We start from the raw sequence: 57,671 nt of genomic DNA, 5'->3' as shown, positions 1-57,671 counted from the left end.
ACGCTGGTGTACAAATGATAAGACCCGTTTCTGGTATTGCCATGGGATTAATTTCTGATGCTGATTCTGGAAAATACGCTGTATTATCTGATATTTTAGGGGATGAAGATCACTTAGGAGATATGGATTTTAAAGTAACTGGTACTTCAGAAGGAATTACTGCTTGTCAAATGGACATTAAAGTAAAAGGATTATCCTATGAGATTTTAGTGAATGCGCTAAAACAAGCGCGTGAGGGTCGTTTACATATTTTAGGGAAAATAACGGAGACAATCTCTTCTGCAAATGAAGAAGTTAAAGAACACGCTCCTAAAATGATTAACAGAAGAATTCCTAATGATATGATTGGTGCATTTATTGGACCAGGAGGTAAACATATTCAAGAATTGCAAAAAGAAACTGGTACAACTATTGTTATTACCGAAGATGCAGTTACTGAAGAAGGAATTATCGAGATTTTAGGAACCGATCCTTCAGGAATTGAACAAGTAATTACGCGTATTGAGTCTATGTTATTCAAACCTACCGTTGGTAGTGCATACGAAGTAAAAGTAATTAAAATGTTAGATTTTGGCGCTGTTGTAGAATATGCAGAAGCACCAGGAAACGAAGTGTTATTACACGTAAGTGAATTGGCTTGGGAACGTACAGAAAACGTATCTGATGTTGTTAATATGGGCGATGTTTTTGATGTGAAGTACTTTGGTTTAGATCCAAGAACTCGTAAAGAAAAAGTATCTCGAAAAGCCTTGTTACCAAAACCAGAAGGTTTTGTAGCAAGACCACCAAGAGATGACAAACGTTCTGGTGGACGTGATAACAGAAGCAGAGACAATCGCGGACGTGATGACAGAAAACCTAGAGAACCTAGAAAAGAAGAGTAATTCTTACTTTTTAAATTGATATAAAAATCGCTAATTAATTTTAGCGATTTTTTTTATGCTTTTTCGTTTCTTTGTAAAATTAAAATTATGTCTGTTCGAAGGTTCCGAAATTTCGGAAGAGAACTATAAAGACAAATTACAACCTCTCGACTCCGCTCGAGGAGACATCGCAAAATAGTTGAAAATTCAAAAAATCACATACTTATCTTTAGGCACAAACCAAGGAAATAAATTGGAAAACCTACAAAAGGCAATTGATCATATTGACGCAAAAGTTGGTGCCATTCATAAAATTTCATCCGTCTACAAAACATCTTCTTTGGGATTTGATGGAAATGATTTTTATAATATTTGTATTGAGGTGTCTACCTACCATACTCCAGAAGTACTATTAACTTCACTTTTAAAAATTGAAAAGGATTTAGGCAGAATTAGAAAAGACTCAAAGGAATATCAAAATAGACAAATAGATATTGATATTTTATTGTTTGGTGATGAAATTATTTTTTCTAAAAAATTAATGGTGCCGCATTCTAAAATGTTACATCGCAAGTTTGTAATGGTTCCTTTAGCAGAAATTGCTTCAAACGTCATGCATCCCATAGAAAAAAAACAAATTGCTGTTTGTCTTCAAAATTGTGATGACTCCTCTGAAATTTCTTTAGTTGATAAAAAATTAATTCGTCCAATTCTATTATCAGAAAAATACAATTACATAGCCATAGAAGGCAACATTGGTGCAGGAAAAACATCATTAGCAAAAAAAATGTCAGATGAATTCAATGCAAAATTAATATTAGAACGTTTTGCAGACAACCCATTTTTACCAAAATTCTACGAAGACAAAGAAAGATATGCTTTTCCTTTAGAAATGAGTTTTTTAGCAGATAGATATCAGCAATTGAGCGATGATTTAGCACAATTCGATTTGTTTAAAAATTGTATTATTTCAGACTATTATATCTTTAAATCTTTAATATTTGCCCAAGTTACCCTTTCTAAAGATGAATATTTTTTATATAGAAAGATGTTTAACTTGATGTATAAAGAAATTACAAAACCAGATTTGTATGTGTATTTATATCAAAACACAGATCGTTTGTTAGAAAACATAAAAAAACGTGGAAGAGATTATGAGCAAAATATTGAAGCCGGATACTTACAAAAAATTCACGATGGCTATAAAAACTTTATAAAAACACAAGAAGATTTAAATTTATTAATTATAGATGTTTCAGAAATTGATTTTGTGAACAATAAAGCTGATTATGACGATATAATTCATAAAATTAAGCATAATTAAAAATAAAAATTATATTTTTGCAGCTCAAATATTTCCCCCATTTTTTATTTAAATAACAATATATCTAAATTAAATGGGGAGATTTTTTTTGATTGCAATATTGTATTGTTTTGCGACAACTACAATATTTGGTCAATTTACTACAGACGAAATTACGTATGGAGATAGAATAGATCTAGAAAACAGCAATAGCTGGGCTGTAGGTGCTGGTTTTAGTAATTTCATTATGCATGGAGATTTGCGCTCTATTGGCACGGGAGACGATACCAACTACTATAATTTTGGCGCATTCGCTTATGTAGATAAAATGTTCAATCCGCTTTTAGGACTTGAAGGAAAAATTTTCTATACGCAAATGTCTGGTGGGGCACAATACTTTTCTACAACAGACCAATACAAAGTTCTTTATACAAAAGACAATGTTGTTTTACAAGATAATATGTATTTTGAAGGAAGTTCTTATGGTGCAGAATTGAACTTAATTTTTAGTTTTACAAATTTATATCAAACTACAGCAAGCAAATGGCATGCTGCTGGCTATTTTGGTTTTGGTTACCATCAATACAATTCAGCACTTTACGAAAGAGAAGAGAACGGACCTGATGAGCTGCTAGTAGATTTTGGTTCAAATCCTGCAAGGAATAGTCAAAATTCGGCAAGCTCTATTTATTTATCTGCTCAATTGGGTATTAAAAGAAGAATTAGCAAACGAGTAGACATAGAGTTTAGATCTGGAATGTACTTTAACTACGAAGATCATTTAGATGCTGCAATTTCTAATAAACAAGATTGGGAGACCTTTTTTGTTTCAAGTATAGGTGTAGCAGTTAAATTAGGTAAGAAAAAAGTTTTTACAATTTGGGGAGAAGAAAAAGACGGAGGCAGAAATAAATTTAAAATTGTAGATACAGATAAAGATGGTGTAATGGATCAATTAGATATTGAGCCTAATACTCCTGCTGGTGTCATGGTGTATGGTAATGGTAAAGCTGTAGATTCAGATAAAGATGGCTTGCCAGATTATAGAGATAGATGCCCTTTAGTCTATGGCCCTGAATCTAACCAAGGATGCCCTTTAAATGTAGATTCTGATGGAGATGGCATTCTAGACAATAAAGATTTATGCCCTGCAACTCCAGGAACTGTAGAAAATAAGGGGTGCCCAAAACAAGAAGTTGTTGTTAACAATGCTAATAATATTAACAGTCAAATTGCTTTATTAGCAACTAGCATTTATTTTGATACCAATAGTGATCGAATTAAAACAGTATCTTTTACAACTGTTGATAAAATAATTTCTTTAATGAAAGAAGTTCCAACGGTTAAATTTATTATTGAAGGTCATACAGACAACAGAAATAGCGATAGATACAATCTATATTTATCTCAAAAAAGAGCCGCCTCTGTTAGAAAATATATGATACAACAAGGAATATCAAATAAAAGATTAGAAGCTAAAGGCTATGGGGAATCTAGGCCTAAATTTTCTAATTGGAATGCAGGTGGAAGACAATTGAATAGAAGAGTGGAAATAAAACCAGTGGGATCTTTAGATTAAAATCAAAACATGAATAAAAAAAAGAGCGATACCGTATAAGTATCGCTCTTTATATTTCCCTAAAGTAATTACTTTTTGAGTTCTAATTTTTCAGCAAAATAATCGCAAAAATCTCTCATAGTTGCACCCATTTTTTGATCATCTGTAGCACGTTCAAAAGCATCTGCCATAGAAACTAAGGTTTGATGGAAAAACTGTTTCATTTCATCTACAGGCATGTCTTTTGTCCACAAGTCCATACGCAAAGTATCTTTCTTTTTATGATCCCAAACAGAAATCATAATTGCTTTTGAAGCCTCATGGTCTATACCTCCGTCTTTTGCTGTCCAAGAAATTTCTTCTGGAACTTTGTTTTCATCTAAACTAATCTTAAATTCTATTTCTGAGTGATGTTTTACTGACATTATTTTCTAGGCTTGTATTTCGATTTTTTAAATAAATCGGATTCATTTATTTTTAATAATTCCTGCAAAGATACATCATTATGTTTCATATAAGAACGTACAATTTGCCAACCAATCCAAACACCAGCTCTTCCTGGAGAAAGCTTGTCCTGTTCCATGTAAAACTTAGAAAATGGCGCAGTTTCTAAAAATCTTTTATTCAATTTGGTCTCGGTACTAAAAAGAAGGTTTTTCTTTACAAAATAGCTCCATATTTGCTCTTCATTAGATTGTATCCAAATTAACTTCTCCTTTTCATAGCCAATTTTTAGTTTATCTGAAACAGCTGGTAAATAAAGGTCTAAAAGATACATTTTTTTACCTTCAAAAATCATTTTTCCAACAAAACTTCTGTCAGATAAAGGCACTAATTGTTTTTTAATAATTTCTTTTGCAACATCTACAATAAGATGTTCGGGGGTGTTATTTTCTTTGATATACTTCGGATAGTCTTCATAGAATTTATGATTTTTACCCAAATAAACATCCAAAGAAATTATCAATAAACTATCTGCATAAATAACTCTATGCTCATAATCTATGTTGGTTAGCATTGTAACTACTCTTGGTGCAGTAAATCTTGGGTTGTAGAACTTAATATGTTTGAAAAGAGAGGTTAATTTTTTATTTATTCCTGAAAAATCTTTATAAATTTTTTGAGTTTCTCTAAAAAGCTCTTGTTCATCTTTGCTCCTAATTTTTAATAAAGAAATACTATCTGTAATCTCTTTTGGAAAAAAATAAGGATATTTTATCTTTAATTCTTTTAGATCTTGCTTTTCTGACGTATAAAATTCTTCGTCAAATCTATCTACTGAAAAATGAACATCAATATTAGTAACATCTATTTCTTTTGTTTTGACTTTATTACAAGCGTAAAAACTTAACAAAACCAATAAAAGTACCTGAAAAAATCTCATAAATTTTGTATATTGCTATTAGAATTACAAACGATAAAAGTACTAAAATATTTTCTTCAATGAATACAGAAAAAGTAGCAACTCATATAATTTCTTGGTTAAAAAATTATGCAAAAAATGCAAAAGTAAATGGTTTTGTTGTGGGAGTCTCTGGCGGAATAGATTCTGCGTTAACATCTACACTCTGTGCAAAAACAGGTTTCCCTACCTTATGTGTAGAAATGCCAATACATCAAGCACAGAGCCAAGTTACAAGAGCAGAAGAACATATTAAACAATTAAAAGAACGTTTTTCTAATGTTGCTGAAGTTAGAGTAGATTTAACTACAACTTTTGAAGGTTTTAAAGACGTGGTTCCTCAAGTAGCGTCTTCTGCAAAGCTAGATTTGTCTTTAGCAAATACCAGAGCTAGATTACGCATGACTACTTTGTATTATTTTGCAGGTTTGCATAGTTATTTAGTTGCAGGTACAGGAAATAAAGTTGAAGATTTTGGCGTAGGTTTTTACACAAAGTATGGTGATGGTGGTGTAGATTTAAGTCCGATTGCAGATTTAATGAAATCTGAAGTTTATGAATTGGCTGCATATTTAGAAGTCCCTCATTCTATTCAAAAAGCACAACCTACAGATGGGTTGTTTGGAGATAGCAGAACAGATGAAGATCAAATAGGCGCTTCTTATGACGAGTTAGAATGGGCAATGAAAATGCAAGACAAAGGAAAGTCTACTGCTGATTTTTCTGGAAGAAAACAAGAAGTTTTTAAAATTTACGAAAGGCTAAACAGCATCAATCAACATAAAATGATTCCAATTCCTGTTTGTGAGATCCCTAAAGATTTGAAATAAAAATACCCTTTTTAAGCAAAAAATCCCGTAAAGTTATTTACGAGATTTTTTTATGTTTTAAAATAAATTTTTAGAGGAGATTCGCTGCAATCATAATCTTTTTGATTCTCATATATGCTCTTTTTTTAGAGCCTTTAGAGATTTCAAAAGGTAATAAAATAAATAATTGCACAATTTTTAATAACTGAAAAGTTCTTTTCATGATTGATTTTTTTTCTTTTAGCGAGTGCAATATACAAAAAATCTATTCTTTCTATAAAAATTTTTATAGGGGAAAACACCTAATTTTACAATTTAGTAACTTTACACAACTCTTTTTAGTTTTTCATAAAGCCTTATTCTTAAAGAATTATAGTTCATAATCTCTTCCTTTTCTTGGTTTGAAAACTCTTTTCCTGCTACCAACTTGTTCTTTACCAACTCGTCAATTAATGTTCTTCTAAGGTTAAAAATAACATCATTTACAGCTTTAGACAAAACTTCTAAAGCAGATTTTACTTCAATATTTTTACTTTGCCAATTGCTTAATTGATGTTTTTCTTCATCCATTAAAATGGAAGTAACAGTAGCAGAAATATCTGGATTTTTATGATTTACCAAAGTATCTATTTCTAATTTTTCAAATTGATTTAATTGATGAATAATCTCTATATAAATTTCTTGAAAAATAACATTTGTAAATTCAATTTCGTCATCTTGCAAATGCACATAAATCTCTGCAGAAACGTTGTTATTGTATTTTCTATTGGTTATTGTAATTTTTCCATCTTCATCTTCATTTTCTACTTCTTCAATAAATTCTGCTTCTTCGTTTCCAAACAACAATAGAATTCTAATAATTTCTTTTTCTAAAATAGAAAGCTGATCTACTTTTTCTGAAGAAACACCACCTTTTACCAAACCCATTTGAGCTTGCTCTTGTTCTAAAAAATATTCTGGTGGCGGCTCATTCGGGTCTTGTTGTGTATAACGTTGTTTTTTGGCAGCTTTGCTTTTTTCCTGAAGATCTTTCTTTAACAGTTGTGCCAATTCACTAAACAAAACACGCTCAGAAATGTCCATAATTCTTGCACATTCTTGTACGTAGACTTCACGCTGAATGCCATCAGGAATTTTAGAAATACTGGTTACAATATCTCTAATAACACTTGCTTTTTTTACAGGATCGTTATTAGAATCTTTTAATAAAAGTGATACTTTAAAATTGATAAAATCTTGTGCAGCATCTTCTAAATATGCTTTTAACTCAGTTTTTGTATGTGATTTCGCAAAACTATCTGGATCTTCTCCATCAGGAAACTGAACTACTTTTACGTTCATTCCTTGTTCTAGAATTAAATCGATTCCACGAATAGAAGCTCTAATTCCTGCTGCATCACCATCAAAAAGTACTGTAATATTTTTTGTCAATCTATTTACCAGGCGTATTTGATCTGATGTTAATGCAGTTCCGGAAGAAGCTACCACATTTTCTACACCAGATTGATAAAAAGAAATTACATCTGTATATCCTTCCACCAAAAAACAATTGTCTTGTTTGGCAATTTCTTTTTTTGCTTGGTATAATCCGTAAAGAATTTTACTTTTATGATAGATCTCACTTTCTGGCGAGTTTAAATATTTCGCTGCTTTTTTATCTGCAGTTAATATACGTCCTCCAAAACCTAAAATTCTACCAGACATCGAATGAATAGGAAATAGCACACGTCCTTTAAAACGATCGAATTGCTTGTTTTCTTTTACAATTGTAAGCCCTGTAGCAGCTAAATATTTTAAATCATAGCCTTTGGCCAGTGCTGCATTAGTAAAAGCATCCCATTCATCTAAACAATATCCTAATTCAAAGGTCTTAATAGTTTCATCTGTAAAGCCACGTTCTTTAAAATAAGAAAGTCCAATTGCTTTTCCTTTGTTTGAATTTAGCATGATGTCATGAAAATAATCTTTGGCGAAAGTAGAAACTAAAAACATACTTTCTCTTTCGTTCATCTGAGCTTTTTCTTCATTTGTTTGCTCAGTTTCCTCTATTTCTATATTGTATTTTTTTGCCAACCATTTTATGGCTTCAGGATAGGTATAATGCTCATGTTCCATTAAAAAGGAAATGGCATTTCCTCCTTTTCCTGTAGAAAAATCTTTCCAAATTTGTTTTACGGGAGACACCATAAATGAAGGTGATTTTTCATCTACAAACGGACTTAGGCCTTTAAAATTACTTCCTGCTTTTTTAAGTTGTACAAATTCACCAATAACCTCTTCTACTCTTGCAGATTCGAAAACACGGTCTATGGTACTTCTAGAGATCATTTTTTATTCTAATTTTTAGACCCTTCAGGTTTTAAAAACCTGAAGGGTCTTTATGTATTAAAAGCCACTTTTATCTTTTAATAAAGATTTTTTGAAAGCAACTATCCTCGAGGCAGAGAGTCATAAGGTATTTCGCTGGTTTCATACCCAATAAAATTGGGCACAAGCTTTGACCTTAAAAAAGGTCAAAAACCAAAATTCTATATTTAGATTCCCGTTACCCAATCAAGTTGGGCACATGCTTCACGGGAATGACAGTTTCAACGGAAACCCCGAGGCTAGCCCCTCGAGGAATTCTTTTCGATTAAAAACCCAAAAAAGCTTAGAAACCCTTTTTGGGAAAAATATATATTTAAGAAGCTGCTCTTAATTTTTTAAGTGTTGTATTTGTTAATTTCGCTTCTGCGTATTTTCTAGTTACATTAAATTCTTTTTCATCAGAACTTGGTAAATCGAACATGGCATCTGTAAAAATAGCTTCACATAAAGAACGCAAACCTCTTGCTCCTAATTTATATTCTACTGCCTTTTCTACAATGTAATTTAAGGCTTCTTCTTCAATTGTAAAAACAACATCATCCATCAAAAACAACTTAGAATATTGCTTTATAATAGAGTTTTTAGGCTCGGTTAAAATAGCTCTTAACGTCTTAGCATCTAAAGGATTCATATAGCTTAAAACTGGTAAACGCCCAATAATTTCGGGTATCAAACCAAATACTTTTAAGTCTGAAGGAATAATATATTGCAACAAGTTTTCTTCATCTACTTTATCTTCATCTAAAGATGCACTAAAACCTACAGCTTGTCTATTTAAACGTTTGCTGATAATTCTTTCAATTCCAGAAAAAGCGCCACCTGCAATAAATAGAATCTCTTTGGTATCTACTTCTACAAATTTTTGCTCAGGATGTTTTCTTCCGCCTTTTGGTGCAACATTTACAACGGTGCCTTCTAACAATTTTAACAAAGCTTGCTGAACACCTTCACCTGAAACATCTCTGGTAATAGAGGGATTGTCTCCTTTTCTGGCAATTTTATCGATTTCATCAATAAAAACGATTCCTCTTTGTGCTTTTTCTACATCATAATCTGCAGTTTGTAACAATCTACTTAGAATACTTTCTACATCTTCACCAACATAACCTGCTTGCGTTAAAACGGTTGCATCTACAATTGAAAAGGGCACATTTAACATTTTTGCAATGGTTTTTGCTACTAAGGTTTTTCCTGTACCCGTTTCACCAACTAAAATAATGTTCGATTTTTCTATCTCTACATCATCATCGTCATTTGTCTGTAACAATCTTTTATAGTGATTGTATACAGCAACTGCCATTGCTCTTTTCGTTTCATTTTGACCAATAATATATTGATCTAAAAATTCTTTTATCTGAAGCGGTTTTTTTAGTGTTAAATCTTTAGACAAACCGCTGGTTTTTGCGTCAGAAATTTCTTCTTCTACAATACCGTGTGCTTGCTCTATGCATTTATCACAAATATGTGCATCCATTCCTGCAATTAGCAAGTCGGTTTCTGCTTTTTTTCGTCCGCAAAACGAACACTCTAAATTTTCTTCTTTTGACATATTATCCGTCTTTTAAATGATGAGATTCCTGCCTTCGCAGGAATGACAGGAAAGGTTTATTTCTTTCTAGCTAAAACTTCATCAATCATTCCGTATTCTTTTGCTTCATCTGCTTTCATCCAATAATCTCTATCTGAATCTTTCTTAATTTTATCAAAAGTTTGCCCAGAATGATTCGAAATAATGGTATACAATTCGTCTCTTAACTTTATGGTTTCTTTAATTGTAATTTCCATATCAGAAACTTGCCCTTGCGTTCCACTCATTGGCTGATGAATCATAATTCTTGAGTGTGGTAGTGCAGAACGTTTTCCTTCTGCTCCTGCACACATTAGAACTGCGCCCATAGAAGCTGCCATTCCTGTACAAATGGTTGCAACGTCTGGTTTTATAAACTGCATGGTATCATAAATTCCTAAACCTGCATAAACGCCTCCTCCAGGAGAATTTATATAGATGGAAATATCTTTATTTGAATCTACACTTTCTAAAAATAACAATTGTGCTTGAATTACATTAGCAACTTGGTCGTTAACTCCTGTTCCTAAAAATATAATTCTATCCATCATTAAACGTGAAAAAACATCCATTTGAGTGATGTTCATTTGACGTTCTTCCATAATGTATGGCGTTAAACTGCTTGTTATTTTTGTATAATTGGTACTGCTAATACCTTGATGTTTTGTTGCGTATTTTTCGAACTCTTTTCCGTAATCCATTTTCGTGATTCTTTTAATATTTGTTTTGTAAAGATAAGAACTATTTCTAATTATTTTTTGGCGTGAAATGCTAAAAAAACCTGAATTCTAAAATCCAGGTTTTATTTGGTTCTATTTTCACCCAACTACAAAAGCAACGTGAAATATGATAACAATCTGAGATTGTTATTTGTACACTTCTTTCGTAAACTCTTCGTAAGAAACTTCTTTTGTCTTAAAGTTGATGTTCTCTTTATAAAAAGCCAATAATTTCTGACTAATTAACTGAGATTGTAATTTCTGAGCTTCATCTTTATTTTGTAAAATTCTACCAGCAATATCATCCAATTCTTTTTCTTCTGGATTCGTATTACCAAATTGCGCCATTTGCGTTCGGATAAATCCTTTTGCGTAGTCTACCAATTCTTGATATTCTAATTTGATGTCATTATCTTTCATAATCTTACCTTCGATTAATTGATAACGCAATCCTTTTTCAGACTTGTCAAATTCTTCTTTTGCTTCTTGAGCAGTTAATGGTTTTTCACCAGCTGTTGCCAACCATTTCTGTAAAAATTCTGCAGGTAAATCGAACTTTGTATTTTCTACTAAGTGTTCTGTAACTGCATTTAATAATTGTTGATCTCCTTGTTGCTGAAATTGATTTTCTGCATCTTCTTTAATCTTATCTCTTAATTCTGAAGCCGTTTTTACACTTCCATCAGAAAACAACTTATCGAACAATTCTTGATCTAAATCTGCAGGCTCGGTTTTTGTAACATCTTCAACAGTAAAGGTAACCGGAATGTCTAAATCGTGAATTTCTTCATGAGGAACTCCTAAAATAGCTTGTAATTTATGGTCGTCTTCAAATAATTTCTTAGTTGCTAACTCAATTACATCGCCAGCCTTTGCCCCAATAATTTTCTTTTCGTTTTTCTTTCCTTGTAAATCGGTTACTAAAAAAGTACCTTTTTTATTGATTTCTTTTTCTTCATTTACAAAAGTACCCGTGACATTCGAATTTGCTGCTGCTTCGTCTACAGAAGATATTTTTCCGTAACGTGATTGAATGTTTTTGACCTCTTCATCTAATAAATCTTCGGTAGCAATAATTTTATAGGCGGTTACTTTCTTTTTAGATTTTAAATCTATATCGAATTCTGGTGCTAAACCTAATTCAAATTCAAAAGAAAGCGTTTCAGCATCCCAATTAAAGTCCTCTTGAACTCTTGGTAAAGGATTTCCTAAAATGTCTAATTTTTCTTCTGTTAAAAATTTATTTAAAGCTGCTTGTAAAAGTTTGTTTACTTCATCTATCATGATAGATTTACCATACTGCTTTTTTATCATTCCCATAGGCACATGCCCTTTTCTAAAACCAGGAATGTCTGCTTTCTTACGATAATCTGTTAGAAGTTCTGTTACTTTTGCTTGATAGTCATCTGCAACAATATCTACTTTTACAACTGCGTTTAACGCATCTATGTTTTCTTTTGTAATATTCATTTCTTTGTGCTCTTCTTTGTGCTCTTATTCTTAAAAATCGAGTGCAAAATTAAGCTTTTTATTTAACTTTACAAGTATTTAAATAGTTCCTTTTCAGTTGAAAATAGCAATTTATTCATTTAAAACTGAATACGAAACCTACTGATTTCTAATGAATTGTTTTTTTAAAATATTTTAGTTTTTATCTTTTAATAATGAAAATAAGGCCGATCTAAAAATAGATAGTAAGATGCTAAAAAATAAGGCCGCAAAGAAACCCGATACAGCAAAACCATCTACTAATTTATCTGCCAAAATTATAATGATGGCATTTATTACAAAAATAAACAGCCCAAAAGTCACCAAGGTTGCGGGCAATGTAAAAAAGATGAGAATGGGTCTTACAATCATGTTTAGCAACGCAATTACAGTTGCTACTATAATGGCAGAAACATAGCCTGATACAGAAACTCCTGGCAAAATATAAGCCAAGACAATGACTGCTAATGCAGTTAACAGTATTTTTAAAAATGTTTTCATTTTAAATTGATTTTATTACATTCGTATGCAACTAAAATTATACCAAATTCAATTTCCTGCTTTTTTGGCAGATTACAATATTCTATATGTATTATTTATGAAAATAAAAGGCAACGTGTCATCAATTTTATTAATTATTTTTAGCTTACTTTTTTTACAATGTGCATCGCTAAGTAAAAAACAAAAACCGAACATTCTTTTAATTTGTGTTGATGACCTTCGCCCAGAATTAAATTCTTTTGGTAGCAATTATATTCATTCTCCTAATATTGATAAACTTGCTAAAAATGGTATTTCTTTTCAAAAACATTTTGTAAATGCCCCGAGCTGTGGCCCTTCTCGTTATACATTATTAACAGGACAATACGGTTCCGCTGGTAATGATGCTCTTTTTTTACGATCTGAAAAAATTACACAAAAATCAGAAGTTATTGACCCTAGCATGCCTAAATGGTTTAAAAACAGCGGCTACACAACCGTTTCTGTTGGAAAAGTTTCTCATCATCCCGGAGGAAGAGGTGGTATTGACTGGAACGATAGCACACAAATTGAACTTCCTAACGCATGGAATAGACATTTAATGCCAGTTGCAGAATGGCAGCACCCTCGTGGAATGATGCATGGTTTGGCCAATGGAGAAATTCGTAAAAAAGCAAAGGATATGGATGTTTTTCAAGCTGTTGAAGGAAATGACAATACGTATCCAGATGGTGCTATAACTGACGAAGCATTAAAACAATTACAACTACTTGCGACTGATACAAAAAAACCATTTTTTCTTGCCGTTGGAATTATTAAACCACATTTGCCTTTTGGAGCTCCAAAATCTTATTTAGACTTATACAAAAATATAGAACTTCCTAAAATAAAACACCCTAAAAAACCAAAGGGAACCACTACATGGCACAAATCTGGAGAATTTAATAGCTATAATAATTGGGGTAAAAACCCGAATAAAAATAGCGTTTTTGCGGATGAAGTTAGAAAGCATTATGCAGCATGCGTAAGTTATGCAGATGCACAAGTGGGTAAAATTTTAGCAGCATTAAAAAGAACTGGCGCAGATAAAAATACCATTGTTGTACTTTGGGGAGATCATGGTTGGCATTTGGGTGAACATGGTATCTGGGGAAAACATAGTTTGTTTGAAGAATCCTTACATTCACCTTTAATTATAAGCTATCCTGAAATGCAACATACATCTCATAAAACAAATGCTATGGTTGAAACGGTAGATATTTTCCCTACTTTATGTGATTTAACAGGAGTTAAAGTTCCTGAATTTGCATCAGGTGTTTCTTTAAAAAATATAATGGAAAACAAAAATGCAGAAGGACATAATGCGCTTGCCTATAAAAGAGGTGCTAGTACATTAAGAACTAAAACACACAGATTAACACTACATAAAAATGGATTTGTTGAATTATATGACCACACATCTAGCGAAGGAGAAACCAAAAATGTTGCTAAAGACAACCCTAAGTTAGTGATAAAGTTAACCGAAGTTTTAAAAGAAAAACTGAAAAAATAAATAGAAATTTATTTATTTTGCAATTCTGTAGCTTTTCGCTCTAACTCTGCTTGAAATTCTTCCATCACAGGTTTTACAGTACTTTCTGGAATGTCTGCCACTTTAATATACATTAATCCATCTACAGCATTGTTAAATTTCGGGTCTACATTAAAAGCCACCAAACGTGCATTTTGCTTGACATACTTTTTAATTAAAACCGGAATTCTTAACGCGCCTGGTTCAATTTCATCAATAATTTTATCGAACTTTTGCATGTCTGCTTTCGAAGCATCAAATACAAAATCTTTATCACCATCTTTTAGTTTTACTTTGTACTCTTTTTTAGGTTGAATGTATTGCGCAATATAAGGATCGTAGTAATGAGATTTCATAAACTCGATCATTAAAGATTTTGAGAAATCTGAAAACTGATTGCTAATAGACACGCCACCCATTAAATACTTATATTCTGGGTGTCGTAAGGTTACATGTACAATTCCTTTCCACAATAAAAATAAAGGCATCGGTTTTTGTTGGTATTCGCCAATAATAAAAGCACGACCCATCTCTATCGTGTTTTCCATCATCTGATACAATTCAGGCTCAATTCTAAACAAAGTCTGAATATAAAAACCATTGATTCCGTATTTTTTATAAATTTCTTTTCCAAGCCCCATGCGATAAGCACCAACTAAGCAATTGGCTTCTCGATCCCACAAAAATAGATGGTAATAATACTTGTCATACACATCTAAATCGATCGCTTTATTTGTCCCTTCACCAACATCTCTAAATGTTATTTCGCGCAATCTGCCTATTTCATGTAAAATATTAGGAATGTCTTTGGCATTCGCAAAAAACACTTCGTAATTTTTACTTTCCAGAAGTCTGCCATCTTTGGCTCTTAAAGCAGTTACTTCTTTGATAAATAAATCTGTATTTCTTTGTGGCGTTATTTTTTTTGCCGGTTTTTTTATTTTAATATTTTGAGTAGAAATTAATTTGTGCGCCTTCTCAAAAGGATTTGCCAACATATACGTTTTTTTCCGAATGAATTCGTAAAAAGAAGATAGGTCTTTGTATGCATCTTGATCTTTAACAGATATAGGTTTTCCAATTCTTACTTTTACCACTTTACCATTTCGAGAAATAACTTCTGAGGGTAATTTTGCCGTTCTTAGCGTATCTGAGATTTTAGATAAAAAATAAAACAAACGACTATTCTTTGCATGGAAATAAATAGGAATTACAGGAACATTTGCTTTTTTAATTAAACGAACTGCGCCATCTTCCCATGGTTTGTCTACTTTTAATTTGCCGTCTTTATAAGTAGACACTTCACCTGCGGGAAAAATACCTAGAGGTTTTCCTTCTTGCAAATGCAACAAAGCACTTTTAATACCTGCAACACTAGATTTTGCATCCTTTCTTCTTTCAAAAGGATTTACAGGCATTACATAAGGTTTTAAAGGCGCTATTCTGTGGAGTAAAAAATTGGCAATTATTTTATAATCTGCTCTTTTCTCAATGAGTAATTTTAACAATAAAATGCCATCAATTCCTCCTAAAGGATGGTTAGAAACGGTAATAAAAGCACCCTCTTTTGGAATTCTTTTTAAGTCTTCTTCTGGAATTTCAAATTGGATATGACAATCGTCTAAAACCCCATTTAAAAAATCTAAATCAGATTTGTTTTTATTTTTTTCATAAATCCTATTGATGGATGAGATACGAAGAATTCTTAACAAAATCCAACCCACAAAAGTTCCCAAGAAACCAAACTTTTGTAAACCAATTACTTGTGCAATTTCCTTAGATGTTACTAATGCCATAAATTACTATTAGACCTAACTGCAAAAATACTAAAAAAAGAAGCAAGCAATTATTAATTTGTTGCTAAAACTATCTGAATTGTTTCTTTATTTACTTGGGTTAATAAAGAGGTGCCTTTTTCTTCTATGCTAACAATGGCTTTATCATCAAAATGACGAACAGTATATAAATCTACTCCTTTTTGAACCTCAATTTTAAACTGTTTTTTTAACTCGTTGTAAAAAGCATCAAACTTCTTAAATTTATTGTCAATACAAACAGAAAAACTAATCGCAGAATTCTGAATTAAGTTTACTTTCAGCTGATAATCATGCAATTTCTTAAAAATATAACTGATATTATTTTCTACCATAAAAGAAAAATCCAAAGCAGAAATTGACACCAAAATTTGATCTTTCTTTACAATAAAACAAGGAATATAAGGTACCAACCTTGTACCTTTGGTTACTTTTGTACCTGTTTCTTTGGGATTTATAAAAGAACGCACCAACAGTGGAATCTCTTTATTTTCTAAAGGTTGTAAAGTTTTTGGGTGAATTACAGAAGCACCATAAAACGCCATTTCAATAGCTTCTTCGTAAGAAATTTGCTCTAATAAAGTAGTTTCCTCGAAAACTCTTGGATCTGCATTTAAAACGCCTGGAACATCTTTCCAAATAGTTACGTTTTCTGCATTTAAGCAATAGGCAAAAATTCCTGCGGTATAATCAGAACCTTCTCTACCTAATGTAGTTGTATTTTCTGTATCATTTGCAGCAATAAAACCTTGTGTAATATTTAATTTGGAAGCGTCTAATTTTGCACTGATAATATCTTGGGTCAATTCCCAGTTTACTTTTGCATCTCTATAATTACTATCGGTTTTTATATAGTTTCTTACGTCGAACCAATTGTTTTCTACGTTAATTTTAGTTAAATATGCGCTTACTATTTTGGTGGATAACAATTCTCCGAAACAGATAATTTGATCATACACATAATTAAATCTTTGTGAAGTATTTCTCGCCAAAAACCAACTCAGTTCTCCCAAAAGGATATCAATTTCTTTGTAAATTTCATCCTCTTTATCAAACAAAACCTTCATGAGGCTTTTATGATAATCTTCAATAACACCTAAATTTTCAGACAATTTATCTGTCTTGTTGTAATAAGCATCTATGACCTCTTCAAAAGCATTTGTAATTTTACCCATTGCAGAAATTACAACTAGGGTATTTTCTGTGCCTTCACTTTGTAAAATATTTGCAACATTTTTTACGCCTGCTGCATCTTTAATAGAGGCGCCACCAAATTTAAAAATCTTCATTTTTAATTATTTTGAATAAATTTTGCTAAGTTTTCTTTGCTCATTTTCACAACAGACCAATCGTTCATATACGTGGCTCCTGTGCTTGTGTAAAAATCTATCGCGTTGGTATTCCAATCGATCACTTCCCAATCTACTCTATTAAAATTATTGTCGTGTGCATATTTTAAAACCGCTGTATACAATGCTTTTCCTGCACCAATTTTTTGTTTGCTTTTGGTTACAATTAAATCTTCTAAATGAATGGTTTTGCCTTTCCAAGTAGAGTAGCGTTCATAAAAAAGTGCGATTCCAATAATTTTAGCATCTTGTTCTGCAACAAATAATTGAAACTTAGGGTTTTCAGAAAAACCATCTTTCAACAAATCTTCTGCAGTAATTTCTACCGCTTTTGGTTCTTTTTCAAAAACTGCCAATTCTGTAATTAATTCAAAGACAGCTGTTACATCTTTTGCTTCTCCTTTTCTAATGGTAAAACTCATTTTTTTCTAAATTTGTGTCAAAGATAGTTTTTTTGATATCAGCCAAAAATCTTTTGATATTTTAGACAGTTCTTTATGATTTGTTTAAAAATTTTAAAGAAATACAGATTAATATCCTTTTAAAAGACGCTAAAGGGTAGAATAGTTTAAAAAAAATAGCATCTTTGTGAAAAGCAAACGATAAACTAAATATGGCTAGAAAAAATCAAACTTTAGGTGAATTTATTATTGAAAATCAAGAAGATTTTAAATATTCTTCAGGAGAACTTTCTAGATTGTTAAACTCCATTAGATTGGCTGCTAAAGTAGTAAATCATGAAGTTAACAAAGCAGGTTTGGTAGATATAACTGGGGCTGCGGGCGACACCAACATTCAAGGCGAAGACCAGCAAAAGTTAGATGTCTATGCCAATGAAGTTTTTATTAGAACACTTACCGATAGAAATATTGTTTGTGGTATTGCTAGTGAAGAAGAAGATAATTTTATAGTGATTAATAGTCAAGATGAAAATCACCAAAACAAATATGTAGTTTTAATGGATCCTTTAGATGGTTCATCTAATATTGATGTAAATGTTTCTGTAGGAACCATTTTTTCTATTTTTAGAAGAATTACGCCTGTGGGGACCCCAGTTGAATTAAAAGATTTTTTACAAAAAGGTGACAAACAAGTGGCTGCTGGTTATGTGGTTTATGGAACTTCTACGATGTTGGTGTATACAACAGGAAAAGGCGTAAATGGTTTTACCTTAAACCCTGCTTTGGGAAGTTGGTATTTATCACACCCAAACATGACATTTCCAGAAGACGGACAAATTTATTCTGTAAATGAAGGAAACTATTTAGATTTTCCTGAAGGAATCAAAAAATATATAAAATATTGTCAGGCAGAAGAAGATAACAGACCGTATACGAGTAGATACATTGGTTCTTTGGTTTCAGATTTTCATAGAAATATGATCAAAGGTGGCATCTATATGTATCCAAAAAGCACCAAAAACCCTGAAGGAAAATTACGTTTATTATATGAGTGCAGTCCTATTGCATTTATTGCTGAACAAGCCAACGGAAAATCTTCAGATGGTTTTACAAGAACAATGGAAGTTGAACCTACAGAATTACATCAAAGAGTACCTTTTATTTGTGGAAGTAAAAAAATGGTAGAAAAAGCAGAAGAGTTTATGCGTAATTTTAAAGAATAAGAACTCTTTATACTGTTATAAGTTAACAAAAGCTTAATCTTTTGGGGAATTGTTACATATTGAGTAAATTTACATGAATAAAAATGATACTAACTTTTAAAATCTAAAAAAATGGCTTTTCAATTACCAGAATTAGACTATGCGTATGATGCATTAGAACCTAATATAGATGCAAGAACTATGGAAATTCACCATAGCAAACATCATAATGGATATACAACAAAATTAAACGGAGCAATAGAAGGAACTAATTTAGAAGGAAAATCTATTGAAGATATTCTTACAAATTTAGACATGAGCAATAGTGCTGTAAGAAATAATGGTGGTGGTTTTTACAATCACTCTTTATTTTGGAAAGTGATGAATCCTGAAGATAAAGGATATCTTTCTGGAGAATTAAAAGATGCTATTGAAGCTGCTTATGGGTCTAAAGAAGCATTTATGGAAGCTTTTTCTAAAGCTGCTGCAACACAATTTGGTTCTGGTTGGGCTTGGTTATGTGTGCATCCTGGAGGAAAAGTAGAAGTTTGTTCTACACCAAATCAAGACAATCCTTTAATGCCTGGTGTTTCATGTGGAGGAACTCCTATTTTAGGTTTAGATGTTTGGGAACATGCTTATTATTTACACTACCAAAACAGAAGACCAGATTATATTGATGCTTTCTTTAAAGTGATCAACTGGAATGAAGTTGAAAAAAGATACGTAGAAGCTAAATAATAATCTAGCTTTAGCTCTATAAAAAAGGCTGTCTGAAAATATTTTCAGACAGCCTTTTTTATTCCAGAAATCCGACAATAATCCATCTATAACATAGTTCTTTTATGGATTTAAAATGTTTTGTATGGCGTAGGTTAATAAAGATAAGAATCATGATTTTCTAATCCATGATATTGACTCAGAAATTCTTTTAAAATCAAAATTAAATACCTAATTCATCAAACAATTTGATCAATTCTTCTTCTGAGGGTCTAGGCGCATCGGCACTTACAATATTACCTTGTGAATCTAAAAGAATGAATCGAGGAATGCCTTGAATTTTATAATCCTTAACAAATTTGGATTTAAAGTTATTATCTGCAAACAATTGAATACCGCTCAGTTCTTTTTCTTTAACCATATTTCTCCATTTGTCTTTATCTTTTTGCTGATCTACGGAAATACTTACAAATTCAATTTTTCTATCATGATACTCTTTTTCAATGCGTTGCAAAAATGGAATTTCTTCTTTACAAGGCGCGCACCATGTGGCCCATACATCGATGTAGACATATTTCCCTTTTAAATCGGTTAAAGACGTTGTACCTCCAGCATGATTTTTGTAATTGGTAAACACTGGCGATGGTTGACCTTTAGCAAGCGGCAATAGTTGATTATACAGTTTTGTGATTTTTTGCTTATACCGTGTGTTGGTTGAGGCAGAAATAAAAGCAGTATAAAGTTTTTCTAAATGTTCTGTTTTAGAAAGGTATCGATTCGTATTTACGTATAAAACTGCGTTTTTAATCGTATCATTTTTAATCGTATTTGCCGTCTTAACAATTGCTTGGTATATTGGAATAGTATCTTTTTCTGCCAATGCTATAATCTTTTCTGAAAAATGAAACAACACGAGGCTTTTGTAATCTTTTGAAAACAAAAAATCTTCTTCGCTAGTGTAGGGCAAACCTTCTAATTCTTTTAAAAAATGGTTGCTTACTTTAAAAGTATCGTTTTTAGTAAAGTAACGATGAGCGAATTCATACTCTTTCAAATTTACTAGATAAGAATATTGAATGTTTCTTTTTTCTTTTATTTTATAGTCTTCTGGAAGACCTTTAGTAATAGAAAGCAAATTGGTTAAAGTAAGTTTTATAGTGTCGAGTTTATGCTTGTATTCAGCCTCAGGTAATTTAAAAAAAGCCTCACTTTGTTTTATTATTTGTTTTTCAGCTTTCTGTTTTTCTAACAAATAGGTGTTTATTTTTGATTCCTTGCCTGAAAAACGCAATGTATTTTCAAAGCTCTCAGCATCGTATTCTATCGTGATGTCATGCCCTTTTACAAGGTAAATAGTAGCCCTGTTTCTTCCGCTTTTAAGCATATAATGTCCTGTATCCATTTTAAGTGTATCCATAAAACTTCCATTGTTTTCTATTTTAAGCGCAACTTCATAAATCCCATCAAAACTTCTAATAGATATTTTGTCATTTGTCTTGTTCTTAATTTGCCCTGCTATTATTGTATAATTTATAGTACGAGGAACTTCCTCTTTACAAGAGAAAGCAACTACGGCAATGGTTATTAGATATATTATTTTTTTCATACTATTATGGGTTTATCATATAAAAATTAAACTTTAGTAGCCGGGGTTTTGTTTTATTACACCATCAGAAACCATAATGGTTTTCTCAGGCAAAGGCAAAATTAAATGGTTCTCTGAAGGTAATGATTTGTGGTCATTAATATTTATATCCCCTTCTGTGTGAAAACGCACTAAGTCATACCATTCTTCGCCGCTTTCGGCACCTAATTCTAATATTTTTTCAATACGGATAGCTTTTAATAAATCGGCTTTATTATTGGCTAGTATTAAAGGATTATTACTTCGAGCACGAATTACATTAAGAGCATCACTTGATGCCACAATATTGTTGTTCCCTCTAAGAATAGCTTCTGAATAGATTAAATAAACCTCTGCCAATCTTAAAAAATATTCAGTATCGGGCGAATTACGATCAACATTAAGCGGATCTACAAATTTTTTGTTTCTAATATCGCCGCTTGAAGTGAATGTAATGGCATCATTAAAGCGTGCATCACTAGATATTAGGTCTACATAATAGTTGGAAACTACATAGTGTGCCGCAAAATAAAATTGTTTGCCATTAGACTCGCTAGTAGTATTATAAGACGCTTGAAAAATAGCTTCTAATGGATTGTCTATTTTTTTTGTGAAGATTTCGCCAAAGCTGTCTTCTAAACTACGCTCTCCCGAATTTATAACTTTTAGTGCCAGTGTCGCAGCATTATTATACTCTTTTTTATACAACAATACTTTGCTTTTTAGGGCTTCTGCAGCAATTTTTGATGCATGAAGCGTGGTGCTAAAATCTGGAGCATTTTGTATGGCATCATCTAAATCGTTTAAAATAGATTGATATGTTTCTTCAACACTAGCACGGGGTTGTGGGTTTACATTAGATGTGGGAGTTTCTTTTAAAATCACACCGTAAGGCGAACTCACATCAAAAAACTCACCAAATAAACGCAACAAATAAAAGTGTGATAAGGCTCTTAAAAACTTGGCTTCTGCAATAATTTCATTTTTTCTAGGCGCAGTAGTGGTTAACAATTCGGTTTTGGAAATAACGTGATTTGCATTATTAATAAGTTCGTAGAGTATAGGATATGTGTCGTCTATAACAGCATTATCAGCCGATACATTATTATTAAAAAATTCTTCCGTAGTTGCGGAAACTCCTAATTCTTGGGTTAAACCCATCCACCCGGAAATACCTGGTAACGTTGTTATATACGGAAACCCTGTCAACGTTCTCTCGATAAGGAAACTGTATGCGCCTTGAAGCACCTCTTCAGCTTGCCCTATATTGGTTATTACCTTATCATCTGAAATTTGAAAAACGGGTTCTACATCGGTAACATTTACAAGTTCGCAGGAACTCATGCAGCCCACGGTTAAAACTAGTATGAATATTTTTGCGTTTTTTATAAATAAGTTCATGATCTTAAAAGTTTAAGTTAATGCCTACAATAAATTGTCTTGAATTGGGGTAGCTTTGTATATCAACCCCTTGCCCAAAATTATCTGTATAGTCTTCATTTATTTCAGGGTCGAAACCACTATATGGCGTAATTGTGAATACATTATTTGCCGAAAGCGAAATGCTGGCATTTTTAATACCATACTTAGCTAATAGCTTAGGGCTTAATCTGTAGGAGAGCAATATATTTTTCAACTTTAAAAAGGAACCATCTTCAATAAAAAAATCGGACAAACGCCTATTATTGTTCGGGTCTCTATATGCCACACGTGGTACATTTGTATCTGTGTTTTCTGGTGTCCATGCATTAAGAACGCCTTTTCCGGAGTTTGTTCTTTCCCAAAAGAATAAGGATTCGGTTCTTTTTCCAAGATTTGTAATGGTATTTCCTATGCTAAAATTGAATAGTGCGGAAATCTCAAAATTACCGAAGCTTATGGTATTGTTCCATCCTCCAAAAATGTCTGGTGCGGCATGCCCCAGTATGGTTTCATCTTCTGCATTTACAACACCATCATTGTTAACATCTACAAATTTAAAATCACCGGGAGCTGTCCCGGACCGTTGATAAAAATTTGTTGGTGATGTAGCGTTCAGTACATCTATCTCTTCTTGAGTTTGAAAAATACCCGCCACTTTATAACCATAAAAGGCATCTATGGGTTCACCCTCTTTTAAACCTTCAAAAAATCCATCATTAAGTTTTAAGACTTCGCTTTTTATCGTACTTAAATTAAGCTCGCTGGTCCATTTTACTTTGGTGTCTCTAAATACGTCGATTCCTAACAAAAATTCAAATCCTTGATTAGAAAAATCGCCTACATTCGAAAACTGACTTTTGCCACCTGTTTCGTAAACAATATCTTTTAACAAAATTTGATCTGTTGTTCTTTTATTAAAATATCCGACAGAACCACTTATGCGTTGGTTAAACATAACATATTCCAATGCTATATCTAACTGATTGGTAGTTTCCCATTTAATACTTGGGTTGGGGATAACATTTGCAGTAATACCATTATTGTCATTATAAAAATTTCCAGATGAGAAAAATGTTTTATATTGAAAATCATCAAAATTAGCAGCACCTGTTTTGCCATAAGAAGCCCGTAATTTTAAATTGTTAATAAAGCTTACAGGTTTTAAGAATTTTTCGTTAGATAAACGCCAAGCTACTGCGCCAGAAGGGAAATACCCCCAACGATTATTAGGTCCGAATTTTGTAGATTGATCTGCCCTACCAGTAAAAGTAATATAATAGGTGTTAGCAATAGAATAATTAGCTCTAAAAAAGTAGGATTCTAAACCACTTACACGACCAGAATTACTTAAGAATGCAAAATCTGCTGCTCCAGGATATACAGAGACATCATCATCTGGAAAATTCTCTGCATATGTTGTATTTATAAAACTTGCATTTTGTGTATGAGACATCCCAATTACGCCATTCAATAAATGATTTCCTAAAGCAAAGTTATAAGTTAATGTATTATCAAAAATTTTTGAATTAAAGTTATTATCAAATAACTCCAAAGTACCGTTCACTCCTAGTAATTGATTAATACTACTTGTGCTAGGCGAATAATTATATGAGGCCCCTTTAATTTTATTATTTGAAAAAACGGACTTGAAAATTAAATTTTCAGTAAGCTTAAATTCCCCAAAAAGCGACATAGCTAAATTTTCATTATCAATATACTGTGGAAATGTTGCTAGCTGAAAAGGGTTGCTAAAGATTGATATTGAAGCAAATTCCCCATTTTCATCCCTTATGGGTATAAATGGGGGCTCTGTTGTGGCGGGTCTGTAGAGTTCGGGGTTCCCTTTTTGCCTGGAATCACTATAATTTATAATGCCACCTATCTTAATTTTATCTATGGGTTGGGATTCTACTTTAATTCTAACATTACTACGTTTAAAACCTGTGCCAGTAATAGTTCCTTCTTGATCCAATAATCCTGCAGAAAGCGAATAAAATGTAGTTTGTTTTGCAGCGCTTCCTCCAATATTTATATAATAATTACGGTCTATACCTGTTTGTGAAATGCCACCTATCCAATCCGTATCAACATCTCGCCCATAAGGATATAAAACATTATCATTTGGTACAGGACGTCCTACATTTGTATACCCCTGCTCAATAACATTTTGAAATTGAGCGGAATTTAGCATTCTACTTTTCTCTGTAATATTTGAAATAGTTGTAAACATATTAAACGTAACACTTGGCGTATTTTGTGAGCCTTTTTTTGTGGTTACTATAATAACACCATTAGAAGCACGAGACCCATAAATGGCCGTTGCCGATGCATCTTTTAATACATCTATACTTTCTATATCTTGCGGATTGATAGATGATAAAGGTGAGATTTGATTACTACTACTGTTTTTAAACGTTGCATTCGATTCTCCTAAACCAATTTCAATAGGAATGCCATCAATAATATACAAAGGTTCGTTATTACCTATTACTGAAGTCATACCGCGAATACGAATAGCAGCAGAAGACCCAGGCATACCATTACTTGGCGTCACATAAACGCCTGGAGCACGACCTACTAACGCATTATCGAAATTTACAGGAACCTGATTATTTAAACTTTTAATATTGATTTTTGACACAGACCCCGTTATCTCCTTTCTTTTCTGTGTGCCATAACCAATAAGAACAATTTCTTCAAGATATTCTTCACTATCTTGTAAAACAAGGTTTATGGTTGTATCATTTGTAACTTCAACTTCGGCAGTTTGTTTTCCTAAAAAACTAAAAACTAGAATATCTCCAATAGATGCAGTAATATTGTAATAACCATCTAAATCTGTGTTTACACCTTTTAAAGTACCTTTAATTAAAATTGTCGCTCCGACCAATGAGAGCCCTTTAGCATCAGTAACTTTTCCAGAAATTGTTAATTGCTTTTTTAATTTTTCATTAATAATAACAGTTTTTTCACCTTTAATTAAAAAGTCAAAATCAGTACTAGATAAGCTAACTGCTAATAGTTTATTAGCGAGAATTATTCCTTTGCTCAATTTAACTTTAGGGAGGTCTTTAAACATGTCTGATTTATAAACGAACCTATAATTGGTCTGTTCTTTAATCATTTTAAATACTTCATCGACTGTTATAACTTTATCATAATCAATTTTAATTTTTGCGCCTTGTGAGAAAACAAAATTAGAATTTAAACTGAAAGTGGCAGTACATATTAAGAAAATAAAAGTCTTCATAATTAGTCGTAATATTTTTTTTCTAAAATAGAAAAGAACCTTAGTTAATTTAATTTTCATAAATTTGTGGAGTTAATTAGTTATACATTTAATTGATTAATGTTTAAAGAAGGAAATGAAGGCTTGTGTTGTGAGAAATTCGAACCTCGTTTCCTTTTCTAGTTGAAAACAACCATTTTTTCTTTTATTTCATAGTTAATATTATTGGTGTTTTTTATTGTAGATAATATTTCATCCAATGTCTGCTCTTTACCCAAAACACCAGTAAATTGGACACTTCCAACTTCTATATCTGTATAAAGAACATCAATATCATACCATCTAGATAGTACTTTCATCATTTCAAATAATGATTTTTTCTCAAAACTAAAAATTCCTTCTTTCCATGATACTTCATTATATATATCCACCTCCAAAGTAACTAAGGAATTATTAGCAAGATTTACATTTAATTGTTGATTAGGATTCAATTTTTGCTCTCTACCCGCAAATCTTACACCGATTTTTCCTTCAACTAAAGTTGTATATATATTAACTTCATCCCTGTAAGCTTTAACATTAAATTGAGTACCAAACACCTCTACTTCATGATTGTTATGATATACTTTAAACTTTGCACCTTTATGAAATGCACTAGGAGACACATCGAAATAGGCTTCACCATAAACCAATTCCACTTCTCTAATTTTACCTTTGCTAAAATTCACTGGATATTTTAATTTAGATTCTGAGTTCAGCCATACTTCTGTACCGTCAGATAAAGTAATATGAAATTGACCACCTCGAGGAATTGTTAAATAGTTATATACCTTATAATTATCAATTATTAGTTGTTGATTATTAGTTGTATTATAAACGATTTTTTCACCATTACTAATCACATTATTTGCTTGGTAGGCTTCCCCTTTTACTAAAGCTATCTCTTTACCGTTCTGTAGTGTTAAAATTGCTTTATCGGTTCCAGCTTCGATAATATTATTTATAATAGCTGATGGACTATCTGTTGGGTTACTGAAAAAATTATTTTGATAAAAATAACCTAATCCAAAAACCAAAATTGCGGCTGCTGCATATTTTAGAGCGTTTTTAAATTTCTTATTGTAAAAAGGGTTTTTATTTCTTTTAATTTGGGTTAAAAGATTCTTCTTAATCGCTTCTACATTAGGTTCATTCATAATAATTGTTACTTCGTAATAAATTTTGACGTAATTTTCAAAAATTTTCTCATTATTAGGATTCTGTATCCACACAGATAGAGTATCCAAATCTACTGAAGTAGCTTCTTGGGTTAAGTACCTAACAATACTATTTTCTATGTTTTTATGGTTCATTATCTTATTAGGTAGACATAGCTATTTAACAATACCCTAACTTTATGAATCTTTTTTTTAAAATATTTGTTTATATTAGCTTATACATTTTGATAAATTATATTTTGTATTAGATGAAATATCAGAATCAATCCATACTGTTAAAGCATTTAAAAAAAGGAGAAGAAAAAGCCTATATTTATTTGGTAGACACCTATAATAAAAGGCTTTTTGGTTATGCCTTGACGCTATGTCGCAATGAAGAAATAGCTCAAGATATTATTCAAAATGTATTTTTAAAGACTTGGGAAAAAAGAAAAAAAATTCATATTACGTCTTCATTGCAAAACTACTTATTCCGGTCTGTGCATAATGAATTCATTACATTATATAATAAAAAGCGCTCTACCATTTTACTTGAACAAAAGTATTTTGAATCTCTTGAAAGAGTTACTAAAGGTTATGATGAAGATTTTTTAATCAAGGCATTAGAGAGAATTACTATCGAAATAGAAAATCTACCGTTTAAGTGTAAACGAGTATTTTTATTAAGTAGAAAAGAAGGACTTACAAATATTGAAATAGCAGATTATCTAAACATTTCTATCAAAACAGTAGAAGCTCATATTACCAAAGCCTTTACTGTTCTTAGAAAAAATCTTAAGGATAAACTTAATACAATATTATTTATCCTTTTTGGATTTCAGAAAACTCAGAAAATATATTAACAATTTATAAGCATTATACTTTAGAAAATGTATTAAGAAAACAATAAATAAATGCTCTATTAATACGCTCTTTTGTCATTTCCTTCAAAGTAATTGATAAACGCTTCATTTACAACTCTATTACCTCCTGGAGTTGGATAATCTCCCGTAAAATACCAGTCTCCTAAATTATCTGGACACGCTTTGTGTAAGCCTTCTATAGATTGATAAATCACCTCAACAGCTGCTTTGATGTCTTTTGTCTTTAACATTTGGGCAATTTTTGTTGATATTTCTTCTGCTGTAAAAGGAGAATAAATTCCTTTTACATGGTTTATAATATCAATATCATCACTAGATTGTTGTGCTTTTGATTTTTTATAAACCTCTTTAATAATGTGTTCTTGCTTTGTATCTTTTAATAATTCGATGGCTGCTTTAAATGCAATAAAAGCATCTATTCTTGCCATGTCAATTCCGTAACAATCCGGATAACGAATTTGTGGCGCCGAAGAAACTACTACTATTTTTTTAGGCTCTAACCTGTCTAAAATTCTAATAATACTTTTCTTTAAGGTAGTTCCTCTAACAATACTATCGTCTATAATGACCAAATTATCGGTTGGTTTTACAACACCATAAGTAATGTCATAAACATGCTCTACCAAATCATCTCTACTACTGTCATCAGCAATAAAAGTTCTTAGTTTTGCATCTTTAATTGCTATTTTTTCAAAACGAGGTCTTTCAGATAAAATTTGAGTCACTTTTTCTGCAGATAATTCTTTGCCTCCTTCTAAAATTTTTGCTGTTTTTTGTTGATTTAATAAATCTTCCGCAGCTTCTGTCATTCCATAGAAAGAAGTTTCTGCGGTATTTGGAATGTAAGAAAACACTGTATTTGAAATATCTGAATCGATTGACTTTAAAATCTTCGGGAAAACAAATTTTCCTAAATTTTTACGTTCTTCATAAATACTTGCATCACTTCCTCTTGAAAAATAAATACGTTCAAAAGAACATGATTTTTTCTCTTTTTGCTCTAAGATTGGTTCTATGGATGTTTTTCCGTTTTTCTTTATGATTAAAGCGTGTCCTCTTTCTAACTCTTGAACATCTTCAATTTTTACATTAAAAACAGTTTGAATTACAGGTCTTTCTGAGGCCACCACAACTACTTCATCATCTTCGAAAAAGTACGTCGGTCTAATTCCGTTTGGATCTCTAAGCACAAATGCATCTCCATGACCCACTAAACCCGCCATGGCATAACCGCCATCCCAATTTTTTGCAGACCTTCTTAAGACATTCTGTAAATCTAATTTTTCTTCAATAAATGGAGAAGCATCTTTTTTACTAAATCCTTTTATTTTTGCCTGTTGGTATAAACTCGATACTTCTTCTTCTAAAAAGTGTCCTATTTTTTCCATGACAGTTACCGTGTCTGTAAATTCTTTTGGATGCTGACCTAATTCTACCAATTCTTCTAACAATTGTTTCGAATTGGTCATGTTAAAATTACCCGCAACAATTAAATTTTGATGACGCCAATTACTCTGGCGCAGAAAAGGATGCACACTCTCGATACTATTTTTACCAAAAGTTCCGTAACGCACATGCCCTAAAAATAAGTTTCCGATGTAAGGCATGTGCTCTTCTTGCCATGCAACATCATCTTTCTTTTCAGGATTTTCTTCTAAAACGCCGTTTAAACGATCATTTATTTGAGCAAAAATATCTTGAATTGGTTGCGATTGGTTAGAGCGAACCCTGCTTACATATCTCGTACCAGGTGCTACATTAAATTTTACACTTGCAAAACCAGCACCATCCTGACCTCGATTGTGTTGTTTTTCCATCAATAAATACATTTTGTTTATTCCGTAAAAAGCAGAACCGTATGTATCCTTATAAAATTGTAAAGGTTTTTTTAGGCGAACAAGTGCAATTCCACATTCGTGTTTAATAGCGTCACTCATTAGTAATTTAGTTTTAGTAGTGTGTTGTTATTTCTTATACTATTGTAAAAAAAAATCCGCAGTCGAAACTGCGGATTAAAATTAAGATATTTCTATATCAAATTGTGTTAATTCTTTAAAAGCTTGCAGACGCGTTTTTACTTCATCTGTTGTAAGCTCTTGCATACGTTCTGTACCAAACTTCTCTACACAGAAAGAGGCTAAATTAGAGCCATAAATAATAGCATTTTTCATATTTTCGAAAGAGATGTCTTCCGTTTTTGCTAAATAGCCACAAAAACCGCCTGCAAATGTGTCTCCTGCTCCTGTTGGATCAAAAACTTCTGCCAAAGGCAATGCGGGTGCATAAAACATTTTTCCTTCATTAAATAACAAAGCACCATGTTCTCCTTTTTTAATCACCACGTATTTTGGACCCATTGAATGAATTTTCTTCGCTGCGTTTACTAAAGAATACTCTCCAGATAATTGGCGTGCTTCTTCATCATTAATAGTAATAACATCTACTCTTTTTAAAACAGTATGCAAATCTTCTAGCGCAATGTCCATCCAAAAATTCATAGTATCTAAAATTACCAATTTTGGTCTTTTATTCATTTGATCTAAAACAGATGCTTGCGTTAAAGGATGTAGATTTCCTAACATTACAATACCCGCATCTTTAAAATGTTCTGGTACTACAGGTGTAAAAGTTTCTAAGACATTTAATTCTGTAATTAAAGTATCACGAGAATTCATATCATTATGATATTTCCCACTCCAGAAAAACGTTTTTCCATTTTTATCAATTTCAATTCCATCGGTATGAATCCCTTTAGAATTCATCATTTTTAAATAAGAATCAGGAAAATCTCCACCAACCACAGAAACAACTCCTGTTTCTACTCCAAATTGAGATGCTGCTAAACCCACAAAAGTTCCAGAGCCTCCTAAAATTTTATCTGTTTTACCAAAAGGTGTTTCAATAGCATCAAAAGCTACCGTACCAACTGCTAATAATTTACTCATTTCTTAGATTTTATGCGTAATTTTGTATTTTACAAAAAACGCCTTTTTAAAGGTGCAAAAATAAGTTTTAAAAATGACTATCAAAGAAATACAAGAAGAAATTATTGATGAGTTTTCTATGTTTGATGATTGGATGGAACGTTATGAATACATTATAGAACTTGGGAAATCGCTGCCAATTATAGACGATCAGTTTAAATTAGATGAAAATTTAATTAAAGGTTGCCAATCTAAAGTTTGGTTGTATTCTGAATTAGATGCTGATAAAATAAAATTTACAGCAGACAGTGATGCTATTTTAACCAAAGGTATTGTGGCATTATTATTGCGCGTTTTTTCTGAACAAAAACCCGCAGCTATTTTAGCGGCAGAAACCACTTTTATAGATAAAATCGGTTTAAAAGAGCACTTAAGCCCTACAAGAGCCAATGGTTTGGTTTCTATGATAAAACAAATAAAAATGTATGCAATTGCGCAACAAATGAAATTAGCAAATTGAAACATGAAAAATGTAGCACACATAAAAGAACTTCTAGCAGGTAAAAAGCAAGCATTATTTAAAAATTATGCTATTAAATCGTTAGCAATTTTTGGTTCGTATTCAAGAAATGAGCAAAATTCATTAAGTGATGTGGATCTTTTGGTGGAATTTAATAAAAAAATAGGAATCGAATTTATTGATTTGGCTGATGAATTAGAAGAAATTATTGGCACTAAAGTAGATTTAGTTTCGATAAATGGTATAAAGAAAAAATATTTTCAATCAATTTCATCAGATTTAATTTATGTTTAAAAGAGCGTTTTTTCTGCTCCTCGATGATATGATAGAAGCTGCTCATAAAATCAAAAAATATACAAACGATATGTCTTTTGATGATTTTATTGCAGATGATAAAACGATTGATGCAGTTGTTAGGAATTTTGAAATTATAGGTGAAGCAGCAAATAGAATTCCACAACCAATAAGAGATGAAAATCCTGAAATTGAATGGAACAGAATTAGAGGATTTAGAAACATATGTAGACAACTTAATTATTAGGTTAGATAATTTAAAAGAATAAAAACAAAATGACAGATAAAGAATTAGACGAAATTGGAGATAAAATTGTAAGAGTTTTAAAAACTATTTACGATCCAGAAATTCCTGTAGATATTTACGAATTAGGATTAATTTATGACGTTTTTGTTTCGGATGAAAACAATGCAAAAATATTAATGACCTTAACGTCTCCGAATTGCCCTGTAGCAGAAAGTTTACCTGTAGATATTGAAGAAAAGGTAAAATCTTTAAAAGAAATTAATAGTTGTGAAGTAGAAATTACTTTCGACCCAACTTGGACACAAGAAATGATGAGTGAAGAAGCAAAGTTAGAATTGGGAATGCTGTAAATTCAGTATTCAGTATTCAGTATTCAGTATTCAGTATTCAGTATTCAGTATTCAGTATTCAGTATTCAAAACTAAAAAAAATCTAACGAAAGATGGCGGGCAGATGTTTTTTTAGCTTCCAAAGATTTGGAAAAGAAATCTCAACCTTGAAACCTTGAAACCTTGAAACCTTGAAACTAATAATAAAAAATGGCAGAAGAAATCATAAATAGAGTGGCAAGTAGCAAATTAAAAACTTTTGATTTAGAGGAAATTTATCCTGAAGGAAAAAGAGTTTTATTTGATATTAAAGACTGGTTGTTTGAAGAAATCATTTTAAAAGAAAAAGATTTTAGAGCCTCGGTAAAAAATCACGATTGGTCGCAATACAAAAATTCTTTTGTTGCCATTACTTGTTCTGTAGACGCCATTATCCCTTCATGGGCTTTTATGTTAATTGCTGCTGAAATGACGCCATTTGCAAACAAAGTAGTTATTGGAAATTTAGAGTTGTTAGAAACTATCATTTATCAAGAATTATTAAATTTTATAGATTTTAGAGACTTTACAGATGCGCCTGTAATTATAAAAGGTTGTGCAGAAAAACCAATTCCAAATAGTGCCTATGCTTTTTTAATAGAAAAGTTACAACCTATTGCCAAATCTATTTTGTTTGGTGAAGCTTGTTCTACAGTACCACTTTATAAATCAAGCAAATAGTTTTGTTATTTTGTAAATAAAGTTACTTTTGCATATTAATTTACGAAAATTGTGAGAAGATTATTCCTTCTTTTTTTAATTCTTTTAGCCACAACTTCTTATTCTCAAAAGAAGAAAAAGGATACCTTGCCCAAACCTAAATGGAAAATTAACGGAAGGTTTGCTTTTATATTCAATCAATCTTCTTTCTCAAATTGGGCATCTGGTGGGGAAAACACCGTTGCGGGTAATATGAATTTGAATTATGATTTCAATTATAAAAAGAAACATATAAATTGGGACACACGAATTATAACAGGATATGGTTTAAGCCATATTAGTGAAAAAGGCTATCGCAAAACAGATGATCGTTTCGAATTAAACACCCTTTTAGGCGTAAAAACAACTACTTATTGGTTTTTCTCTTTCTTAGGAAACTTTAGAACCCAATACACAAATGGTTACAATTATAAAAAAGAACCAAAATTATTAGTTTCAGAATTTTTGTCTCCTGCCTATTTAACACTTGGCCCCGGAATGCTGTGGAAAAAATCTGATAATTTGAACATGAACATTGCACCTGCAACCGCCAGATATACTTTTGTAAATGACTTTTTTTCTGGTCAATTTGGTGTTGAAGACGGAAGAAACACCGCATTTAGTTTAGGTTTTAACTTTTCTGGGTATTATAAATTTAGTTTGATGCAAAATATTGAGATGGAAAATGTATTTACAATGTATTCAGATTATTTAGCCAATGTGGGCAATGTAGATGTAGATTATCAAACAAATATTCGTTTTAAAGTAAACAAACATATTAAAATGCAAATGACTTTTCATACCATTATAGATGATAACTCTTCTAGTAAAATACAATTTAGGCAATTGTTTGGTTTAGGCGTAAACTATAATTTTCATGAAAAAGTGACTTATTAAAAAATATTTGTCTAAAAGTAAAGATTCATAAATTATTTGAAAATTAACATGAAAAAAACATCAATTGTACTCCTATTTATATTGGTTAGTTTTGCTACAAAAGCACAACAAACTGAAGAAGAATTAAAAAAAGATTTAAAAGAAAAAAAAGCAGTAATCTCTAAACTACAAGGAGAAGCTAAAAGCATACAAAGCAAATTAGATGCTTTACCAGGGTGGAAAAAAGGTGCTTTTGGTACCATTGGCGGCAACATTTCTGGCTTTAAAAATTGGTATGCAAGAACAGCACCCAATGCTGCTGCTGCAAATATTGGCATTACCTTTAATGGATATGCAAACTTGATAGAAAAAGACTATTTCTGGAGAAATTCTGTTGCCATCAATTTAGGTTGGGTAAAGTTTGATGATAAAGATGACCCTACCGATAGCCCTGATTTTGAAACAGCTACAGACGTTTTTAATATTTCTTCTTTGTACGGTAAAAGACTGAATAAAAAATGGGCGCTTTCTGCTTTAGGAGAATACAGAACTACCATTTTAGATAATTTTAATGATCCTGGGTATTTAGATTTTGGTGTTGGATTCACTTGGACGCCAACCAACAATTTAGTGGTGGTGATTCATCCAGGAAACTACAATTTTGTATTTAGTAGTACAGATACTGTTTTTGAATCTTCTTTAGGAGCAAAAATCGTAGCAGATTACACCGCTAAATATGATAAATTAAGTGTCAAGACAAACTTATCAATGTTTCAAAGTTATAAATCTTCAGATTTATCTAACTGGACCTTAACAAATTCTTTAGGATATACACTTTATAAAGGAATTGGCCTTGGTTTTGAACTGGGTTTGCGTAAAAACAAACAAGAAGCTTTAAACAATGCTTTGGGCAATTTCGACCCAGTTACCAATCCAACACAAGTAACGCCTACATTTAGTACCGTAGACAACAAATTACAATCTTATTGGTTATTCGGAATGAGCTATGCTTTTTAAGGAATTAAAAAAGAAATAAGGAAACCTCAAAAAGAAATTTTTGAGGTTTTTTATTTTTGTAACTTCGCCTTTTAAATAAATTGATATGACGTTACTTATTATTTTTGCAACAATTTCTATATTCTTCTCTTTTCTCTGCTCTATTTTAGAAGCTGTTTTATTGAGCATTACACCTACTTTTATCAACTTGAAAAAAAGCCAAGGTTTAGCCTATGCAAAGCAATTAGAGATTTTTAAAAAAGACGTAGACAAACCATTAATTGCAATTTTAACCATCAATACCGTTGCACATACCGTTGGCGCAATTTTAGTTGGTGTACAAGCAAAAGTAGCTTATGCTGAAATATATGGAACAGCAGTAAAAACCATTTTAGGTATCAAAATAACAGAAGATGTAATGGTTGGTATTGTTTCTACAGTAATGACCATTTTAATCTTAGTCGCTTCAGAAATTATACCAAAAACAATTGGTGCAACGTATTGGAAGCAATTGGCCAACTTTACTTCAAAAGCACTAAAAGTAATGATTTTCCCTTTAAAATGGACGGGTATTTTATGGATTTTACAATTGACTACAAAACTAATTGGTGGCAAAGGTCATGGTAGTATTTTAAGCAGAGAAAGCTTTTTGGTAATGGCAGATATGGCAGAAAAAGAAGGTGTTTTTAAAGAAAATGAAAGCAAGGTAATTCGTAATTTATTAGGCTTTAAAGAAATTAAGGTGAATGATGTAATGACGCCAAGATCTGTTTTAGAAATTGCCGATGAAACGCAAACCATTGCTTCTTTTTACAGTGAACATAAAAAACTGCGCTTTTCTAGAATTCCGGTATTTGCTGAAAACCCAGATAATATTACAGGGTATTTTCTAAAAGATAATTTATTAGAAGCGATGATTAATGGAAAAGGTGAAGACAGTTTAGCATCTATTAAAAGAAATATTATAATTACAGAAAGAGAATTATCAATTCCTGATTTGTTTGACAAATTAATCAAAGAAAAAGAACACATTGCATTGGTTGTAGACGAATATGGTTCTGTTAGCGGCGTGGTTTCTCAAGAAGATGTAATAGAAACTCTTTTAGGTTTAGAAATTATGGACGAAACAGATTCTGTTGCAGACTTGCAATTGCTGGCAAGAAAATCTTGGAAAAACAGAGCTAAAAGAATGGGCATTATTGAGGATGAGAAAGAAAAGTAGTTTTATGGTTAATAAATTTTTTAACTTGTATTTCCTGTAGACCTTAAATATCTAGTGATAGTTTTAGACTTCCACCTAATCCTTCTCGAATAATTCTCATCAATGTTGAAAGTCGGATATCACTCGCATTATTCTCAATTCGGGAGATATAATTTTTAGTTGTTCCAACTCTGTCAGCAAGCTGTTGCTGCGTAAGATGCTGTTTTTTTCTTGCTTCTTGTATTAAAACTCCAATTCTAAAAGTCTCAAATTCTTCCTCGAATTTTTCTCTCATTTCAGTTCCAGATGCTCCATACTGTTCGTTTAAATGATCATCAAATGACGTAATTCTTTTATTTGTTATCATAATATTCCTTTTTTAATCGTTCTGCTCTTTTAATTTCTTTCTTTGGTGTTTTTTGTGTTTTCTTTTGAAATCCACTTAACAGAATTATTATATTTCCTTTATCAAAAAAACACAAAATTCTAAAAATTCCTTTTCCAGCTGAAATTCTTACTTCCCAAAGTCCGTCAGTATTCGTAAGATTTTTGAAGAATTTTTCAGGAACTATTCGAGTATTTCTTAAAATTAAAAGCGTCCAATCAATTTTCTTACGAACAACAAACGATTGTTTTAAGTAAAAATCTTTAAAATGATTTTCGTAAAATCCTATTTCTCTTTTAAATTCGCCCAATTAGAACATTCATTAAACCTAAAGCAAAGTTACCTAAAAAGGTAACATTATCCAAATTACTTCCTAATTTAGATTTTATGAACAATCGTTACGCTTATATTAACTAAAAAAAATTACTCTCCCTCTTTATATTCATAATACAAAAAGTCATTATAAGGAAAACGTTGAATGTGAATTTTTTTCACCTCTTCATACGTTTTCTCCTTAAAATCTTCTAGATTTTCTTTGTTTAAAGCAGAAATAAAGATCGATTCCTCTTCTTTATCATTCATCCAAGTTTTTTTCCAATCTTCTAAAGTGTAGTGTTCTTTTCCTTTTTCGGTAATTAAATCTTCTTCGTCAATGGTTTCATGAGCATAGGCATCAATCTTATTAAAAACCATTAAGGTTGGCTTGTCTGCACATTTAATATCGTCTAAGATACTATTTACAGAGGCAATATGATCTTCAAAATTTGGATGCGAAATATCTACCACATGTAACAATAAATCTGCTTCTCGAACTTCATCTAACGTAGATTTAAAAGATTCTACCAATTGTGTGGGTAATTTTCTAATAAAACCAACGGTGTCTGTCATTAAAAAAGGAATGTTCTTAATAACCACTTTTCTAACCGTAGTATCTAGCGTTGCAAAGAGTTTATTTTCTGCAAAGACATCACTTTTACTAATCACGTTCATCAAGGTAGATTTCCCAACATTTGTGTAACCAACCAAAGCAACACGCACCATTTTTCCACGGTTTTTACGCTGTACTGCCATCTGTTTATCGATGGTTTTCAACCTCTTTTTTAATAAAACAATCTTGTCACGAATAATACGTCTGTCTGTTTCAATTTCTGTTTCTCCAGGGCCACGCATTCCAATACCCCCTTTTTGTTTGTCAAGGTGCGTCCATAATCTGGTTAAGCGGGGCAATAAATATTCGTGTTGTGCTAATTCTACTTGGGTTTTTGCAGAGCTTGTTTGTGCTCTTTGTGCAAAAATATCTAAGATTAAATTGGTTCTATCTAAAATTTTACAGTCTAGAACCTTTTCGATATTTCGTATTTGTGCTGGCGATAATTCATCATCAAAAATAGCAGTTCCAATACCATTCGATTCTATATAATCTCTTACTTCTTCTAATTTTCCAACTCCTAAAAAGGTTTTAGGATTTGGTTTTTCCATCTTTTGTACAAAGCGTTTTACAGCAACACCACCTGCGGTTTCTGTTAAGAACTCTAATTCATCTAAATATTCTTCAGATTTTTCTTCATCTTGTTGTTGTGTAATGACACCAATTAATACGGCTTTTTCTGAAATGGCTTCTTTTGCTTCTATCATAGAGTGCAAAAGTACAAACTATTCTGAATCTTTACCGCATAAAAAAAGCCTTAACAAATGCTAAGGTTTTTAGTAATTAATTCAATTTCGATTTCAAAAAAAATTTAAATATTTTCTTCGATGCAAAAGTACCTATTTCTTTCATTTCTGATGTATGTAACAAATTAAGAAATCTACTCTTATATGTTAACAAATAGTGCTATAAAATTGGTTAATCCTTTTTTAATACTAAAAAAAAGTTGACATCAAAAAATATCCGATGCCAACTAATCACAATCAATCAACCAAAATTAACTGTAATGAAAACTATATAAATTCTACTTTACTTGAAGCCATATTATACACTGCAACAACTATTTTGTTTTACCTTCTTTTTTTAACTTGCCATTTTAGGAGATGCTTATCGAATATCTTTTAGCGTATTAAAAATTGTGATGCATGCTAAATTGCAACTGTGGTTTACTCCAATTATCTGTGGTTTGATTCATCCAGCCTAACTGGAACCTTATTTTGGTATTTAAAACATAACCAATTCCCAAATAGGTTCTGTTTCTATCAAATAATGCCACCTCTCTATCCTCTCCAATAGTTCTTTCACCGTTCATAAATAATTCATTATAAAATGCACCGTAAACTGTCTTCGGACTTAAATCTTTACTGTTGAAAGGAATATTTACAAATAAATTATAACGATACCTTGTTCTAAAATCTTGGTTTTCTACAAAACGTTGCTCAAAACGAAAACGATGTGTTATTAAAAAACGACCTCCTATTTTTTGAGGAATTAACGCTTCTTGATAGATTCTATTTTCGTTAGAAATAGCATCTGAGTCTCCAAACTCACCTGACGTTATATTGGCAACTCCCAATGTAAATAATACACCTGCATCTTTTGGTTTATAGGTAATTCCTGAACGTAATAAAAGTTGTTCTCGGTCTCCTAACAATTGCCAATCTCTATATTGAAAATCGCCTTGAATTCCCCATTGAGAATTCTTAAATTGATGATTGTAAACATACATATACCAAGCTCCTGTTTGGTTTTCATCAAATTGAGCCTTGCTTTCTGTGATATATAAAAATGCTATGATTAAAAATATAATTTGTTTCATGGTAGTTGTTTACGTTACAAATATAAAAGTATTACTATTAACTAGGTGTGTAAGGCATTTTTTTAACTGCTATTTAACATTTTAAATGAAAAACCTCGACCCAAGGGCACGAGGTATCAAGTAGAAATTTATTTTTTATTTCGACGCAGAGCATCGGGGAATAAAACCCATAGATCCCGCTAAAAAAGCGGGATTAGTTCAGCTAGCAATTTTTAATTCATTGCTTCGATTCCGAAGCTTCGGAATAAAAATTGAGTTTCACTAATTTAAAACAAGATATCTACTCAATTTTCATTTTTTAGCGACCTCTGCATTATTTCGTTACATTTACAATTAAATACAATGTATGTTCCCATCACTTTCATCAAAAAAACAAAGTAAAAATATTACGACAATTGGTTTTTATAATGTTGAAAATTTATTTGATACCAAAGACGATCCAAAAACTTTTGATGATGATTTTACTAGCAATGGTAAGCACAAATGGACCTACAAACGCTATCAAGTAAAAGTTAAAAAGCTAGGTTCTGTCATTTCTCAGTTGGGCATGAATCGTTCTAAATATCCGCCAGCAATTGTAGGTTTGGTAGAAGTTGAAAACGAAAAAGTGGTTACAGATTTGGTGAATTCTTCTAATTTAAAAAGACACCATTATGGTGTGGTACATCATGATTCTCCTGATGAAAGAGGTATTGATGTTGCACTATTATACAACAAACAGATGTTTGAATTGATGCATTCAGAAACATTTCCTGTGTTCTTAAAAAATGAAAGAGGAGAAAGAGATTATACAAGAGACATTTTAAAAGTAAGTGGAAATTTACATGGCGAATTGGTACATATTTTAGTAAATCATTGGTCTTCTAGAAGAGAAGGTGCTGCTGAAACCGAGCACAAACGAATTACTGCAGCTGAAACTGCAAGAGCTATCATCGCACAAATTACGGCGACTCATTTTGATGCTAAAATTATTGTGATGGGAGATTTTAATGACGATGCCACCAGTACTAGTTTAAAAACATTGGTTTCAGATGATTTTATAAACCCAATGGAAAGCATGTTAGATCCAGAAAAAACAGGAAGTTTAACGTATAATGGCAAATGGAACTTATTCGATCAAATATTATTTTCTAAAAACTTTTCAGAAAAAAAAGCAGGAAAATTCTATTTTAAACATGCCGAAGTTTTTAATAAAGAATGGTTGAAGATTTTTAAAGGAAAACTAAAAGGAAGTCCGTTTAGAACTTACATTGGCCCGTGGTATCAAGGCGGGTTTTCAGATCATTTTCCTGTCTACGCTTTTTTAAAAAAAGAAGATTAACCTTTTCCTTGCTGCTTAAAAGCGTTTCTTAATTTATCATCATTAATTATATACTTCTTGTATTTACCATTTTTATACCGATGATAAATAAAGATGGGCATGAATAAAAAAGACAAAAATAAAACTCCCAAACCCATTACAATTTGTGCTTTTTCGTGCTTGGTATTTATCAAATAAATGCCAACAGACATCCAAACTAAAAAAACAATAAAAAGTATTTTTAATAATAGCTTCATATTGCAAAACTACAAAAAGTCTATCTTTATATTTTATTAATTAATAACAATGTCTGGTTGAGCGCAGTCGAAACCTAATAATTCTTTATATAAAACCTCTCGACTGCGCTCGAGGAGACAAAATTTATTCAAAATGAAGTCAATTTTATTATTTTTGATTGGTTTACAACTCTTTTCTTGTGATAAAATGAAAACGAAAGATAAAATGGACAAAAAAATTGTAATTGCCCACAGAGGCGCTTCTGGCTATTTACCAGAACACACGATGGAATCTAAAGCGATGGCTTTTGCGATGAATCCTGATTTTATTGAGCAAGATTTGGTGTTGAGTAAAGACGATGTTCCTATTGTAATTCACGATATTTATTTAGATGATGTTACAGATGTAGCCACAAAATTTCCAACTAGAAAAAGAGAAGACAATCGGTATTATGTGATTGATTTTACTTTTAAAGAATTACAAACATTGGCCGTTTCTGAACGTTTTAATCCAGCAACTGGTGAACAGTTTTATCCCAACAGATATCCGAAAGGAAAAGGGAATTTTAAATTGCACTCTTTGCAACAAGAAATTGAATTGATTCAAGGATTGAATACAACTACTCAAAAAAATATTGGCATCTACCCAGAAATTAAAGCGCCTAAATTTCATCAGAATGAAGGTAAAAATCTTACAGAAATTGTACTAAAAGTTCTTGCTGATTACGGTTACAAAACAAAAAATGATGCTTGTATTTTACAATGTTTCGACGCCAAAGAATTAGAGAGAATTCGAAAGGAATTACACTCAGAATTATTTTTAGTTCAATTAATAGAATTTCCTGAAGCATTAAAAAACCTAGCCCATTTTGCAACTTATGCAGACGGAATTGGACCTTGGTACAAACAAATTTTAAAGCAAAAGCTTGATGGAGAATGGCAATTTACATCGGTAGTTGCTGATGCACATGCATTGGGTTTAAAATTGCATCCGTATACATTTAGAGCAGATCAGTTAGAAGATTTTTCTTCGTTTGAAGAAATGCTGCAAACCTTATTAATAGATGCCAATATTGATGGTGCTTTTACAGATTTCCCTGATTTAGTCGTAAAATTTTTAGATACACAAAAATAGTATGAAAAAAAGTGTTTTTAAAGTAGACCATTCTACCAACAATTTCAAACTCTATGATGCTGATGATAAACTTTACTATTCTGCAAGTTGGTTTTTAGAATTTGGCAAAACAACTTCAGAAATTTATAATTTAGAAAAAGAGGTGATTTTTTCTATTGTTAAAAAATTCAAATTTTGGAAATGGAGAATTGCTTATGAGATTCAAAACAAGCAGCATAAAACATTTGTGCTAAATTCTGTAAACAAAGAAAATACTCACTTTCTATTGCAGTTTAAAGAAGATGTTTACGAAATAAAAATTCACTATGCTCAAAAGAAATCTATTTTTAAAAACGGAATTAAAATAGCTGAAATTGATGATGCTTTTCTTTCTTCAAAAGAAGAAAACACAAGCAATCTTTTACTTGTAAATATGGAAGATGTGGAAATGATTTTTTTACTTTTCTGTTGCTTAAAAACTGGTGAAACCAATCAAAAACCAGTTTTAAAATCTCAAAAAGAACTGATTCCTATTGAAGAAAAGTGGACTTAATTCTTTTTAAACATCCAATTGAGACAATTGCAGAAAGACTAAAAACCCTAAAATCAATAAAGAAATAAGTAACGGTTTTACAATTTTTTTCTTTTTGTACTCTAAGTCTTTTCCTAGATTTTTATTCCAAAAATATTCTACGAGAATCGCATAACCAATAAGGTTAAAAAGTAAGGTGATAAAAAAAGTTTTCGGTAAATAATTTAATAACAAAACTGAAATAATTGTATAAGAAACTCCAAAAACAAGCACTTGGATTCTCACTTTTGGCTTGTTCATTTCCTTTAAATTACGCATCAATAAAATGGCGCCAAAAAGTGTACTAAAAAAAATGGTGAATCCTTGTATGGATCTTTTAGAATATAACGTTGGCAATAACAAACCCTCAAAAGGGCTTTCTTTACCTTTCTCTGTGCTAAGTTCTTCTTTTAGTACAACTTCACTTTCTATTGGAGCTATTTCATGAAGTATTTTCCCTTTTTCAATAATATTTCTATTTTCTAATTCCCAAATTACAGCTTGTACTGCTTCATCTGTGTAATTGTCTTTGTCTGCTATAATATTCTCTAACTCAGTATTCGACTTTTTGCTCATTGAGTTTGTAAAGCTATTCATTCTCATTTCCATGTCATTAATTTTTAACTCGTAACTTCAATCAATTTGTTTCTATAAGCAGTTAGTAATTTAGATTTTGATATAAAACCAACATACTTTTCATTTTTAACAACTGGTAAATTCCATGCGCCGCTTTCTTTAAATTTTTGCATTACTTTTCCAACAGAATCAGTGTGAAAAATAATTTCTGGTGCAGATTTCATAAAATCGGAAACCGACGTAATTTCATATTGTGTTTGATCGAACATCATGGGCCTGATATCATCTAACAACACAATTCCTAAAAAACGTTTCTCTTTATCTAAAACAGGAAAAATATTTCGCTTTGATTTTGCAACCGATTTTTTCAACATTTCACCAAAGGTCATTTCTGGTGTAATGGGCTTAAAATTAGTTTCAATCAACGTGTCAATCCGCATCATCATTAATACGTTTTTATCTTTATTATGTGTGATCAATTCTCCTCTTTTTGCCAATTCAATCGTGTAAATAGAATTCGAAATAAAATATTTTGTAAACGCAAAACTAATGGCTGCAACCAACATTAAGGGCACAAAAAGTTCGTAACCGCCAGTAATTTCTGCGATTAAGAAAATTGCAGTTAAAGGTGCGTGGAGCACTCCGGCCATTAAACCCGTCATTCCTATGAGCGTAAAGTTAGATTCAGAAACAGAAAAACCCAATTGATTGATGATTTTTGCAATCGCATTCCCCAATGCAGAGCCCATAAAAATTGTTGGTATAAAGATACCTCCAACTCCACCAGCGGCAAAAGTAGTAGTCATTGCAATTGCTTTAAAAATGGCAATAATCAACAACATAAAAGTCACCATATATACGTTTTGCAAATCAATATTATAAGGAATATCTTTTAATGCTTTTGCGGTATCTCCATTTAATAAATTATTGATCAACCCATAGCCTTCCCCATACAAAGGCGGAATTAAATACAACATAATTCCGATAGCAATTCCGCCAATTAGTAGCTTTTTAAACGGGCTTTCAAATCGATCAAAGAAGCGAGTAATTGCAAAATACATTTTAGAGAAATACACAGAAGCTATTCCTGTTAAAAAAGCTAAAATAATATAAAAGGGAATGTCTTTCATTTGAAAAACATCTACCAATTTAAAACCGAATAAAACATCTGTTCCCACAAAAAAATACGAAGTAATAACTGCAGAAACAGAGGCTAATAATAACGGAACTAAAGAGGCAAAAGCCAAGTCTAAACTAAAGATTTCAACCGCAAAAATAATGGCTGCAATGGGCGCTTGAAACATAGAAGACATGGCACCTGCAGTGGCGCAACCTACTAATAACATACGCGTTTTTGCATTCATATGAAACAATTGCGCAACATTAGAACCCAAAGCAGCTCCTGTACTTACAGCAGGACCTTGCAACCCTGCAGAACCACCAAAACCAACGGTTAAAGGTGCGGTAATTAAAGAGGCGAACATTTTATAACGTTCTATGATTCCGTTTCTTTTAGAGATAGCATGTAACGTTGTAGAAATACCATGACCAATTTCTTTTTTAATGACGAATTTTTTGATAGCATACACTAAGAATAATCCAATAATTGGGAAGATAAAATAAAGCGAGTAATGATATTCTTTTATAAATTTTCCTTGTAGTAATTCTTCTATAATAAAAGTTAAATCTTTTAAGATAAACGTTCCTAAACCCGCTAAAAAACCCACAAAAATACTTAAAACATATATAAATTGTCTTTCGGAAATATGCTTGTATCTCCAAATCAGAATTTTTTTTAATATGTGTTTTATTTTTGGCATTGATGCTTTTATAAAGTCACCTTGAGCGCAGTCGAAAGGTTTTAATAGTTCTCAACTGCGCTCGAACTGACATCTTAATTATTAATTTTTGATAAAACATCCGTTCCTAAATAACCATTGTTTTTATTATAATACCAAGCTCTATTTTTTGGCATTTTTATATCGTGAATCGTTTCTAAACCAGATAATAAAATATATTCTCCGCTATCTTTTGCTTCTTTAAAAAACTGATAGACTTCCATCGCATAGGTTTTCGGGTTAAAATAAAAGTACCAAGTATCTTTTCCAACGTCTTTTGAGTAAGTTACTTTTAAAACCAAATAATCTTTTCCTTTAAACGTTTTCTTTGCCACTTTTTGATGAATAATGGTGCCTTTATCTTTCAACTTCATTGGCAAACCATATAAATAGGTATAGTAATTCTTATACAAATTAGCGCGTTCACAATTTAAATTGTATTTCTTTTTCAATTCTTCAGACGGATTTAAATTTCCGTTAATTGCCAAACTACAATCTCCTTTATGAATTGCATATTCTGTAATGATGGTATCTCTTTTAGCTTTTACTAGGAAGTATTGTTCAGGTAAGTTTATCCTAATTCTACTCTTTCTTGGTTTTCCTTTGGGGGTTTCCATGGTTACAAAAAGTTCACCAGCAAAAGTTTTCCAACTTCCATTTGGGTCATGAAATTGAATTGCTTTTGCTAACAATTCAATGCCTGTAATTTCTTGAGAAAATGAAATTATGGAAGTAAAAAGGATTAAAAGTATGGTTAGGTTTTTCATTATTTAAAAATAGTAAAATTATAACAAAAAAGACCTCACAGATTTTAAAAACCTGTGAGGTCTATATATTTAAGTCATCGGAAGGTATCAAAAATCTGTTCATTAATCAAAAGACTACTTCGTAATTCTTACTGAATCAAATTCAGCATAAATACTTATAATGACATTTATTCTTGAATATCCAGCTTCAAGCTTAATTCTTTCAATTGTTCATCGTCTATAAACGCTGGCGCATCTATCATTACATCACGTCCAGAATTATTTTTTGGAAACGCAATAAAATCACGAATGGTTTCTTGTCCGCCTAAAATAGCAACCAATCTGTCCAAGCCAAAAGCCAAACCTCCATGTGGTGGCGCACCATATTCAAAGGCATCCATTAAGAAACCAAATTGTGCTTTGGCATCTTCTTCAGAAAAACCTAAATGCTTTAACATTGTTGCTTGCATTTGCTTATCGTGAATACGAATAGAACCTCCACCAATTTCATTTCCATTCAACACCAAATCATACGCATTTGCTTTTACGGCTCCAGGATCTGTGTCTAACAATTCCATTTGCCCAGGTTTTGGTGATGTAAAAGGATGATGCATCGCATGGTAATGCCCCGTTTCTTCATCTAATTCTAATAACGGGAAATCAATTACCCATAATGGCGCAAATACTTTTGGATCTCTCAATCCTAAACGTTCTGCCAATTCCATTCTTAACGCAGACAATTGTGCTCTTACTTTATTTGTTTCGCCAGATAAAACGCAGATTAAATCGCCAGGTTTTGCACTGGTAACTTCCGCCCATTTTGCTAAGTCTTCTTGATTGTAAAATTTATCTACAGAAGATTTAAAGCTTCCATCTTCATTTACACGGCAATAAATCATTCCCAAAGCACCCACTTGAGGTCTACGAACCCAATCTATTAATTTATCAATTTCTTTTCTTGTATACGAATTTCCTCCAGGGACAGCAATTCCTACAACCAGTTCTGCATTGTTAAAAACGCCAAATTCTTTGTGTTGTGTTACTTCGTTTAACTCGCCAAACTTCATTCCAAAACGAATGTCTGGTTTGTCATTTCCGTAGATTTTCATGGCATCATCATACAACATTCTTGGGAATTTCTCTACCTCAACATTATTCACTTCTTTTAGCAAGTGACGTGTCAATCCTTCAAAAATATTTAAAATATCTTCCTGCTCCACAAAGGCCATTTCACAATCAATTTGTGTAAATTCTGGTTGTCTGTCTGCACGTAAATCTTCATCTCTAAAACATTTTACAATCTGAAAATATTTATCCATTCCACCAACCATTAACAGTTGTTTAAAGGTTTGTGGAGATTGTGGCAGTGCATAAAACTGACCTTCATTCATTCTACTAGGAACTACAAAATCTCTTGCACCTTCTGGCGTAGATTTTATCAAATAGGGCGTTTCTACTTCAATAAATTCTTGATCTGACAAATATTTACGAACTTCCATCGAAACTTTATGACGAAAGATCAAACTGTCTTTTACAGGGTTTCTTCGAATATCTAAATACCTGTATTTCATTCGAATGTCTTCTCCACCATCTGTTTTGTCTTCAATGGTAAAAGGCGGCGTAATAGAAGCATTCAAAATTTCTAATTTAGAAACCAAAACCTCTATGTTTCCAGTTGCCATTTTTGAGTTTTTAGACTCACGATCTATGACAGTTCCTGTAATTTGTATCACAAACTCTCTTCCTAAAGATTTTGCTTTTTCCATCATTTCTTTTGGCGTGCGCTCTTCATCAAAAATTAGCTGCGTAACTCCGTATCTGTCACGTAAATCTACCCAAATCATAAACCCTTTATCGCGCGATTTCTGAACCCAACCCGCCAAGGTTACTTCTGTATTTACATGCGAATCTCTTAACTCGCCACAAGAATGACTTCTATACATTTCTTTCAATAATTTAAGTTGCGAAATTAATCATTTTCCGTTAAATATTAATGTTTTGGGCGTTCATTTCTGAAAGAGAAATGTCCCGCTTTTCGCTGTATCTTTTTATGCTAAATTTAGTTCAGCAGCTGTTTTAATGCATCGGTTTTTAAGTTTTACAAAAGATCTTGAAATCATCAAAGCATAAAAAGGATGTCGCTTCAATCGGTAACGCGAATTTAGTTTTGTAAATTTGTCTTTATGAGTACAATTAATATTCAGGAAAAATTCAATTTATTTGATGATTTGTGGTCGCCAAAAAAAGTGGGCGAATTAAACGGACAACAAATTTTATTGGCAAAACTAAAGGGCGAATTTGTATTTCATAAACACGAATTTGAAGACGAACTTTTTATGGTCATAAAAGGAACTTTAACAATTGAATTACGCGATAAAATCATCACTGTAGAGGAAGGTGAATTTTATATTGTTCCCAAAGGAGTAGCACACAAACCTATTGCAAAAGAAGAAGTTCATATTGTATTATTTGAACCACTTTCTATAAAACATACGGGTGATGTTATTGCAGATATTACTGTGGAAACGTATGAAGAAATATAACTGGTTGATGGCTTTTAGGTTCTAGTTGTTGGTTTTCCACAACAACCAAAAGCCATTAACTAACAACAAAAAACCAAGAACTAAAATGTCCAAATTATATTTAGTACCAACACCAATCGGTAATTTAGAAGACATGACTTTTAGAGCTATTAGAATTCTAAAAGAAGTCGATTTTATTTTAGCAGAAGACACACGTACAAGCGGAAAACTTTTAAAACATTTTGAGATTGCTACGCAAATGCACAGTCATCACATGCATAATGAACATAAATCTGTAAAAGGTGTTGTGCAAAGAATTCAAAACGGAGAAACTTGTGCCTTAATTTCTGATGCTGGAACTCCAGCAATTTCAGATCCTGGGTTTTTATTAACCAGAGCCTGTGTAGAAAATAATATTGAAGTAGATTGTTTACCTGGCGCCACTGCCTTTGTGCCTGCTTTGGTAAATTCTGGTTTGCCAAACGACAAGTTTGTTTTTGAAGGTTTTTTACCCGTTAAAAAAGGAAGACAAACACGTTTTTTATTATTAGCGGAAGAAACAAGAACGATAATTTTTTATGAATCGCCTCACAAACTAATAAAAACATTGGGTAATTTTGTAGAGTATTTCGGGGCAGACAGGCAAGTTTCGGTTTCAAGAGAGCTCACAAAAATGTTTGAAGAAACCATTAGAGGAACTGCCACAGAAGTGTTGGCACATTATATTGCAAAACCTCCCAAAGGGGAAATTGTGGTTGTTGTTGAGGGGAAACGATAGTTACAAAGAGACCTCAAAGGTTTTAAAAACCTTTGAGGTCTGAAAGTATCACTAAAAAATTGAGGTTTTATCTATAAAGGTTCTATTGTTTAGTTTTTGTAGTAATTATTATAACTCCATTAGGAGCATTGTGTTTTTGAATTGCTTTTTCACCTTTTAAAACATCTATACTTTTAATTTGATCAGGTTCTAATAATTTTAGCATTTTATTATTTGAAACTTTACCATTTATAATGACCTTAGGAGTATTTTTACTTGTAAAGATATTATTATCGCTTACATTTATTTCAGAAACTTCTATATCTTTCATTATTTTTGTTTCAATTAAGATAACACCATTAGGAGCATTAAATCTTTTTATTGCTTGTTCATTTTTAATAACAGATATAGATGCAATCATGCTTTGATCTATCAATTCCATTGGGAAATCAAACTTTTTACCATCTATATAAATATCGGGTTTTGCATCATCTTTTAACTTTATATAAATCTTTTCGTTTGTTTGTTTTTCATTTTTGTTGTCTTCTGTTTTCTGAGCTTGAATAACGAAACTCGAAAATAGTAGTACTGCAGTAGTAAATAATAATTTTCTCATAATTATAAATATTTAATAGTTCTAGTTTAATATAAATGCTTTATTCTGTTTTTGTGTAAACCACTATCAAATCGCTTTCAACAATAATATTATGTATTTGCTTATTTTGAATTGGTTCTTTAAACATATTCTGAGCTTCTTTTAATAAAGCTTCTTTTTTACGATAGTTCAATTTATTATTAGTACCATTCCCAATATAAATAGCAATAACTAGTAGTATTGATGCAGCTATTGAAATAGTGCTAATTCTAAATTTAGGTTTTCTAATATTTCTTTTCTCAAAAGACTTCCATAATTTAGCATTTAAGTCTTTTGGGACTTCATTTTTATTCATTTTTACATAAGCAAACCATATTTTTAATGTGGGTTCTAACTTATCTAAATTCTCAACCAAATTCTTTTCTTCAACCAAAGAACTTGTGCCTGCTTTATATTTTTCAATTAGATTTTTAATAGCTCCCTCTTTCATAACTGTATATTTTTTCGAGTTCTATACTTATTTGTTTTCTTGCTCTGGATAATAATACTCTAACGTGTTCTATTTTTATTTCTAATGCAGCAGCTATTTCAGAGAATTGATAACCGTCCAAATCTCTCATCATAAAAACCTCTACTTGTTGTACTGGTAATTTTTTAAGAATTTCTTTAATAATACTATTTAGTTCTTTCCACTCTAATTGTGTGTTTTCATTTTCAGATTCTAAAGTGTTAATGTATGCTGTTGAGTCATTTAAAACAAAAGGTTTTTTTCTTATCACATCAATACAATAATTTCGAGCAGTTAAAAAAACTAGACCTTTAATGTTGGGATGCTTTTCTATTTTTTTACGTTTTTCCCAAAGTTTTAGCATTATTTCTTGAATAGCATCTTCTGCATTTGAATTTCCACCAAGCATTCGTGCAACCATAGGAAATATATTTTCTGATAATGAAAATACTTTTAGTCTAAAATCTTTTTTATTCATTCTATTTATATAACGTAAAAACAGATAATTCTATAACAAAAAAATTGATATTTATTTTAAAACTAATAGAATTTGCTTTCTCTTTTAAATTCGATTTTAATCTAAAAATATAAAAATAACGATGAAAGAATTCATCAAAAATCTAAAATCAAATCCAATAACAATTACTTTTGCTGAAACTATGGAAGTCATTGAAAACAATTACATCTTTACCCTAACAGCATTTACAAACGGAGAACTCAAAAATAAGGCTGGATAAAATTGGGGTTCTTGTAAGTTGTTTGCCTTTGTAAAATTGCAACAATTGACAAAAGTAGCAACGCTTCTATATTTTGACGAACATTATAAAAGTGTTTTAGAAAATAAGAATGGAGATGCTCATCAAAATAGTATAGTAGAAATTTTATAAAAACGGGTTTTGAGGGTTTATCTTTTGAAGGTGAAGCTTTGGAGGTGAGGTAACTCTTTTTCAACACAGATCATTCTAAAAGAATATTTTATATAATGTTTGCATAGGATGCTTCCAGCATGACAAACTGTGTGTTTTTGTTTTCGTTTTTAAATAAATTGTGTTATTTCAAATAACATTTTACTACACATTTTGTTATTTCAGATAACACTTTTCTGTAGAATTGCTATTCATCAATCTAAAGTAAAAACGTCCATAATTATCTCATAAGCATTAATTTTTATTCTTATTCCAAGCTATTTTTGACGAAATTCTTAAATTTATGGAGACCAAACATTACAATGTATTTGTTATTGGAAGTGGCATCGCTGGACAAACAGCTGCTAAAACTTGTGTGAAAAACGGACTGTCAGTCGCTATTGCAGACAAGCAAGCATTTGGTGGAACCTGTGCCATAAGAGGCTGCGACCCTAAAAAAGTCATGATTCAATTCGCAGATGTACTTCAAAAATCGAGTCAATTGAAAGATTTAGGAATTAAAAAAGTACCAAAGATTGATTGGAAAGCGATTCAGAAATTTAAAAATAAATTTACCAAACCAGTTCCCAAAGCCACAGAAGAAAATCTTACCAAATTAGGAATCGACTTGTATCATCAGTCGCCAAAATTTATTAGTAAAAATGAGGTTCTACTGGAAGGAAAAACAATTTCTGCAGATACTTTTGTCATTGCTGCTGGTTTAACTCCAAGAAAATTACCTTTTCAAGGCGCGGAAATATTAAAAACAAGTGACAGTTTTTTAAACCTTAAAAAAATACCAAAATCGGCAACATTTATTGGTGCAGGCTATGTTGGTATGGAGTTTTGTTTTTTACTATCTACCTTAGGCTGTAAAGTAACCATTATCGATAGCGGTGCACAAGCCTTGTCTCAATTCGATGATTTTTTAGTAGAAAAGTTGGTAGAAAAGATGAAAAAGAATGGCGTACAATTCTATTTCGATTCAGAAATTAAATCAGTTGAAAAACTAAGGAAAAATGTTAGAATTCATTTCAAGCAAAATTCTAAAAAGAAATCTGTGAAATCTAAAATTGCTTTTAATACTTCAGGAAGAGTGCCAGCTACAGCATTATTAGACTTAGAAAAAGCAACTATTAAATATGATGAATCTGGTATTCTAGTAAATAATTTTCTACAAAATAAAACGAATGAAAACGTGTATGCTTGTGGAGATATTTCTAATAAATCTTTACCATTAACACCACTTTCTGGTTTGCAAGGTGACATTGTTGGAAATAATATTCTGAAAGAAAATTCCAAAGAATTTTTGAGTCCGTTAGTGCCCTCTGTCGTTTTTACACATCCGAATTTGGCAAGTGTTGGTTATTCTGAAGAAGAAGCTAAGAAAACTTATAAGAATATTAAAATTTATAAAGGTGATGCTGCTGGATTTTATAATGCTAAAAAAGAAAATGAAGATACCTATGCTTATAAAATATTGGTAAATAAAAGAACTAAAATTATTGTTGGTGCACATTTATTAAGCAATCAAGCAAATGAATGTATTAATATTTTTATGATGGCAATTGAGCAAAAAATGACAGTTCCTGAGTTTAAAAAACTAATATTTACATATCCTTCTTATGCTAGTGATCTAAAAAGTATGTTCAGTTCTAAATAATTAATTGAATTCAGAAATTAGTATCAGAAATTAGAAAATGTACACTATGCGAGCCTCATTTAGATTTGGGAGCAAAACCGATAATTTCGATACATAAAAAATCTAAAATCTTATTAATTAGTCAGGCACCAGGAAGAATTGCGCACGAAAAAGGTATTCCTTGGGATGATCCTGGAGGAAGAAATTTACGAAAATGGTTGCAAGTTTCTGAAGAAGTATTTTACAATGTAGAAAACTTTGCAATCTTACCAATGGGATTTTGTTATCCTGGCAAAGGGAAAACTGGAGACAAACCTCCCAAAAAAGAATGTGCTCCAAAATGGCATTCTCGTGTATTGCATGAAATAGAAAATGCACAATTAACGATTCTTATTGGTGGCTATGCTCAAAAATATTATTTAAAAGCACAAGCAAAAAAAACACTGACTGAAACTGTAGACAATTATCCGGAATATTTACCAAACTATTTCGTGTTGCCGCATCCTTCACCAAGAAATAGATTTTGGATTGCTAAAAATCCGTGGTTTGAGAAAAATGTAATACCTGAATTACAGAAAAGAGTTGCTGCAATTATCTCATAAAAGTGTTTTACTATTGATAAGAAAATAATAGTAAAACCCTTTTATTTAGATTCCTGTCTTCACAGGAATGACATTTTTAACTGAAACCTCGAGACAAATACTCGAGGAGTCGTTTTTTCAATTAAAAGAATTACTTTTAAGGCATCAAAATTTGGTGTTATGTTTAAAAAACGAATCTTTCTTATAGTATTTTTATGTGTCCTTTTTCAATGTAAAAATGAAAAAAAATCAATACAATTATCAACTGAGAATTATGCTGATGTAATGAATGAAGAGTTTTCTGGAGATGTAGCTTTTGAAACCACTTCATTTGTAGAAAAATATTGGCGTGTTGTAGGGAATACTGGTTTTAACAAAAGTGTCTATAAAATTGCTGAAGAATTAGAAAAAACGGGGTATATTTTAGAAGAAAATGCTACTGAAACTGATCTGTTAACCTACAGGATTGAAAAGCGTCCGCTTAAAAAACCAACTTGGGAATCTGTAGATGCTGCAATAATTATGGAAGGAGATGCTTTGCCATTATTACAACATTCCACCAACAGAAATATGATTGCTTTAAATTCTTACAGCACTCCAAAAGAAGGTACTTCTGCTGAAGTTATTTATATTGAGGATCTAAAAAAACTTCCAGCAATGGATGTAAAAGGAAAAATCGTTTTTGCAGAAACGAGTCCGTATCGAATTTTTAAGGCTGCAATTGTAGACGGAAAAGCAGCAGGAATCATCACCTATAATAATCCTGATTATTTACAACCAGAAAAAAATACCACCTCTATTCAGTTTCGTTCAATTCCGCATGATTCTATCCATAAACCCTGGGCAATTGCCTTATCGTTTGCTGCAAAAGAACGTTTAAAAAAATCCTTAGAAAAAGGGAAAGTGATTTTAAATGTCAAAGTCAAAACGAATATTTATAAATCTGAAGAATTAACCATTATTGCAGATATTAAGGGAACTAAAAACCCAAAAGAACGCTTGGTTTTTAGCGCACACATTCAAGAACCAGGTGCAAATGATAACGCAACTGGAGTTGGTGTTGCTTTAGAAATGGCTTTATTAACGGCAAAATTCATCAACAATAAAGAAATCTCACTCCATAGAACATTAACGTTTTTATGGGGAGATGAAATTATATCTACTCGAAGATATGTACAAGAAGATTCTTTGAGAGCAAAAGAAATAAAATGGGGAATTTCTTTAGACATGGTTGGTGAAGATACCGAGAAAACTGGTGGAACTTTCTTGATTGAAAAAATGCCAGATCCAAGTGCTATTTGGACGCGTGGCAATGACAAACATACAGAATGGGGAGGTTCTAAAATCACCTTAGATCAAATGAAACCTCATTATTTGAATGATTTTTTGATCCATAAATTTAAAGAACAAGGTAAAAGAGCAAATTGGGTAGTACGTACAAATCCGTTTGAAGGAGGAAGTGATCATGTACCTTTTTTACGAGAAAACATTCCGAGTGTTTTGTTTTGGCACTTTACAGATCAGTTTTACCATACCGATAATGACAGAATTGATAAAGTTTCTAAAACTACTTTAAAAAACGTGGGTACCACTGCTTTAATTGCAGCTTATACTTTATTAAATGCGGATAAAAATACAGCTAAAATAATACTTTCTGATTTGGAGAAAGCCGCTAAAGACAGGTTGAATGAAGAATTAAAACAAAGCAAAATAGCAATCAATAAAGGTGATTCTTTAAAAACTCAAATCGAAATAATTACTGCTTGGAACAATTGGTATCAAAAATCATTTGAAACTACTTTAGACATTGTTAAAAATTCTTCTTTGCTAAGGAAAGAAGTTGTAAACTCTCAGAAATTAATAGATTCCATCACATTAAAAATCATTGAAAAGCTCCAAAAAAATGACTAAAAAAATCCTCATCAAATTGATGAGGATTGTAAGATTTTAAAATCTTTTAATATTTCGATCCGTTGTGTTTTCCTACTTCAAAACCATGTTTTCCTAAATACTGATTTCCGCTCTCTATAGCATCTTCTTCTAAAGTAGTTCCCATAGAATCGTTCCATCTATTTAAATATCCAAACAAAGAAATTACTCCGAGCATTTCAACAATTTCTCCCTCGTCCCAATATGTATATAACGCTTCTTTAATTTTTGCATCTACTGCATTTGGAACCATAGAAGCTGCTAAAGAGAAATCTAAGGCAGCTCTTTCTGCTTCAGAAAACGCAGCATGAGTTTTGTATTCCCAAATATTATCTAATTGTTCTTGGTTTGCTTCATAACGTTCTGCAGCTCTAATTGCGTGCGCTTGACAATACCTACAACCTGTAGCGTTGCTAGAAACCCAAGCAATCATTCTTTTTAAGGCAGATGTAACTCGACCTTCATTCGCCATAACCGCTTTATTTAAGTTTATAAATGCCTTTGAAATTGCGGGTCTTCGCTGCATGGTTAAAACTGAATTTGGGCAAAAACCCAAGGTTTCATTAAAAAATTCAGCTAATTTTTTTGTTTCTAAATCGTGTTCTGCATTCAGTGGTGTTACTAATGGCATTTTTCTATTTTTAAATTATTATTTTATTTTCTAATCAAACTAAAACTTCCACTTTTATTCACAGACAAACCATTTTTATCTGTTAATAGGGTTTGAAACCAATAACTATTGGAAGGTGATTTTTTACCAGCATACATTCCATCCCATCCTAAACTTTCTGGAGTAACTCTATACAATAATACCCCAAACCTGTTGTAAATATAAATGTCTGAAAGTGTATAAAAATCTTTGTCAAATCCTTTGATGTGCCAATAATCATTTTTGCCATCGCCGTTAGGTGTAAAAAAAGATGGATATGCTAAAATTGAGAATGAATATGCGAAGATTCCGCAACCATTTTTATCTCTAATGAATAACAAATGCATACCTGTAGAAATATTTTCAAAAAAACCTTCGTCTTTATAAATCCCAAATTTATCGTCTAACGCAAATTCATAGTCTCCTAATCCTAAATTTTCACTAATTATTTGGATTGAATTGTTATCAGCATCATCAATAATTAAAATAGCCTCTTTAGCGAGTGTTGCAATTTCAGAATTTCTCACAGTAATGGTTTGCGCTAAAGATTCGCAACCCGCTTCAGAAATTGCTTTTACTTTATAAATACCCGTTTCGCTCACATTTATTTCTGATACATTTTCAGCAATAGCTACCGTATCTTTTGTCCAATTATAAGTATAGTTTCCTCTAAAATTGATTGTCTTTAAAGTTACAGAACCAATGTTATTACACAACACGTAAACGTCTTTTTCTGTTTCAAACACGGGTATTGTAGCATTTACTTCAGCAATTACTTCTGTTCTTAAATTAGAGGTACAATTAAAAGAACTGGCTGCTACAAAATACGAAGTTGTACTTGTTAAATTTGGTGTTTGATAAGTATTACCCGTAAAAATGGGGGTTGTACTTGTTAAGGAATCGTACCAAAGAACGCTTCCAGCCGAAGCAGAAGCAGACAGATTTGCAGTTCCAGAACAAATGAAATCATTTGTAGTATTGGTAATGGTTGGTGGTTGAATTACGTTGATGATAACAGCTGTTCTTTGCAAAGTTGTACAGCCATCTACAGATGTTGTTGCGTAATAAGTTGTTGACGTATTAATTGCTGTTGGCGTGGTAAAATCTGTTCCTCTGCTTAATACGGTTCCTCCTGTTTGTGTATCAAACCAAATGATTTCTCCTACATCTGAATTTGCAGAAATTGTGGCAATTCCAGATTCGCAAATGGTCGTCTCGGTTGTTGTTGTAATTTGAGGCGTATAAATGCTTGTAGTTGCTACAATACTTAATGGTAAATCACTAGGTATTCCATATTCTACAACATATCCTTTCGCTATGTATAAATTGGTTCCGCCTTCATTTGGTAAATCATTCCAAGCACCACGAATTCCGATTGAAGGATCGGTAATATGCGCATAATCTTCACCTGCAGGATTATTATTTCTGAAATCATTAGGCTCATTATTATTCCAATTTGCATAATTTGGGGTTGTTCCATTCACTTGTCCATTCCAAAAAACGGTTCCGGTTTCTGGTCCTGTTACCCATTTCCAAACGCCTTCTGTTTCTTCGTCAGAACCACCTATCCAACCTGCGCCAGAAGCTTGTTTTCCTGCAAAATCTGCTTCTTCTTGACTTGTTAATGTTGCCAAATACCCTTTTCGACCAAAATACGTTCTGTTTTCCGCTGCTATTTTTGCGTTTCTCCAAGTGATTCCTTGACTAGAAACAAACTCATAGAAATGATCTGTAGCTGGTAAGTAATTTGCATTATCAATCGTCAGAGAAAACGTTCTTTCTATAATTTCATTTGTAGTAGAAGTTGTAAAAACCACATTTTTTACAGCATTTTCTAAGTCTGAAAAAAGGATTTCTGTTCCTGCTATTTTTGGTGATAATGTTAGTTTCCCCTCGTTCGCATTCCAAAATTGATTGATTGTTGGATTGTTGCCCACTATTTCTAAGCTATCAGAGCCGTTTTGATAACCGGAAGAAA

General features: G+C 31.7%; 55 protein-coding genes and 1 pseudogene (2 of these 56 cut by a window edge). 25 read left to right on the top strand and 31 right to left on the bottom strand.

Annotated elements, in window-relative coordinates; all coding sequences use genetic code 11:
* The 3 genes from Q0998_RS03330 to Q0998_RS03320 form a co-directional block, all read left to right on the top strand.
* Positions 1–884 carry the 3' end of a polyribonucleotide nucleotidyltransferase gene (locus Q0998_RS03330; RefSeq protein ID WP_299666222.1) on the top strand. The gene continues 1,357 nt to the left of window position 1, outside the view, so 884 of the gene's 2,241 nt are visible here — the last part of the coding sequence; its start codon lies off the left edge, out of view; its stop codon occupies positions 882–884.
* A gap of 178 nt (positions 885–1,062) precedes the next feature.
* Positions 1,063–2,187, top strand: coding sequence for a 2-amino-4-hydroxy-6-hydroxymethyldihydropteridine diphosphokinase (gene folK, locus Q0998_RS03325; RefSeq protein WP_299666219.1), 1,125 nt, complete (start codon positions 1,063–1,065; stop codon positions 2,185–2,187).
* 73 nt (positions 2,188–2,260) lie between these two features.
* A complete protein-coding gene (locus tag Q0998_RS03320) occupies positions 2,261–3,745 on the top strand; it encodes an OmpA family protein (protein ID WP_299666216.1) in 1,485 nt (494 codons plus the stop codon).
* A gap of 68 nt (positions 3,746–3,813) precedes the next feature.
* On the opposite strand, the gene gldC is transcribed toward Q0998_RS03320, so the two are convergent.
* On the bottom strand, positions 3,814–4,149 hold the full coding sequence (gldC, locus tag Q0998_RS03315) for a gliding motility protein GldC (protein WP_299666214.1): 336 nt from the start codon (positions 4,147–4,149) through the stop codon (positions 3,814–3,816).
* Positions 4,149–5,108 (bottom strand): gliding motility lipoprotein GldB, encoded by a 960-nt coding sequence (gldB, locus tag Q0998_RS03310; RefSeq protein WP_299666212.1) that lies wholly within the window; start codon positions 5,106–5,108, stop codon positions 4,149–4,151. Before gldB ends, gldC begins: the two co-directional genes overlap by 1 nt.
* A gap of 59 nt (positions 5,109–5,167) precedes the next feature.
* On the opposite strand from gldB, the gene nadE reads away from it, so the two are divergent.
* Positions 5,168–5,956 carry an NAD(+) synthase gene (nadE, locus tag Q0998_RS03305; protein WP_299666210.1) on the top strand — a complete coding sequence of 263 codons (789 nt, stop codon included), beginning with the start codon at positions 5,168–5,170 and terminating at the stop codon, positions 5,954–5,956.
* A gap of 70 nt (positions 5,957–6,026) precedes the next feature.
* On the opposite strand, the gene Q0998_RS03300 is transcribed toward nadE, so the two are convergent.
* The 6 genes from Q0998_RS03300 to Q0998_RS03275 all read right to left on the bottom strand — a co-directional run bounded on the left by Q0998_RS03300 (position 6,027) and on the right by Q0998_RS03275 (position 12,577).
* Positions 6,027–6,158 carry a hypothetical protein gene (locus tag Q0998_RS03300; protein ID WP_299666207.1) on the bottom strand — a complete coding sequence of 44 codons (132 nt, stop codon included), beginning with the start codon at positions 6,156–6,158 and terminating at the stop codon, positions 6,027–6,029.
* A 101-nt stretch (positions 6,159–6,259) separates the two neighbouring features.
* Complete coding sequence (gene dnaG, locus Q0998_RS03295; RefSeq protein ID WP_299666204.1) at positions 6,260–8,263, bottom strand: DNA primase; 2,004 nt, start codon at positions 8,261–8,263, stop codon at positions 6,260–6,262.
* A gap of 352 nt (positions 8,264–8,615) precedes the next feature.
* On the bottom strand, positions 8,616–9,851 hold the full coding sequence (gene clpX, locus Q0998_RS03290) for an ATP-dependent Clp protease ATP-binding subunit ClpX (protein ID WP_299666201.1): 1,236 nt from the start codon (positions 9,849–9,851) through the stop codon (positions 8,616–8,618).
* 56 nt (positions 9,852–9,907) lie between these two features.
* Positions 9,908–10,570: an ATP-dependent Clp endopeptidase proteolytic subunit ClpP gene (gene clpP / locus Q0998_RS03285; protein WP_299666198.1), complete on the bottom strand. Its 663-nt coding sequence runs from the start codon at positions 10,568–10,570 to the stop codon at positions 9,908–9,910.
* A gap of 165 nt (positions 10,571–10,735) precedes the next feature.
* Positions 10,736–12,058, bottom strand: coding sequence for a trigger factor (gene tig / locus Q0998_RS03280; RefSeq protein ID WP_299666195.1), 1,323 nt, complete (start codon positions 12,056–12,058; stop codon positions 10,736–10,738).
* A 174-nt stretch (positions 12,059–12,232) separates the two neighbouring features.
* Positions 12,233–12,577, bottom strand: a complete 345-nt coding sequence (locus tag Q0998_RS03275) for a phage holin family protein (protein WP_299666193.1) — start codon at positions 12,575–12,577, stop codon at positions 12,233–12,235.
* A 25-nt stretch (positions 12,578–12,602) separates the two neighbouring features.
* Between Q0998_RS03275 and Q0998_RS03270 the strand changes: the two genes are divergently transcribed.
* Entirely contained in the window at positions 12,603–14,108 is a 1,506-nt protein-coding gene (locus Q0998_RS03270) for a sulfatase (RefSeq protein ID WP_299666192.1), read from the top strand.
* An 8-nt stretch (positions 14,109–14,116) separates the two neighbouring features.
* Here the strand turns inward: Q0998_RS03270 and Q0998_RS03265 are convergent, their stop codons facing one another.
* The 3 genes from Q0998_RS03265 to Q0998_RS03255 are packed head-to-tail and all read right to left on the bottom strand — an operon-like array spanning position 14,117 to position 17,711.
* Positions 14,117–15,922, bottom strand: coding sequence for a lysophospholipid acyltransferase family protein (locus tag Q0998_RS03265; RefSeq protein WP_299666189.1), 1,806 nt, complete (start codon positions 15,920–15,922; stop codon positions 14,117–14,119).
* Between the two features lie 53 nt (positions 15,923–15,975).
* Positions 15,976–17,229, bottom strand: coding sequence for an aspartate kinase (locus Q0998_RS03260; protein WP_299666186.1), 1,254 nt, complete (start codon positions 17,227–17,229; stop codon positions 15,976–15,978).
* 2 nt (positions 17,230–17,231) lie between these two features.
* Positions 17,232–17,711, bottom strand: a complete 480-nt coding sequence (locus Q0998_RS03255) for a GNAT family N-acetyltransferase (RefSeq protein WP_299666183.1) — start codon at positions 17,709–17,711, stop codon at positions 17,232–17,234.
* Between the two features lie 191 nt (positions 17,712–17,902).
* Here Q0998_RS03255 and fbp point away from each other — a divergent pair, with 191 nt between their 5' ends.
* Together fbp and Q0998_RS03245 are read left to right on the top strand one after the other, a co-directional pair.
* Entirely contained in the window at positions 17,903–18,913 is a 1,011-nt protein-coding gene (gene fbp / locus Q0998_RS03250) for a class 1 fructose-bisphosphatase (RefSeq protein ID WP_299666180.1), read from the top strand.
* A 111-nt stretch (positions 18,914–19,024) separates the two neighbouring features.
* Complete coding sequence (locus tag Q0998_RS03245) at positions 19,025–19,633, top strand: superoxide dismutase (protein ID WP_299666177.1); 609 nt, start codon at positions 19,025–19,027, stop codon at positions 19,631–19,633.
* Positions 19,634–19,835: 202 nt separating this feature from the next.
* Here Q0998_RS03245 and Q0998_RS03240 read toward each other — a convergent pair whose 3' ends face one another.
* The 4 genes from Q0998_RS03240 to Q0998_RS03225 all read right to left on the bottom strand — a co-directional run bounded on the left by Q0998_RS03240 (position 19,836) and on the right by Q0998_RS03225 (position 27,239).
* Positions 19,836–21,218, bottom strand: a complete 1,383-nt coding sequence (locus tag Q0998_RS03240) for a TlpA disulfide reductase family protein (protein WP_299666174.1) — start codon at positions 21,216–21,218, stop codon at positions 19,836–19,838.
* A 33-nt stretch (positions 21,219–21,251) separates the two neighbouring features.
* Positions 21,252–22,637: a RagB/SusD family nutrient uptake outer membrane protein gene (locus Q0998_RS03235; protein ID WP_299666172.1), complete on the bottom strand. Its 1,386-nt coding sequence runs from the start codon at positions 22,635–22,637 to the stop codon at positions 21,252–21,254.
* Between the two features lie 4 nt (positions 22,638–22,641).
* Positions 22,642–25,908 carry a TonB-dependent receptor gene (locus tag Q0998_RS03230; protein WP_299666169.1) on the bottom strand — a complete coding sequence of 1,089 codons (3,267 nt, stop codon included), beginning with the start codon at positions 25,906–25,908 and terminating at the stop codon, positions 22,642–22,644.
* 158 nt (positions 25,909–26,066) lie between these two features.
* The gene (locus Q0998_RS03225) at positions 26,067–27,239 is read right to left on the bottom strand and encodes a FecR domain-containing protein (protein WP_299666167.1); all 1,173 of its coding nucleotides are present in this window, start codon (positions 27,237–27,239) and stop codon (positions 26,067–26,069) included.
* A gap of 113 nt (positions 27,240–27,352) precedes the next feature.
* Here Q0998_RS03225 and Q0998_RS03220 point away from each other — a divergent pair, with 113 nt between their 5' ends.
* Positions 27,353–27,946: a sigma-70 family RNA polymerase sigma factor gene (locus Q0998_RS03220; RefSeq protein ID WP_299666165.1), complete on the top strand. Its 594-nt coding sequence runs from the start codon at positions 27,353–27,355 to the stop codon at positions 27,944–27,946.
* A 59-nt stretch (positions 27,947–28,005) separates the two neighbouring features.
* Here the strand turns inward: Q0998_RS03220 and Q0998_RS03215 are convergent, their stop codons facing one another.
* Positions 28,006–29,904 carry an amidophosphoribosyltransferase gene (locus tag Q0998_RS03215; RefSeq protein WP_299666162.1) on the bottom strand — a complete coding sequence of 633 codons (1,899 nt, stop codon included), beginning with the start codon at positions 29,902–29,904 and terminating at the stop codon, positions 28,006–28,008.
* Between the two features lie 81 nt (positions 29,905–29,985).
* Positions 29,986–30,912, bottom strand: a complete 927-nt coding sequence (locus Q0998_RS03210) for a PfkB family carbohydrate kinase (protein ID WP_299666160.1) — start codon at positions 30,910–30,912, stop codon at positions 29,986–29,988.
* 73 nt (positions 30,913–30,985) lie between these two features.
* On the opposite strand from Q0998_RS03210, the gene Q0998_RS03205 reads away from it, so the two are divergent.
* From Q0998_RS03205 to Q0998_RS03170, 8 genes are all read left to right on the top strand, one after another.
* Entirely contained in the window at positions 30,986–31,411 is a 426-nt protein-coding gene (locus Q0998_RS03205) for a SufE family protein (protein WP_299666157.1), read from the top strand.
* A gap of 3 nt (positions 31,412–31,414) precedes the next feature.
* Positions 31,415–31,705 (top strand): nucleotidyltransferase family protein, encoded by a 291-nt coding sequence (locus tag Q0998_RS03200; RefSeq protein WP_299666154.1) that lies wholly within the window; start codon positions 31,415–31,417, stop codon positions 31,703–31,705.
* Positions 31,706–31,733: 28 nt separating this feature from the next.
* Positions 31,734–31,952, top strand: coding sequence for a HepT-like ribonuclease domain-containing protein (locus Q0998_RS03195; RefSeq protein WP_299666152.1), 219 nt, complete (start codon positions 31,734–31,736; stop codon positions 31,950–31,952).
* A gap of 29 nt (positions 31,953–31,981) precedes the next feature.
* Complete coding sequence (locus Q0998_RS03190) at positions 31,982–32,302, top strand: DUF59 domain-containing protein (protein WP_299666149.1); 321 nt, start codon at positions 31,982–31,984, stop codon at positions 32,300–32,302.
* A gap of 189 nt (positions 32,303–32,491) precedes the next feature.
* Positions 32,492–33,001, top strand: a complete 510-nt coding sequence (locus Q0998_RS03185) for a DUF2480 family protein (protein ID WP_299666146.1) — start codon at positions 32,492–32,494, stop codon at positions 32,999–33,001.
* A gap of 51 nt (positions 33,002–33,052) precedes the next feature.
* Positions 33,053–33,916, top strand: a complete 864-nt coding sequence (locus Q0998_RS03180; RefSeq protein WP_299666144.1) for a DUF3078 domain-containing protein — start codon at positions 33,053–33,055, stop codon at positions 33,914–33,916.
* A gap of 48 nt (positions 33,917–33,964) precedes the next feature.
* A complete protein-coding gene (locus Q0998_RS03175) occupies positions 33,965–34,912 on the top strand; it encodes a DUF3078 domain-containing protein (RefSeq protein ID WP_299666141.1) in 948 nt (315 codons plus the stop codon).
* Positions 34,913–34,997: 85 nt separating this feature from the next.
* Positions 34,998–36,113: a CNNM domain-containing protein gene (locus tag Q0998_RS03170; protein ID WP_299666138.1), complete on the top strand. Its 1,116-nt coding sequence runs from the start codon at positions 34,998–35,000 to the stop codon at positions 36,111–36,113.
* A gap of 43 nt (positions 36,114–36,156) precedes the next feature.
* Here Q0998_RS03170 and Q0998_RS03165 read toward each other — a convergent pair whose 3' ends face one another.
* From Q0998_RS03165 to Q0998_RS03150, 4 genes are all read right to left on the bottom strand, one after another.
* Positions 36,157–36,459: a helix-turn-helix transcriptional regulator gene (locus Q0998_RS03165; RefSeq protein ID WP_299666135.1), complete on the bottom strand. Its 303-nt coding sequence runs from the start codon at positions 36,457–36,459 to the stop codon at positions 36,157–36,159.
* A complete protein-coding gene (locus Q0998_RS03160) occupies positions 36,446–36,787 on the bottom strand; it encodes a type II toxin-antitoxin system RelE/ParE family toxin (protein ID WP_299666132.1) in 342 nt (113 codons plus the stop codon). The genes Q0998_RS03165 and Q0998_RS03160 overlap by 14 nt, the downstream gene beginning before the upstream one ends.
* Before the next feature lie 113 nt (positions 36,788–36,900).
* Positions 36,901–38,112 carry a GTPase HflX gene (gene hflX, locus Q0998_RS03155; protein WP_299666129.1) on the bottom strand — a complete coding sequence of 404 codons (1,212 nt, stop codon included), beginning with the start codon at positions 38,110–38,112 and terminating at the stop codon, positions 36,901–36,903.
* Positions 38,113–38,534: 422 nt separating this feature from the next.
* Positions 38,535–39,224: a DUF2490 domain-containing protein gene (locus tag Q0998_RS03150; protein WP_299666126.1), complete on the bottom strand. Its 690-nt coding sequence runs from the start codon at positions 39,222–39,224 to the stop codon at positions 38,535–38,537.
* A gap of 346 nt (positions 39,225–39,570) precedes the next feature.
* On the opposite strand from Q0998_RS03150, the gene Q0998_RS03145 reads away from it, so the two are divergent.
* Positions 39,571–40,545, top strand: coding sequence for an endonuclease (locus Q0998_RS03145; protein ID WP_299666124.1), 975 nt, complete (start codon positions 39,571–39,573; stop codon positions 40,543–40,545).
* Here Q0998_RS03145 and Q0998_RS03140 read toward each other — a convergent pair.
* Positions 40,542–40,781, bottom strand: a complete 240-nt coding sequence (locus Q0998_RS03140; RefSeq protein WP_299666122.1) for a hypothetical protein — start codon at positions 40,779–40,781, stop codon at positions 40,542–40,544. The two genes, Q0998_RS03145 and Q0998_RS03140, sit on opposite strands and share 4 nt — an antisense overlap.
* Positions 40,782–40,914: 133 nt before the next feature.
* Between Q0998_RS03140 and glpQ the strand changes: the two genes are divergently transcribed.
* Both glpQ and Q0998_RS03130 read left to right on the top strand, forming a co-directional pair.
* The gene (gene glpQ, locus Q0998_RS03135) at positions 40,915–41,895 is read left to right on the top strand and encodes a glycerophosphodiester phosphodiesterase (protein WP_299666119.1); all 981 of its coding nucleotides are present in this window, start codon (positions 40,915–40,917) and stop codon (positions 41,893–41,895) included.
* 1 nt (position 41,896) lies between these two features.
* Positions 41,897–42,427 carry a hypothetical protein gene (locus Q0998_RS03130; RefSeq protein WP_299666116.1) on the top strand — a complete coding sequence of 177 codons (531 nt, stop codon included), beginning with the start codon at positions 41,897–41,899 and terminating at the stop codon, positions 42,425–42,427.
* A 6-nt stretch (positions 42,428–42,433) separates the two neighbouring features.
* Here the strand turns inward: Q0998_RS03130 and Q0998_RS03125 are convergent, their stop codons facing one another.
* The 4 genes from Q0998_RS03125 to aspS form a co-directional block, all read right to left on the bottom strand.
* Positions 42,434–43,054, bottom strand: coding sequence for a hypothetical protein (locus Q0998_RS03125; RefSeq protein ID WP_299666113.1), 621 nt, complete (start codon positions 43,052–43,054; stop codon positions 42,434–42,436).
* 11 nt (positions 43,055–43,065) lie between these two features.
* A complete protein-coding gene (locus tag Q0998_RS03120) occupies positions 43,066–44,841 on the bottom strand; it encodes a chloride channel protein (RefSeq protein ID WP_299666110.1) in 1,776 nt (591 codons plus the stop codon).
* Positions 44,842–44,915: 74 nt separating this feature from the next.
* The gene (locus tag Q0998_RS03115; RefSeq protein ID WP_299666107.1) at positions 44,916–45,626 is read right to left on the bottom strand and encodes a DUF6503 family protein; all 711 of its coding nucleotides are present in this window, start codon (positions 45,624–45,626) and stop codon (positions 44,916–44,918) included.
* A 167-nt stretch (positions 45,627–45,793) separates the two neighbouring features.
* Entirely contained in the window at positions 45,794–47,548 is a 1,755-nt protein-coding gene (gene aspS / locus Q0998_RS03110; protein ID WP_299666104.1) for an aspartate--tRNA ligase, read from the bottom strand.
* Positions 47,549–47,788: 240 nt separating this feature from the next.
* On the opposite strand from aspS, the gene Q0998_RS03105 reads away from it, so the two are divergent.
* Positions 47,789–48,148: a cupin domain-containing protein gene (locus Q0998_RS03105; RefSeq protein WP_299666102.1), complete on the top strand. Its 360-nt coding sequence runs from the start codon at positions 47,789–47,791 to the stop codon at positions 48,146–48,148.
* 85 nt (positions 48,149–48,233) lie between these two features.
* Positions 48,234–48,905, top strand: coding sequence for a 16S rRNA (cytidine(1402)-2'-O)-methyltransferase (rsmI, locus tag Q0998_RS03100; RefSeq protein ID WP_299666099.1), 672 nt, complete (start codon positions 48,234–48,236; stop codon positions 48,903–48,905).
* Between the two features lie 82 nt (positions 48,906–48,987).
* Here rsmI and Q0998_RS03095 read toward each other — a convergent pair whose 3' ends face one another.
* From Q0998_RS03095 to Q0998_RS03085, 3 genes are read right to left on the bottom strand one after another with little or no spacing between them, the layout of a single operon-like run.
* A complete protein-coding gene (locus tag Q0998_RS03095; protein WP_299666096.1) occupies positions 48,988–49,500 on the bottom strand; it encodes a hypothetical protein in 513 nt (170 codons plus the stop codon).
* A 40-nt stretch (positions 49,501–49,540) separates the two neighbouring features.
* Positions 49,541–49,969, bottom strand: coding sequence for a hypothetical protein (locus tag Q0998_RS03090; protein WP_299666093.1), 429 nt, complete (start codon positions 49,967–49,969; stop codon positions 49,541–49,543).
* Complete coding sequence (locus Q0998_RS03085) at positions 49,950–50,465, bottom strand: RNA polymerase sigma factor (RefSeq protein WP_299666091.1); 516 nt, start codon at positions 50,463–50,465, stop codon at positions 49,950–49,952. The genes Q0998_RS03090 and Q0998_RS03085 overlap by 20 nt, the downstream gene beginning before the upstream one ends.
* A gap of 121 nt (positions 50,466–50,586) precedes the next feature.
* Here Q0998_RS03085 and Q0998_RS03080 point away from each other — a divergent pair.
* From Q0998_RS03080 to Q0998_RS03065, 4 genes and pseudogenes are all read left to right on the top strand, one after another.
* A pseudogene (locus Q0998_RS03080) lies at positions 50,587–50,874 on the top strand (HopJ type III effector protein).
* Positions 50,875–51,196: 322 nt separating this feature from the next.
* Positions 51,197–52,555 carry an NAD(P)/FAD-dependent oxidoreductase gene (locus Q0998_RS03075; RefSeq protein WP_299666088.1) on the top strand — a complete coding sequence of 453 codons (1,359 nt, stop codon included), beginning with the start codon at positions 51,197–51,199 and terminating at the stop codon, positions 52,553–52,555.
* 8 nt (positions 52,556–52,563) lie between these two features.
* Entirely contained in the window at positions 52,564–53,136 is a 573-nt protein-coding gene (locus Q0998_RS03070) for a uracil-DNA glycosylase family protein (RefSeq protein ID WP_299666334.1), read from the top strand.
* Between the two features lie 159 nt (positions 53,137–53,295).
* A complete protein-coding gene (locus tag Q0998_RS03065) occupies positions 53,296–55,026 on the top strand; it encodes a M28 family peptidase (protein ID WP_299666085.1) in 1,731 nt (576 codons plus the stop codon).
* Positions 55,027–55,072: 46 nt separating this feature from the next.
* Here Q0998_RS03065 and Q0998_RS03060 read toward each other — a convergent pair whose 3' ends face one another.
* Both Q0998_RS03060 and Q0998_RS03055 read right to left on the bottom strand, forming a co-directional pair.
* Complete coding sequence (locus Q0998_RS03060) at positions 55,073–55,675, bottom strand: carboxymuconolactone decarboxylase family protein (protein ID WP_299666082.1); 603 nt, start codon at positions 55,673–55,675, stop codon at positions 55,073–55,075.
* A gap of 23 nt (positions 55,676–55,698) precedes the next feature.
* Positions 55,699–57,671: the 3' portion of a T9SS type B sorting domain-containing protein gene (locus Q0998_RS03055; RefSeq protein WP_299666079.1), read on the bottom strand. Its footprint extends 214 nt past the window's final position; 1,973 of the gene's 2,187 nt are visible here — the last part of the coding sequence; the start codon falls outside the window, past its right edge; the stop codon is at positions 55,699–55,701.

Origin of the sequence: uncultured Polaribacter sp. (genome assembly GCF_947501385.1) — a bacterium.
Lineage (GTDB): Bacteria > Bacteroidota > Bacteroidia > Flavobacteriales > Flavobacteriaceae > Polaribacter.
The sequence above is the reverse complement of the archived record's forward strand: the minus strand, read 5'-3'. Positions and strand labels throughout refer to the sequence as shown.

Bases quoted from the DNA above. Each gene is read 5' to 3' on its own strand.
- Q0998_RS03245 (WP_299666177.1), top strand. From the start codon at position 19,025: ATGGCTTTTCAATTACCAGAATTAGACTATGCGTATGATGCATTAGAA.
- clpX (WP_299666201.1), bottom strand. From the start codon at position 9,851: ATGTCAAAAGAAGAAAATTTAGAGTGTTCGTTTTGCGGACGAAAAAAA.
- Q0998_RS03205 (WP_299666157.1), top strand. From the start codon at position 30,986: ATGACTATCAAAGAAATACAAGAAGAAATTATTGATGAGTTTTCTATG.
- Q0998_RS03230 (WP_299666169.1), bottom strand. From the start codon at position 25,908: ATGAAGACTTTTATTTTCTTAATATGTACTGCCACTTTCAGTTTAAAT.
- Q0998_RS03090 (WP_299666093.1), bottom strand. From the start codon at position 49,969: ATGAAAGAGGGAGCTATTAAAAATCTAATTGAAAAATATAAAGCAGGC.
- gldB (WP_299666212.1), bottom strand. From the start codon at position 5,108: ATGAGATTTTTTCAGGTACTTTTATTGGTTTTGTTAAGTTTTTACGCT.
- Q0998_RS03265 (WP_299666189.1), bottom strand. From the start codon at position 15,922: ATGGCATTAGTAACATCTAAGGAAATTGCACAAGTAATTGGTTTACAA.
- Q0998_RS03270 (WP_299666192.1), top strand. From the start codon at position 12,603: ATGCAACTAAAATTATACCAAATTCAATTTCCTGCTTTTTTGGCAGAT.
- Q0998_RS03275 (WP_299666193.1), bottom strand. From the start codon at position 12,577: ATGAAAACATTTTTAAAAATACTGTTAACTGCATTAGCAGTCATTGTC.
- Q0998_RS03065 (WP_299666085.1), top strand. From the start codon at position 53,296: ATGTTTAAAAAACGAATCTTTCTTATAGTATTTTTATGTGTCCTTTTT.
- Q0998_RS03165 (WP_299666135.1), bottom strand. From the start codon at position 36,459: ATGATAACAAATAAAAGAATTACGTCATTTGATGATCATTTAAACGAA.
- Q0998_RS03210 (WP_299666160.1), bottom strand. From the start codon at position 30,912: ATGAGTAAATTATTAGCAGTTGGTACGGTAGCTTTTGATGCTATTGAA.
- aspS (WP_299666104.1), bottom strand. From the start codon at position 47,548: ATGTATAGAAGTCATTCTTGTGGCGAGTTAAGAGATTCGCATGTAAAT.
- Q0998_RS03220 (WP_299666165.1), top strand. From the start codon at position 27,353: ATGAAATATCAGAATCAATCCATACTGTTAAAGCATTTAAAAAAAGGA.
- Q0998_RS03130 (WP_299666116.1), top strand. From the start codon at position 41,897: ATGAAAAAAAGTGTTTTTAAAGTAGACCATTCTACCAACAATTTCAAA.
- Q0998_RS03260 (WP_299666186.1), bottom strand. From the start codon at position 17,229: ATGAAGATTTTTAAATTTGGTGGCGCCTCTATTAAAGATGCAGCAGGC.
- hflX (WP_299666129.1), bottom strand. From the start codon at position 38,112: ATGATAGAAGCAAAAGAAGCCATTTCAGAAAAAGCCGTATTAATTGGT.
- Q0998_RS03320 (WP_299666216.1), top strand. From the start codon at position 2,261: ATGGGGAGATTTTTTTTGATTGCAATATTGTATTGTTTTGCGACAACT.
- Q0998_RS03215 (WP_299666162.1), bottom strand. From the start codon at position 29,904: ATGAGTGACGCTATTAAACACGAATGTGGAATTGCACTTGTTCGCCTA.
- clpP (WP_299666198.1), bottom strand. From the start codon at position 10,570: ATGGATTACGGAAAAGAGTTCGAAAAATACGCAACAAAACATCAAGGT.
- Q0998_RS03150 (WP_299666126.1), bottom strand. From the start codon at position 39,224: ATGAAACAAATTATATTTTTAATCATAGCATTTTTATATATCACAGAA.
- Q0998_RS03185 (WP_299666146.1), top strand. From the start codon at position 32,492: ATGGCAGAAGAAATCATAAATAGAGTGGCAAGTAGCAAATTAAAAACT.
- Q0998_RS03225 (WP_299666167.1), bottom strand. From the start codon at position 27,239: ATGAACCATAAAAACATAGAAAATAGTATTGTTAGGTACTTAACCCAA.
- Q0998_RS03170 (WP_299666138.1), top strand. From the start codon at position 34,998: ATGACGTTACTTATTATTTTTGCAACAATTTCTATATTCTTCTCTTTT.
- Q0998_RS03300 (WP_299666207.1), bottom strand. From the start codon at position 6,158: ATGAAAAGAACTTTTCAGTTATTAAAAATTGTGCAATTATTTATTTTA.
- Q0998_RS03075 (WP_299666088.1), top strand. From the start codon at position 51,197: ATGGAGACCAAACATTACAATGTATTTGTTATTGGAAGTGGCATCGCT.
- Q0998_RS03255 (WP_299666183.1), bottom strand. From the start codon at position 17,711: ATGAGTTTTACCATTAGAAAAGGAGAAGCAAAAGATGTAACAGCTGTC.
- nadE (WP_299666210.1), top strand. From the start codon at position 5,168: ATGAATACAGAAAAAGTAGCAACTCATATAATTTCTTGGTTAAAAAAT.
- Q0998_RS03060 (WP_299666082.1), bottom strand. From the start codon at position 55,675: ATGCCATTAGTAACACCACTGAATGCAGAACACGATTTAGAAACAAAA.
- Q0998_RS03145 (WP_299666124.1), top strand. From the start codon at position 39,571: ATGTTCCCATCACTTTCATCAAAAAAACAAAGTAAAAATATTACGACA.
- Q0998_RS03175 (WP_299666141.1), top strand. From the start codon at position 33,965: ATGAAAAAAACATCAATTGTACTCCTATTTATATTGGTTAGTTTTGCT.
- Q0998_RS03105 (WP_299666102.1), top strand. From the start codon at position 47,789: ATGAGTACAATTAATATTCAGGAAAAATTCAATTTATTTGATGATTTG.
- tig (WP_299666195.1), bottom strand. From the start codon at position 12,058: ATGAATATTACAAAAGAAAACATAGATGCGTTAAACGCAGTTGTAAAA.
- Q0998_RS03140 (WP_299666122.1), bottom strand. From the start codon at position 40,781: ATGAAGCTATTATTAAAAATACTTTTTATTGTTTTTTTAGTTTGGATG.
- Q0998_RS03125 (WP_299666113.1), bottom strand. From the start codon at position 43,054: ATGGAAATGAGAATGAATAGCTTTACAAACTCAATGAGCAAAAAGTCG.
- Q0998_RS03195 (WP_299666152.1), top strand. From the start codon at position 31,734: ATGATAGAAGCTGCTCATAAAATCAAAAAATATACAAACGATATGTCT.
- Q0998_RS03200 (WP_299666154.1), top strand. From the start codon at position 31,415: ATGAAAAATGTAGCACACATAAAAGAACTTCTAGCAGGTAAAAAGCAA.
- Q0998_RS03240 (WP_299666174.1), bottom strand. From the start codon at position 21,218: ATGAAAAAAATAATATATCTAATAACCATTGCCGTAGTTGCTTTCTCT.
- gldC (WP_299666214.1), bottom strand. From the start codon at position 4,149: ATGTCAGTAAAACATCACTCAGAAATAGAATTTAAGATTAGTTTAGAT.
- Q0998_RS03085 (WP_299666091.1), bottom strand. From the start codon at position 50,465: ATGAATAAAAAAGATTTTAGACTAAAAGTATTTTCATTATCAGAAAAT.
- Q0998_RS03120 (WP_299666110.1), bottom strand. From the start codon at position 44,841: ATGCCAAAAATAAAACACATATTAAAAAAAATTCTGATTTGGAGATAC.
- fbp (WP_299666180.1), top strand. From the start codon at position 17,903: ATGGCTAGAAAAAATCAAACTTTAGGTGAATTTATTATTGAAAATCAA.
- dnaG (WP_299666204.1), bottom strand. From the start codon at position 8,263: ATGATCTCTAGAAGTACCATAGACCGTGTTTTCGAATCTGCAAGAGTA.
- Q0998_RS03190 (WP_299666149.1), top strand. From the start codon at position 31,982: ATGACAGATAAAGAATTAGACGAAATTGGAGATAAAATTGTAAGAGTT.
- Q0998_RS03115 (WP_299666107.1), bottom strand. From the start codon at position 45,626: ATGAAAAACCTAACCATACTTTTAATCCTTTTTACTTCCATAATTTCA.
- Q0998_RS03095 (WP_299666096.1), bottom strand. From the start codon at position 49,500: ATGAGAAAATTATTATTTACTACTGCAGTACTACTATTTTCGAGTTTC.
- glpQ (WP_299666119.1), top strand. From the start codon at position 40,915: ATGAAGTCAATTTTATTATTTTTGATTGGTTTACAACTCTTTTCTTGT.
- rsmI (WP_299666099.1), top strand. From the start codon at position 48,234: ATGTCCAAATTATATTTAGTACCAACACCAATCGGTAATTTAGAAGAC.
- Q0998_RS03235 (WP_299666172.1), bottom strand. From the start codon at position 22,637: ATGAACTTATTTATAAAAAACGCAAAAATATTCATACTAGTTTTAACC.